52 protein-coding genes (1 of these 52 running past the window's edge) are annotated in these 57,671 nt (G+C 43.0%); 18 read left to right on the top strand and 34 right to left on the bottom strand.

What is annotated here, in order from left to right:
- The 8 genes from recG to folE form a co-directional block, all read left to right on the top strand.
- Positions 1-1,310, top strand: partial view of an ATP-dependent DNA helicase RecG gene (gene recG, locus LPH68_RS00260; RefSeq protein ID WP_151922990.1) — the 3' portion only. 787 nt of this gene lie to the left of the window's left edge; 1,310 of the gene's 2,097 nt are visible here — the last part of the coding sequence; its start codon lies off the left edge, out of view; the stop codon is at positions 1,308-1,310.
- Positions 1,311-1,533: 223 nt separating this feature from the next.
- Complete coding sequence (gene ndk / locus LPH68_RS00255) at positions 1,534-1,998, top strand: nucleoside-diphosphate kinase (protein WP_015532309.1); 465 nt, start codon at positions 1,534-1,536, stop codon at positions 1,996-1,998.
- Between the two features lie 19 nt (positions 1,999-2,017).
- Positions 2,018-2,887, top strand: a complete 870-nt coding sequence (locus LPH68_RS00250) for a peptidoglycan DD-metalloendopeptidase family protein (protein WP_004307844.1) — start codon at positions 2,018-2,020, stop codon at positions 2,885-2,887.
- A 122-nt stretch (positions 2,888-3,009) separates the two neighbouring features.
- Positions 3,010-3,552, top strand: coding sequence for a DUF1599 domain-containing protein (locus tag LPH68_RS00245; RefSeq protein WP_004307845.1), 543 nt, complete (start codon positions 3,010-3,012; stop codon positions 3,550-3,552).
- Entirely contained in the window at positions 3,542-4,900 is a 1,359-nt protein-coding gene (locus LPH68_RS00240) for a BT_3928 family protein (protein WP_151922991.1), read from the top strand. The genes LPH68_RS00245 and LPH68_RS00240 overlap by 11 nt, the downstream gene beginning before the upstream one ends.
- A 106-nt stretch (positions 4,901-5,006) precedes the next feature.
- Positions 5,007-5,765 (top strand): triose-phosphate isomerase, encoded by a 759-nt coding sequence (tpiA, locus tag LPH68_RS00235; RefSeq protein WP_004307847.1) that lies wholly within the window; start codon positions 5,007-5,009, stop codon positions 5,763-5,765.
- A gap of 110 nt (positions 5,766-5,875) precedes the next feature.
- Positions 5,876-6,325, top strand: a complete 450-nt coding sequence (locus LPH68_RS00230; RefSeq protein WP_015532311.1) for an SPOR domain-containing protein — start codon at positions 5,876-5,878, stop codon at positions 6,323-6,325.
- Positions 6,326-6,332: 7 nt separating this feature from the next.
- The gene (folE, locus tag LPH68_RS00225; RefSeq protein WP_004324710.1) at positions 6,333-6,923 is read left to right on the top strand and encodes a GTP cyclohydrolase I FolE; all 591 of its coding nucleotides are present in this window, start codon (positions 6,333-6,335) and stop codon (positions 6,921-6,923) included.
- Positions 6,924-7,034: 111 nt separating this feature from the next.
- Here the strand turns inward: folE and dnaG are convergent, their stop codons facing one another.
- From dnaG to recJ, 9 genes are all read right to left on the bottom strand, one after another.
- Positions 7,035-9,113, bottom strand: coding sequence for a DNA primase (dnaG, locus tag LPH68_RS00220; RefSeq protein WP_128859327.1), 2,079 nt, complete (start codon positions 9,111-9,113; stop codon positions 7,035-7,037).
- 173 nt (positions 9,114-9,286) lie between these two features.
- On the bottom strand, positions 9,287-10,060 hold the full coding sequence (locus tag LPH68_RS00215; protein WP_004307851.1) for a prephenate dehydrogenase/arogenate dehydrogenase family protein: 774 nt from the start codon (positions 10,058-10,060) through the stop codon (positions 9,287-9,289).
- A 131-nt stretch (positions 10,061-10,191) separates the two neighbouring features.
- Positions 10,192-11,253, bottom strand: a complete 1,062-nt coding sequence (locus LPH68_RS00210; RefSeq protein WP_004307852.1) for a bifunctional 3-deoxy-7-phosphoheptulonate synthase/chorismate mutase type II — start codon at positions 11,251-11,253, stop codon at positions 10,192-10,194.
- Between the two features lie 108 nt (positions 11,254-11,361).
- Positions 11,362-12,540: a pyridoxal phosphate-dependent aminotransferase gene (locus LPH68_RS00205; RefSeq protein ID WP_151922992.1), complete on the bottom strand. Its 1,179-nt coding sequence runs from the start codon at positions 12,538-12,540 to the stop codon at positions 11,362-11,364.
- Positions 12,515-13,363: a prephenate dehydratase gene (locus LPH68_RS00200; protein WP_004307854.1), complete on the bottom strand. Its 849-nt coding sequence runs from the start codon at positions 13,361-13,363 to the stop codon at positions 12,515-12,517. The genes LPH68_RS00205 and LPH68_RS00200 overlap by 26 nt, the downstream gene beginning before the upstream one ends.
- 476 nt (positions 13,364-13,839) lie before the next feature.
- Positions 13,840-14,286, bottom strand: coding sequence for a transposase (locus LPH68_RS00195; RefSeq protein ID WP_004307855.1), 447 nt, complete (start codon positions 14,284-14,286; stop codon positions 13,840-13,842).
- Positions 14,287-14,645: 359 nt separating this feature from the next.
- Complete coding sequence (locus LPH68_RS00190; protein WP_230296830.1) at positions 14,646-15,608, bottom strand: tetratricopeptide repeat protein; 963 nt, start codon at positions 15,606-15,608, stop codon at positions 14,646-14,648.
- A gap of 39 nt (positions 15,609-15,647) precedes the next feature.
- On the bottom strand, positions 15,648-17,552 hold the full coding sequence (locus LPH68_RS00185) for an ATP-dependent DNA helicase RecQ (protein WP_004311061.1): 1,905 nt from the start codon (positions 17,550-17,552) through the stop codon (positions 15,648-15,650).
- On the bottom strand, positions 17,545-19,263 hold the full coding sequence (gene recJ / locus LPH68_RS00180) for a single-stranded-DNA-specific exonuclease RecJ (protein ID WP_009038996.1): 1,719 nt from the start codon (positions 19,261-19,263) through the stop codon (positions 17,545-17,547). The genes LPH68_RS00185 and recJ overlap by 8 nt, the downstream gene beginning before the upstream one ends.
- Positions 19,264-19,463: 200 nt before the next feature.
- Between recJ and LPH68_RS00175 the strand changes: the two genes are divergently transcribed.
- Positions 19,464-20,318 (top strand): phosphodiester glycosidase family protein, encoded by an 855-nt coding sequence (locus LPH68_RS00175; protein ID WP_134985028.1) that lies wholly within the window; start codon positions 19,464-19,466, stop codon positions 20,316-20,318.
- A 637-nt stretch (positions 20,319-20,955) separates the two neighbouring features.
- Here LPH68_RS00175 and LPH68_RS00170 read toward each other — a convergent pair.
- The 25 genes from LPH68_RS00170 to LPH68_RS00050 all read right to left on the bottom strand — a co-directional run bounded on the left by LPH68_RS00170 (position 20,956) and on the right by LPH68_RS00050 (position 46,586).
- The gene (locus LPH68_RS00170) at positions 20,956-21,570 is read right to left on the bottom strand and encodes a hypothetical protein (protein WP_134985030.1); all 615 of its coding nucleotides are present in this window, start codon (positions 21,568-21,570) and stop codon (positions 20,956-20,958) included.
- 57 nt (positions 21,571-21,627) lie between these two features.
- A complete protein-coding gene (locus LPH68_RS00165; RefSeq protein WP_151922995.1) occupies positions 21,628-22,368 on the bottom strand; it encodes a hypothetical protein in 741 nt (246 codons plus the stop codon).
- Between the two features lie 19 nt (positions 22,369-22,387).
- A complete protein-coding gene (locus LPH68_RS00160) occupies positions 22,388-22,957 on the bottom strand; it encodes a hypothetical protein (protein ID WP_118194886.1) in 570 nt (189 codons plus the stop codon).
- Between the two features lie 57 nt (positions 22,958-23,014).
- Positions 23,015-24,310, bottom strand: coding sequence for a phenylacetate--CoA ligase family protein (locus LPH68_RS00155; RefSeq protein ID WP_151922996.1), 1,296 nt, complete (start codon positions 24,308-24,310; stop codon positions 23,015-23,017).
- Positions 24,294-26,030 (bottom strand): C45 family peptidase, encoded by a 1,737-nt coding sequence (locus LPH68_RS00150; RefSeq protein ID WP_151922997.1) that lies wholly within the window; start codon positions 26,028-26,030, stop codon positions 24,294-24,296. Before LPH68_RS00150 ends, LPH68_RS00155 begins: the two co-directional genes overlap by 17 nt.
- Positions 26,023-27,513: an NAD(P)/FAD-dependent oxidoreductase gene (locus tag LPH68_RS00145; protein WP_230296829.1), complete on the bottom strand. Its 1,491-nt coding sequence runs from the start codon at positions 27,511-27,513 to the stop codon at positions 26,023-26,025. The genes LPH68_RS00150 and LPH68_RS00145 overlap by 8 nt, the downstream gene beginning before the upstream one ends.
- Positions 27,506-31,372: a 1-acyl-sn-glycerol-3-phosphate acyltransferase gene (locus LPH68_RS00140; protein WP_151922999.1), complete on the bottom strand. Its 3,867-nt coding sequence runs from the start codon at positions 31,370-31,372 to the stop codon at positions 27,506-27,508. The genes LPH68_RS00145 and LPH68_RS00140 overlap by 8 nt, the downstream gene beginning before the upstream one ends.
- Positions 31,369-32,559, bottom strand: coding sequence for a DUF2062 domain-containing protein (locus LPH68_RS00135; protein WP_151923000.1), 1,191 nt, complete (start codon positions 32,557-32,559; stop codon positions 31,369-31,371). The genes LPH68_RS00140 and LPH68_RS00135 overlap by 4 nt, the downstream gene beginning before the upstream one ends.
- Complete coding sequence (locus tag LPH68_RS00130) at positions 32,556-33,035, bottom strand: 3-hydroxylacyl-ACP dehydratase (RefSeq protein ID WP_008020518.1); 480 nt, start codon at positions 33,033-33,035, stop codon at positions 32,556-32,558. Before LPH68_RS00130 ends, LPH68_RS00135 begins: the two co-directional genes overlap by 4 nt.
- A 3-nt stretch (positions 33,036-33,038) precedes the next feature.
- Positions 33,039-33,599 (bottom strand): hypothetical protein, encoded by a 561-nt coding sequence (locus LPH68_RS00125; protein WP_008020519.1) that lies wholly within the window; start codon positions 33,597-33,599, stop codon positions 33,039-33,041.
- Entirely contained in the window at positions 33,574-34,209 is a 636-nt protein-coding gene (locus LPH68_RS00120; protein WP_151923001.1) for an outer membrane lipoprotein carrier protein LolA, read from the bottom strand. The genes LPH68_RS00125 and LPH68_RS00120 overlap by 26 nt, the downstream gene beginning before the upstream one ends.
- 11 nt (positions 34,210-34,220) lie before the next feature.
- On the bottom strand, positions 34,221-34,901 hold the full coding sequence (locus tag LPH68_RS00115; protein ID WP_008020521.1) for a polysaccharide deacetylase family protein: 681 nt from the start codon (positions 34,899-34,901) through the stop codon (positions 34,221-34,223).
- A complete protein-coding gene (locus LPH68_RS00110) occupies positions 34,898-35,923 on the bottom strand; it encodes a beta-ketoacyl synthase chain length factor (RefSeq protein WP_151923002.1) in 1,026 nt (341 codons plus the stop codon). Before LPH68_RS00110 ends, LPH68_RS00115 begins: the two co-directional genes overlap by 4 nt.
- Before the next feature lie 12 nt (positions 35,924-35,935).
- A complete protein-coding gene (locus LPH68_RS00105; protein WP_151923003.1) occupies positions 35,936-37,243 on the bottom strand; it encodes a beta-ketoacyl-[acyl-carrier-protein] synthase family protein in 1,308 nt (435 codons plus the stop codon).
- 3 nt (positions 37,244-37,246) lie between these two features.
- The gene (locus LPH68_RS00100; RefSeq protein WP_008020527.1) at positions 37,247-37,528 is read right to left on the bottom strand and encodes a phosphopantetheine-binding protein; all 282 of its coding nucleotides are present in this window, start codon (positions 37,526-37,528) and stop codon (positions 37,247-37,249) included.
- The gene (locus tag LPH68_RS00095) at positions 37,521-39,371 is read right to left on the bottom strand and encodes a beta-ketoacyl synthase N-terminal-like domain-containing protein (RefSeq protein WP_151923004.1); all 1,851 of its coding nucleotides are present in this window, start codon (positions 39,369-39,371) and stop codon (positions 37,521-37,523) included. The genes LPH68_RS00100 and LPH68_RS00095 overlap by 8 nt, the downstream gene beginning before the upstream one ends.
- Positions 39,356-39,799 carry a thioesterase family protein gene (locus LPH68_RS00090; protein ID WP_008020530.1) on the bottom strand — a complete coding sequence of 148 codons (444 nt, stop codon included), beginning with the start codon at positions 39,797-39,799 and terminating at the stop codon, positions 39,356-39,358. Before LPH68_RS00090 ends, LPH68_RS00095 begins: the two co-directional genes overlap by 16 nt.
- Positions 39,796-40,230, bottom strand: a complete 435-nt coding sequence (locus LPH68_RS00085; RefSeq protein WP_008020533.1) for a hydroxymyristoyl-ACP dehydratase — start codon at positions 40,228-40,230, stop codon at positions 39,796-39,798. The genes LPH68_RS00090 and LPH68_RS00085 overlap by 4 nt, the downstream gene beginning before the upstream one ends.
- On the bottom strand, positions 40,227-41,297 hold the full coding sequence (locus tag LPH68_RS00080; protein WP_008020535.1) for a methyltransferase: 1,071 nt from the start codon (positions 41,295-41,297) through the stop codon (positions 40,227-40,229). Before LPH68_RS00080 ends, LPH68_RS00085 begins: the two co-directional genes overlap by 4 nt.
- Positions 41,284-42,219, bottom strand: a complete 936-nt coding sequence (locus LPH68_RS00075; RefSeq protein WP_151923005.1) for an acyltransferase — start codon at positions 42,217-42,219, stop codon at positions 41,284-41,286. The genes LPH68_RS00080 and LPH68_RS00075 overlap by 14 nt, the downstream gene beginning before the upstream one ends.
- Before the next feature lie 2 nt (positions 42,220-42,221).
- Positions 42,222-42,473, bottom strand: coding sequence for an acyl carrier protein (locus LPH68_RS00070; RefSeq protein ID WP_004305450.1), 252 nt, complete (start codon positions 42,471-42,473; stop codon positions 42,222-42,224).
- Positions 42,474-42,494: 21 nt separating this feature from the next.
- A complete protein-coding gene (locus tag LPH68_RS00065; protein WP_008020539.1) occupies positions 42,495-43,718 on the bottom strand; it encodes a beta-ketoacyl synthase in 1,224 nt (407 codons plus the stop codon).
- A gap of 26 nt (positions 43,719-43,744) precedes the next feature.
- On the bottom strand, positions 43,745-44,473 hold the full coding sequence (fabG, locus tag LPH68_RS00060; protein WP_134985046.1) for a 3-oxoacyl-ACP reductase FabG: 729 nt from the start codon (positions 44,471-44,473) through the stop codon (positions 43,745-43,747).
- Position 44,474: 1 nt separating this feature from the next.
- Positions 44,475-45,998 carry a histidine ammonia-lyase gene (gene hutH, locus LPH68_RS00055; protein ID WP_151923006.1) on the bottom strand — a complete coding sequence of 508 codons (1,524 nt, stop codon included), beginning with the start codon at positions 45,996-45,998 and terminating at the stop codon, positions 44,475-44,477.
- A 156-nt stretch (positions 45,999-46,154) separates the two neighbouring features.
- On the bottom strand, positions 46,155-46,586 hold the full coding sequence (locus LPH68_RS00050) for a thioesterase family protein (protein WP_004313074.1): 432 nt from the start codon (positions 46,584-46,586) through the stop codon (positions 46,155-46,157).
- A 314-nt stretch (positions 46,587-46,900) separates the two neighbouring features.
- Between LPH68_RS00050 and LPH68_RS00045 the strand changes: the two genes are divergently transcribed.
- From LPH68_RS00045 to LPH68_RS00005, 9 genes are all read left to right on the top strand, one after another.
- Entirely contained in the window at positions 46,901-47,464 is a 564-nt protein-coding gene (locus LPH68_RS00045; RefSeq protein WP_004313073.1) for an L-threonylcarbamoyladenylate synthase, read from the top strand.
- Positions 47,465-49,258, top strand: a complete 1,794-nt coding sequence (locus LPH68_RS00040; RefSeq protein WP_004313072.1) for a chloride channel protein — start codon at positions 47,465-47,467, stop codon at positions 49,256-49,258. It begins immediately after the preceding gene.
- A gap of 33 nt (positions 49,259-49,291) precedes the next feature.
- The gene (fmt, locus tag LPH68_RS00035) at positions 49,292-50,263 is read left to right on the top strand and encodes a methionyl-tRNA formyltransferase (RefSeq protein WP_151923007.1); all 972 of its coding nucleotides are present in this window, start codon (positions 49,292-49,294) and stop codon (positions 50,261-50,263) included.
- A 67-nt stretch (positions 50,264-50,330) separates the two neighbouring features.
- Positions 50,331-50,981, top strand: coding sequence for a ribulose-phosphate 3-epimerase (gene rpe, locus LPH68_RS00030; RefSeq protein WP_004313068.1), 651 nt, complete (start codon positions 50,331-50,333; stop codon positions 50,979-50,981).
- 8 nt (positions 50,982-50,989) lie between these two features.
- Complete coding sequence (locus LPH68_RS00025; protein ID WP_151923008.1) at positions 50,990-53,137, top strand: ComEC/Rec2 family competence protein; 2,148 nt, start codon at positions 50,990-50,992, stop codon at positions 53,135-53,137.
- A gap of 46 nt (positions 53,138-53,183) precedes the next feature.
- Positions 53,184-54,221, top strand: coding sequence for a bifunctional oligoribonuclease/PAP phosphatase NrnA (locus LPH68_RS00020; RefSeq protein WP_120144516.1), 1,038 nt, complete (start codon positions 53,184-53,186; stop codon positions 54,219-54,221).
- A gap of 118 nt (positions 54,222-54,339) precedes the next feature.
- Positions 54,340-55,035, top strand: coding sequence for a DUF4827 domain-containing protein (locus LPH68_RS00015; protein WP_015532320.1), 696 nt, complete (start codon positions 54,340-54,342; stop codon positions 55,033-55,035).
- 37 nt (positions 55,036-55,072) lie between these two features.
- Entirely contained in the window at positions 55,073-56,461 is a 1,389-nt protein-coding gene (gene glmM / locus LPH68_RS00010; protein ID WP_151923009.1) for a phosphoglucosamine mutase, read from the top strand.
- A gap of 815 nt (positions 56,462-57,276) precedes the next feature.
- On the top strand, positions 57,277-57,671 hold a 395-nt coding region (locus LPH68_RS00005; protein WP_230296828.1), incomplete at its 3' end, for a two-component regulator propeller domain-containing protein.

Here is a 57,671-nt window from a genome sequence, read left to right as displayed (position 1 = left end):
AGAATCTTCCTTTTCAACTGACAGGTGCACAGAAGCGGGTATTGAAGGAAATACGGAACGATGTCGGCAGTGGCAGGCAGATGAACCGCCTCTTGCAGGGAGATGTAGGAAGCGGGAAAACACTGGTTGCCTTGATGAGTATGCTGTTGGCGTTGGATAACGGTTATCAGGCTTGCATGATGGCACCCACCGAAATCTTGGCGAACCAGCATTATGAAACGATCAAAGAACTGCTCTTTGGCATGGATATCCGTGTCGAACTGCTGACAGGCTCTATTAAAGGCAAAAGGCGGGAAGCGATTCTGACCGGATTGCTGACCGGAGATGTGAAGATATTAATAGGAACGCATGCCGTTATTGAAGATACTGTCAATTTCTCTTCTTTAGGTTTCGTTGTTATCGACGAACAGCATCGCTTTGGCGTGGCACAACGCGCCCGCCTTTGGAGTAAGAATGTTCAACCTCCACATGTGCTCGTGATGACTGCTACCCCGATCCCACGCACTTTGGCAATGACATTGTATGGTGATTTGGACGTGTCTGTTATCGACGAGCTTCCACCCGGAAGAAAACCGATTACTACCATCCACCAATTTGATAACCGCCGGGAAAGTATGTACCGTTCGGTGCACAAACAAATTGAAGAAGGACGTCAGGTCTACATTGTCTATCCGCTGATTAAAGAAAGCGAAAAGATTGATTTGAAGAACCTTGAAGAAGGATATCAACATGTTCTGGAAGAGTTTCCGAAATGTACGGTTTGTAAAGTGCATGGCAAAATGAAACCAGCCGAGAAGGATGAGCAAATGCAGCTTTTTGTTTCGGGCAAAGCGCAGATCATGGTGGCTACTACCGTCATTGAAGTCGGAGTGAACGTCCCGAATGCTTCGGTGATGATTATTGAAAATGCAGAACGTTTCGGGCTTTCGCAGTTACATCAGTTGCGTGGACGGGTAGGACGTGGAGCGGAGCAGTCTTATTGTATTCTGGTGACGAATTATAAGTTGACGGAGGACACCCGGAAACGATTGGAAATCATGGTACGTACCAATGATGGTTTCGAAATAGCCGAGGCCGATTTGAAATTGCGTGGCCCCGGTGATCTTGAAGGTACGCAGCAAAGCGGCATCGCTTTCGATTTGAAGATTGCGGATATTGTACGCGACGGGCAACTGTTGCAATACGTTCGTGCCATAGCTGAAAGTATTGTGGAACAAGACCCTGCGGCACAGAATCCCGAGAATGAAATCTTGTGGCGGCAACTTAAAGCCTTGCGGAAAACGAATGTTAACTGGGCTGCCATAAGTTGAAAAACGGTTAAACATGCAGTTTATTTGCGTAAATGTGTTGCAAAACATATTTTGTCCCTATCCTCCCTATTTATAGGAGTTTAACGGCTCAATTGTTCCCTCTTTTTGTACTAAGCATCTGAAAAATAGTTAATAACTCTCTTGCCTTTTCATAGGAAAATACTACCTTTGGGGGAATTTTTTTAGTAAATGTATTGTTTAACCATTTGCAAAGTCGAGTATTATGCTTGAAAAAACGCTGGTCATTTTAAAACCATGTACCCTTCAACGGGGATTGGTTGGTGAGATTACTCATCTCTTTGAACGTAAAGGATTACGGTTGGCCGGCATGAAGATGATGCAACTGACTGATGAATTGTTAAGCGAACATTATGCCCACCTTAGCGGCAAACCTTTCTTTCAGCGTGTGAAAGATTCGATGATGGCAACTCCTGTCATTGTTTGTTGTTTCGAAGGTGTGGATGCTATTCAAACAGTCCGTACGTTGGCGGGACCGACTAATGGACGTTTAGCTGCTCCAGGCACCATTCGCGGGGATTACAGTATGAGCTTTCAAGAGAATATCGTTCATACATCCGATTCTCCGGAGACTGCAGCTATTGAATTAACGAGATTTTTTAAACCGGAAGAAATATTCGATTACAAGCAGGCTACATTTGATTACCTGTATGCAAACGACGAATATTAATTGAATTGACAAAGAAGGAATGAATTTTAGCATTATTAAAACAGGATTGGTCGCTGTTGCGGCTATGGTCAGTCTGAGCTCTTTCTCGCAAGACTTGATTGCCCGCCAAGCACCGATAGACAAGAAATTAAAATCAGTAGACTCTTTGGCCTTGCAGAAGCAAATCCGTGCCGAACAGTCCGAATATCCCGCCCTAAGTCTTTATCCAAACTGGAACAACCAGTATGTGCATGCTTACGGAAATGCTATTATCCCTGATACGTATACAATCGACCTGACAGGTTTCCATATGCCAACTCCAAGTACAAAAATTACTTCGCCTTTCGGTCCTCGTTGGAGAAGAATGCATAATGGGTTGGACTTGAAAGTGAATATAGGTGATACTATCGTAGCTGCTTTTGACGGTAAAGTACGTATCGTAAAATATGAGCGTAGAGGATATGGAAAATATGTCGTTATCCGTCATGATAATGGATTGGAAACAGTGTATGGTCATTTATCAAAACAATTGGTTGAAGAAAACCAATTAGTGAAAGCCGGAGAAGTAATCGGTTTGGGTGGTAACACCGGACGTTCTACTGGTTCGCATCTTCATTTCGAAACCCGCTTCCTGGGGATTGCAATTAATCCGATTTATATGTTCGACTTCCCGAAACAAGATATCGTTGCCGATACTTATACGTTCCGCAAAGCAAAAGGCGTGAAGCGTGCTGGTTCTCATGATACTCAAGTGGCTGACGGTACCATCCGTTATCACAAGGTGAAGAGTGGCGATACATTGTCCCGCATTGCTAAATTGCGTGGCGTATCAGTCAGTACACTTTGCAAACTGAACCGTATCAAACCGACTACTACTTTGCGTATCGGACAGGTTTTGCGTTGTTCATAAAAAATATAGCTTATAAAACAGTAATACAATATCTTTAGGAGAGGGCACTTTAATATAATTTAGAGTGCCCTCTTTCTGTTTTTACTTAATTATTGTTACCTTTGCGCACTATTTGGAAGAAGATGAAAGATACCAAGCAACAATTTGAACATGTCATCGCTTTGTGCCGTGACTTATTTTCCAAGAAGCTGCACGATTACGGGCCTGCATGGCGTATCCTGCGTCCGGCTTCGGTGACTGACCAGATTTTTATTAAAGCCAATCGGATTCGAAGTATTGAAACCAAAGGAGTAACCCTGATTGACGAGGGAATCCGTGCCGAGTTTATTGCGATTGTCAATTATGGCATCATCGGACTTATCCAGTTGGAACTGGGGTATGCCGAGTCTGCCGACATCAGCAATGAAGAAGCGATGGCTTTGTACGATAAGTATGCAAAAGAGGCATTAGAACTGATGCTTGCCAAGAATCATGATTATGATGAAGCCTGGCGGAGCATGCGTGTCAGCTCTTACACAGACTTGATTCTGATGAAAATCTACCGTACCAAGCAGATTGAGAGCTTGGCCGGCAATACATTGGTGTCAGAAGGTATTGATGCCAATTATATGGATATGATTAATTACTCTGTTTTCGGACTGATTAAGATAGAATTTGAAGGATAAGAACTTACATATCATTCAGGAGGTAGTGGCGAATATGTGTCGCTTTCTTTTGGCGGCATCGTTCATCTTTTCCGGATTTGTAAAGGCAGTTGATCCGCTGGGTTTCCAGTATAAGATACAGGATTATCTGACTGCATTCGGAATGGCTTCCTGGTTCCCTTCATTCTTCCCTTTATTGGGAGGTATCGTTTTATCCGCCGTTGAGTTTTTTATAGGTATCTCTTTGTTCTTTGCAACAAGAAGAACATTGGCTACCTCATTGGCTTTGATGCTGATGATTTTCATGACGCCACTGACCTTGTATCTTGCCATCTTTGATCCGGTTTCAGACTGCGGTTGTTTTGGTGATGCCTGGGTGTTGACAAATTGGGAAACATTTGGAAAGAATATCATTCTGCTATTTGCGGCAATAATGGCTTTCCGTCACAGGAGGATGCTGATTCGTTTTATCAGTGTGAAGATGGAGTGGCTGGTTTCTCTTTATACGCTGTTTTTTGTGTTTACTTTATCGTTCTATTGTCTGGACCGTTTGCCTGTTTTAGACTTTCGTCCTTACAAGATCGGAAAGAATATCCTGGAAGGAATGACAATGCCCGAAGGAGCCAAACCAAGCGTATATGAAAGCATCTTTATCCTGGAGAAGAACGGAGAGCAGAAAGAATTTACGTTGGATAACTATCCGGATAGTACCTGGACATTTGTCGATACGCGTACCATCCTTAAGGAAAAAGGATATGAACCGGCTATTCACGATTTCTCTATGATAGATCTGAATACGGGGGAAGATATAACAAACGATGTATTGACAGATATAGGATATACTTTCCTGTTGGTTGCCCATCGGATTGAAGAGGCGGATGATAGTAACATTGATTTGATTAATGAGATATATGACTATTCGGTGGAGCATGGCTACAAATTCTATTGCCTCACTTCTTCACCGGAGGAACAGATAGAATTGTGGAAGGACAAGACAGGAGCCGAATATCCTTTCTGCCAAATGGATGATATAACATTGAAGACGATGGTTCGCTCTAACCCGGGATTGATGTTGATTAAGAACGGAACCATTCTGAATAAATGGAGCGATGAGGATATACCGGATGAATACGTACTGACGGACAAACTGGAGAATCTGCCGCTAGGAAAGCAGAAAGTGAGCAGTGACGCTCATACGGTAGGATATGTCTTCCTGTGGTTTGTTATTCCATTGTTGTTAGTGCTTGGGGTGGATGTGTTGGTCGTTCGCCGCCGGGAACGGAAAACCGCGAAGCGGAAGCAACAAGAAGAAGAGATAAAAAGCAAAGAACCGGAAACAAAGAATCAAGGAATAGAAGAACAAGAATAAGAAAAAATGATAACGAGCGACCCTCTGTAACGAACACTAACCTGAATCGTTCAATCGTCAATCGTCCAATCGTAAATTTATTAACCCTTTAAAATAAAAAAACAAAATGAGAAAGAACATTGTTGCAGGAAACTGGAAAATGAACAAAACCCTTCAAGAGGGTATCGCTTTGGCTAAAGAACTGAACGAAGCATTGGCTAACGAAAAGCCTAACTGTGATGTAATCATCTGTACTCCGTTCATCCACCTGGCTTCTGTTACTCCGTTGGTAGACGCTGCTAAGATTGGTGTAGGTGCTGAAAACTGTGCAGACAAAGCATCAGGTGCTTATACAGGTGAAGTTTCTGCTGAAATGGTTGCTTCTACTGGTGCAAAATATGTAATTCTGGGACACTCTGAACGTCGTGCATACTACGGTGAAACAGTTGCTATCCTTGAAGAAAAAGTAAAATTGGCTTTGGCTAACGGTCTGACTCCGATTTTCTGTATCGGTGAAGTGTTGGAAGAACGCGAAGCTAACAAGCAAAACGAAGTAGTAGCTGCACAAATGGAATCTGTATTCTCTCTGTCGGCTGAAGACTTCTCTAAGATTGTATTGGCTTACGAACCGGTTTGGGCTATTGGTACAGGTAAAACTGCTTCTCCTGAACAAGCACAGGAAATCCATGCCTTCATTCGTTCTATCGTAGCTGACAAGTATGGCAAAGAAATCGCAGACAATACTTCTATCCTTTACGGTGGTAGCTGCAAACCTTCTAACGCTAAAGAACTGTTCGCTAACCCGGACGTTGATGGTGGTTTGATTGGTGGTGCTGCTCTGAAAGTATCTGATTTCAAAGGTATCATTGATGCTTTTAACGCATAATTAAAACTTCTTTCAGGCACGGATTTCACGGATTACACGGTATAGTTTAGTCCAAGAGATTTCGAAAACTGTGTAACCCGCGTAATCCGTGCCTAAATATTATTTATAGAATGAGAAAACTAGCTTTACTTACTTTGTTGTTGGTATTGGCAGTTGTCGGTGTACAGGCACAGGGCATTGTCAAAAGTCTGGAACGTAACGTTCCGGGACAAGGAAAGGTGACTATTCATCAAGATCCCCGTATTGAGGCTCTGATAGGGATGGAACGTCCTGCAACAGGTGAACAGAAAGTAATAAAGACTTCCGGGTTCAGAATACAGGCGTATGCCGGTAACAATACTCGTCAGGCTAAGAATGATGCTTATCATGTAGCATCACGCGTTAAAGAGTATTTCCCTGAATTGACAGTATATACTTCGTTCAATCCACCTCGTTGGCTTTGTCGTGTAGGTGATTTCCGGAGCATTGAAGAGGCGGACGCAATGATGCGTCGGTTGAAGGCTACCGGTGTGTTCAAAGAGGTTTCTATTGTAAGAGACCAGATCAATATTCCTTTATAATTGTATCATGTTAGAAAAAGAAGAAATTGTTTCTCCGAATCTGGAGGAGTTGAAGAGTCATTATCGTAGTATTATAACTTTGTTGGGTGAAGATGCCGAACGGGAAGGATTATTGAAAACTCCGGAACGGGTGGCTAAAGCAATGTTAAGCTTGACGAAAGGGTATCACATGGATCCTCATGAAGTGCTTCGCTCTGCTAAATTCCAGGAAGAATACAGTCAGATGGTGATTGTGAAAGATATCGATTTCTTCTCCCTTTGCGAACATCACATGTTGCCGTTCTACGGGAAGGCACACGTGGCTTATATTCCTAACGGCTATATCACCGGGTTGAGCAAGATAGCCCGTGTAGTCGATATATTCTCTCATCGCCTGCAAGTGCAGGAACGCATGACACTGCAAATCAAAGAGTGTATTCAGGAAACACTGAATCCGTTGGGTGTAATGGTGGTAGTGGAAGCCAAACACATGTGTATGCAGATGCGTGGTGTAGAAAAACAAAACTCTATTACTACTACTTCGGATTTTACCGGGGCTTTCAATCAGGCAAAAACTCGTGAAGAGTTTATGAATCTGATTCAACACGGGACTTTGTAGAGAAAACCTGGTAGGAGACGTTATTTGGTTTCGGTATCGGGGAAGGCAGGCTTCGGTACCGATGAAGAGGGGGGGGCACCGATGAAGACATCTCTCGGCACCGATGAGGAATCATCGCAGAACAACCCTGTCACCCAATCGTTTTGCCATGATGCTTTGTACGGTCTTCAACTCATTAAAGCGTTTCATAAGCGAATCACATTTTTCATTATCATGGGCGAGAGCAGGATCTTGCAGGGCATAAAGCATGTGCTTCAATTCCTCTGTTACAATTGCATATTTGAAGTTAATCATTAACATCGGAACCATTTCATAGAGACGCTCTTCATCTGTTACGATCTTTTGGGATTTGGAGTGGTATTTACTAAGCTGATACCGCACATTAATCAAATCCACACTCAATTTACTGATTACCGGATCAGGATGTGCCAGAAAATAACGTTCAGCAATGAAATTGGAATCATGCATGTGTGCAGCAGCTTCCGATAACATTTGGCGGTGCAACGGATTATGAAAAGCTAACTCATCTTCTTTTAAATCATTAATCACATATTCTATAACGGTTACCGGAATCTCGTTTCCTTCTTCATCAGTCAGGTTACACATGATTTTTTCTCCATAACGAACTACCGCTTGTAATATCAGCCGTTCGAATTTGTAGAATTCTTGTCCTTCCTTTCCTTCCTGGGGGATAAAAGATGCATAGTTGTCTTCCTGCAGAGCGGGAGGAACCTCTGTATATCCGTTATCTATTTCAGGGGGCAACGGAATATCTCCGTTGGGCATCGGAGCATTTTCAGGCGGTGTCCCTTGAGACATTGTAGCTGTTCTTTCAGCCATCCGGCGTTCCCGTTCCGTCTGTTCAGCTCGTTTCTCTGCTTGAGTTTCCCGTCTTTTGGCAACTTCCGATACCAACAGCTTATCTTCTACATGAAGTAGCTGTGCACATTCTTTGATATAGACATCTCTGACAATCGCTTCCGGGATAACAGAAATACTTTGCACCAAGTTACCAATCAGTTCCGCACGCTTGATGGGATCTTTTCCTGCATCCTCCAGCAGCAAGTTTGTTTTGAAGCGGATAAAGTCCGTTTCATGTTCAGAGATGAAAGCCTGGAATTCCGTTGAGTTATGTTTGCGGGCAAAAGAGTCCGGGTCGTCCCCATCGGGAAGAAGACAGACTTTGATATTCATACCTTCCTCCAATAACATGTCAATTCCCCGGATAGAGGCCTTGATACCCGCTGCGTCACCATCGTAAAGCACAGTCATATTGTTGGTGAACCGGTGAATCATACGGATTTGTCCCGGTGTAAGGGCTGTTCCCGAAGAAGCAACCACATTCTCTATACCGGATTGATGCATGGAGATTACATCCGTGTAACCTTCAACCAAAAAACAACGGTCTTGTTTTACAATAGCCTGTTTGGCAAAATATATACCGTATAATTCGTTACTTTTATGATAGATTTCCGATTCGGGTGAATTGACGTATTTTACTTTAACCCCTTTCGTTGCACTGGCAAGTACACGTCCGCCAAAAGCCACCACTTTACCGGAAAGCGTATGGACAGGGAAAATTACACGTCCCCAAAAACGATCTCGCAATCGGTGGTCGTCCGTTTCGTAGCAAAGTCCGGTTTTTACCAGATACTCTTTTTTATATCCTTTTTGGATTGCCTCTTTGGCGAATGCATCGTGACTTTCAGTACAGTAGCCTAGTTGGAATTTCTCAATAATGTCATCGCGAAAACCACGGTTGCGGAAATAAGCCATACCGATGCTACGCCCGTCTATATGATTTTTTAGTATGTTTTGGAAATAATCGCGCGCAAAGTTATTGACGATAAACAGACTTTCACGTTCGCTTTGCACAAACTTCTCTTCATCGCTTAATTCCCGCTCCTTGATTTCAATATTGTATTTCTTGGCAAGGTACTTCAGCGCTTCCGGATATGACATCTGCTCGTGCTCCATAATGAAATGCACTGCGTTTCCACCTTTTCCACAAGCAAAACATTTGCATAATCCCTTGGCGGGAGAGACATAAAAAGAAGGGGTTTTATCACTATGGAACGGACACAAACCGACGTAATTGACACCACGTTTGCGCAGGGTGACAAAATCTGAAACGACATCCATAATTTGTGCCGCGTCCAATATTCGGTCTATGGTAACTTGATCTATCATTCTTTCTCCTGTGAATCCGTTTTTGCGGATACAAAGGTACACATAAAAAAATCCCCTGCAAACAAAAAAGTATGCAGAGGATCGTAAAATCTTGCCTATATAAGGGATGGTTCTGTAACCGGAGAGGCACACGGAAGATTATTATTTCCCCTGATCCCTCTCTATATAATGGATTATTTAATCTTCTCCCGAATCTTAGTCAGATACTTTTTCATTCCTTCCGCATCTTTGTTCTCAATAATTTCGAGAAGATTTTTCAACTCCGTGCGGATATTGGCTACCTGTCCCGGAGTGCGTGGGTTGAACAGGATTTCCTGAAGCAGGTAGTCGTCTTCGCTTAATAGGCCTTTGGCAATTGCCATGTGCTTCTTGAACGTAGTTCCCGGAGCTTCCTGATGTTTCATTACGGCAGCAAATACAAAAGTCGATACGAACGGAATAGAAAGCGAGTAAGCTACTGTTTCGTCGTGTTCGTCGAACGTATATTCGAAGATGTTCAAACGCAATGTCTGATAGAGATCTTTGAAGAATATTTTTCCCAGGTGGTCTCCTTCACTGATGATGATGGCATTTTCGCTGCTTAGATTACTAAGACTAGCAAAAGTAGGGCCAAACATCGGGTGGCTGGAGACATAACGGAAACCGCTTTCTTCATAAAACTTCTTCAGTCCTGTTTTTACAGAGGCAATGTCACTAATGATACAGTCTTTCGGTAACACAGGCAATACTTTATGAAAGGCATCCAGCGTGTACTTCACTGTAACGGCATTAATAACCAGTTCCGGTTCAAAGTCCTTAATCTCCTCCAATGTGGTGAAACGATACGTGTTATAGACAAAACGCAACTGGTGCGGGTTGACGTCGAACACGGCCGTCTCATGTTGAAAGCTTAATATATCAGTAAAGAAAGAGCCCATTTTGCCGGCTCCAAGGATTAATATTCTCATAATGTTTATTTAAAAATCCTTTCCCTAACCTTCTCCCAAGGAGAACAGACTAAAAGTTACTCTTGTCAATATGAACAGTAAGGTTACTTTCTTTCCTCTCTTTGGAAGAGGGTTAGTGGAGAGGCTGCTTTTTATTTATTAATAATTTCCATCTGTTGACGAACCGATTCTTCGTGGATGGCTTCGAAAATTTTCTTCATAAACTCGCTGTCCATACCACACTGTTCGCCCTGCGCGCCACGTTTTTCCAAGATTTCATTGTAACGTCCGGCTTGAAGAACGGTGATTCCATGCTCTTTTTTGTAAGTACCGATTTCGCGGGCTACGCGCATTCTTTTTGATAGTTCCTGAATGATATTGTCGTCACATTCGTCAATTTGTTTACGGAGTTGTGCCAGACTTTCGGTAGATTGCGTTTCAGTACGGATCACCAGTAGATTGAGGATATAGTCGAGTACGTCCGGAGTAACCTGTTGAGACGCATCACTCCAAGCACAGTCCGGATTGCAGTGGCTTTCTACGATCAGACCGTCGAAGTTCAAGTCCATCGCCTGTTGGCAAAGCGGAGCTACTAACTCACGTTTTCCACCGATATGACTCGGATCACAGAAAATCGGAAGATTAGGGATACGGCGGCGCAGTTCGATAGGAATATGCCATTGGGGAAGATTACGGTAGATCTTCTTGTCATAGCTGCTGAAACCACGGTGGATAGCCCCCAGGCGTTTCAAACCAGCGTTGTTGATACGTTCCAGTGCTCCGATCCATAATTCGAGATCCGGGTTCACCGGGTTCTTAACCAATACGGGGATATCAACACCTTTCAGCGCATCAGCGATTTCCTGTACGGCGAAGGGATTGGCAGTGGTACGCGCACCTACCCAAAGAATATCGATGCCCGCTTTCAGACATTCGTAAACATGTTTGGCTGTTGCTACTTCCGTAGAAACATACATTCCTGTTTCTTTCTTTACCTCTTTCAACCAGGCAAGACCTTCTACGCCGATACCTTCGAAACCTCCCGGTTTGGTACGCGGTTTCCAGATGCCGGCACGATATATTTTCTGTCCTTTTGCAGCCAGTTGTTTGGCTGTATCCATTACTTGTTCTTCAGTTTCTGCGCTACAAGGGCCGGCAATGACAATCGGTCTTTTAGCTTCAATGCCCGGTAATAAAATTGATTCGAGTTCCATATTCTTATTTGTTTTTATTCTTTTAATAACTTGTTTTCGTTGAAATTATTCTGTCTCATTATGCTGCTGTTTTCTTCTCTTTTTCTTTGAAGAGAGAACAACAGAAACCTATATTCTTTTTATTCTTTCCAGTGCTTCCGCCAACTTATTGTCTTTGCAACAAAGAGAGATACGAATATATCTTGCTCCGTTACTGCCGAAAATAAATCCCGGAGTGATAAACACTCTTGCTTCATGCAATACCTTTTCCGTTAGCTCCTCTACATCCTTGCAGGAAGCGGGAATCTTTCCCCAAAGGAACATTCCTACTTGTTTTTCGTCGTAGGTGCATCCCAATGTTTTCATAATTTCACCGGCGAGGTGACGACGGTTGCGATAGTTTTCGTTATTGCCTTCATACCAGTCTGCTTCTGCTTCAAGAGCAGTTGCTGCAGCTAGTTGCATGGCACGGAACATACCGCTGTCGATATTACTTTTCACTTTCAATATCCATTGTACGAATTCTGCGTTCGATGCCAACATACCGATACGCCAGCCGGGCATATTGTGACTCTTGCTCATAGAGTTGAACTCGATGCAACAGTCTTTGGCTCCCGGCACACTTAGAATACTGATAGGCTTATCGTTCAGGATAAAGCTGTACGGATTGTCGTTCACAATCACGATATTCTTTCGGCGGGCAAAATCAACAAGGCGCTCATAGATTTCCGGAGTAGCATTGGCTCCTGTCGGCATATTCGGGTAGTTGGTCCACATCAGTTTTACACGACTAAGATCCATCTTTTCCAGTGCCTCAAAGTCGGGCATCCAACCGTCTTCTTCTTTCAGGTCATAGTTGATAACTTCCGCGCCAAGTATTTTACTTAAAGAAGTATAGGTGGGGTATCCCGGATTCGGGACTAACACCTGCTCACCCGGATTGACAAATGCCAGCGTAACATGGAGGATTCCTTCTTTCGAACCGATCAATGGTTGTATTTCCGTATTCGGATTCAGTTCCACTCGGTACCAGCGTTGATACCAATTGGCGAAACCTTTGCGCAGTTCGGGGATACCTACATACGGTTGATAACCGTGTCCGTTGGGATCATGAGCATTGTTGCACAATGTTTCGATGGTTTCCTTCGAAGGAGGCATATCGGGGCTTCCGATACCGAGGCTGATGACATCTTTTCCTTCAGCATTCATCTGTGCTACCTCTTTAAGTTTCTTTGAGAAGTAGTATTCGCTAACACTTGCCAATCTGTCGGCAGGAGCGATTTTATACGTTTGACTTTCCTTCTGCATATTCGCCTAATAATTTAAGTTCTTTGGTTAATGGAGTGATTGCGGCAATAGATTGCTTGTATCTTAGATAATCGTTGAAAGCCACATCTACGTAAAATTGGTATTCCCATTCCCGTCCGATGATTGGCAACGATTGGATTTTTGTCAGATTGATATTATAGAACGATAGAATAGACAAAACCTGTGACAGACTACCTTCTGTGTGCGGAAGAGTGAATACCATACTCGCTTTGTTGGTTGCGTTGACATGATGTTGGCGGAGTTCGTCCACTTGCCAGGGATCGGCAACTACCAGAAAACGGGTGAAGTTGTGTTTGTTCGTTTCAATGCCTTCCTGAAGAATTTTCATGCCGTAACGTTCGGCTGCTGCTTTGGAGCAGATAGCGGCATGGCCTTTCAGACTTTCATTCTTGATGATTTCCGCGCTGCGGGCAGTATCTTCACCTTCCACTACTTTCAACTGTGGGTGCTGATTCAGAAATTCGCGACATTGCATCAGGGCGATAGGGTGGGAGTTGACTTCAGTCAGGTCTTCCCAACTCTCATCAGGGAGACAGACGAAGCTGTGCGAGATACGCAGTTTGTATTCACCGATGATTTGTGTGCCGCTTTGTCGCAGCAACTCATTGTTGTGCAGCAAGCTTCCCGCAATTGTATTCTCGATGGCTAGCATTCCGATAACCTGGCTGTCTTTTCGTATCGAAGTAAACACGTCTTCGAAGTTGGCACAACAGATTAACTCTATTTCTTCTCCCTCGAAGTACTTGTGTGCGGCGATATCATGATATGAGCCGAGTGTTCCTTGAATTGCTATCTTTTTCATTGTTCTAATGTATTATATAAAAAAATCCCGCGTCCATATTGGAGCGGGATTCATATGATTGATTTCTCTATTCAGTCCTTAAGCATCACTGTCACTTGATACATACAAACTCCCGCTCTACTTTGTTGCTAAAGTAAAAGTAAAAAAAGAAGTAATATGCATAAGTAAATGATTTCATTCGAATCTTTGTTTTTTGCTTTGGTTTCTAATTCTGGGGCAAAAGTAATAATTTTCTGTTAGATGCAAACAAAAAACGATATTTTTTTTGTTTTTTCATCAAAAACAAATGAAAAGGTCATTCTGTTTTGAGCTTTACATGTCGTCTTTCTCTGGTTTGCGTGTAGCCTTTTCTTTCATTAAGGCTGAAAGCCTTCTATTATATAGCGTAGGGCATCGCCCTACGTAAAAGCATACACCTAACATAAGCCCTGAAAGGGCGGGACTACTTGGACGTTTACGTCTTTCATAGTATGATTCTATATAAACTCTTCATTATATTCAACCTGATATTCTTTTAGAAACATTTTCAGTTCATCTTGGAAGGTCATTTTTTTGTGATGCTCTTTTTGTCCCAGAATATATCGAGTTACAGTCTCAACTTTTGATTGACTGACTGAGAAAGCTCCATATCCTTCTTGCCAGGAGAAATCATGATATGAGGGTCCTAAACTTTTTATCCATTTTGACGAACTACGTTTTACTTCTTCTACCATTTTGGATAATGCGATGTTTTTGTTGAGAATACATAGGATATGTATATGATTGGTAAATCCGCCTACTATGATAGGTGGGCAGTCTATGTTTTTCAGAATGCCGGAGATGTATTTGGATATTTCTGATAATTTATCCTCGTTTATACTGTCCTTCCTGTATTTAGTGCTGAAAGTCAGATGAATATAGTTCTTTGATAGGGATTGTGGCATATAGTTAGTTCATGTTCCGCCCTTTCAGGGCTTGTATTTGGGTTTTATAAATACGTAGGGCGATGCCCTACGCTATATAATGGAAGGCTTTCAGCCTTATCAATGTTGATGTCAATCTGTCCTGATAGTTTCTACGCTATATAATGGAAGGCTTTCAGCCTTATCAATGTTGATGTCAATCCGTCCTGATAGTTTCTACGCTATATAATGGAAGGCTTTCAGCTTTATCAATGTTGATGTCAATCCGTCCTGATAGTTTCTACACTATATAATGGAAGACTTTCAGCTTATCAAGCTGATATCAATCCGTCGTTTCTGATAGTTCCTACACTATATAATGATAGGCTTTCGGTCTTATTTTAAAAGATTCCCGGCAGTGCCTCCGGTTTCGGTCCCAAGTTTTTGAATTCTCCATTCAGACCAGCTTCCTCCTTCGGATTCAGTTCCAAAGACTTCTTCATGTCCTCTACAGAACCATCCTTATCACCATTCAGCAATTTAGCACGTCCGCGTTCTTTGTAGGCCTCTGCAAAGTTCGGATTCAGTTCGATGGCTTCATCAAACAGTCCGATGGCTTCCGTCAGCTTCTTCTGATTGATATAAAGTTGTCCTAAATAAAGGTAAGCCTGTTCGTTGAACGGGTTTATTTCCGTCACCAGTTTGTAATCCTCTTCCGCTTCCTCGCCCTGACCGTTGGATTCTTTCACTTTTCCACGCAGGAGCATGGCAGTTTCTTCCTCCGGATTTTGAGCAAGTACGGCGTCTATATCCTCCATCATTTCTTTATACTGTTTCAGGTTCAGCAAAGCTTCTGCACGTAGCAGGCGGGCTTCGATGAAATCGTCTTTCAAAGTGATCGCTTTGGTGAGATGGGCAATGGTCATTAGGTCGTCGTTTTGTCCCTTACGGGCTTTTCCTAGCAGATAATGAGCTACGGCATTTCCTTCCTCAATGGCAATTGCTTTATTGGCAGCCTCTTCCATGGCCTGATAATCTTCCTGGATAAAGCATACATTTGCCAGTGTCAGGAAAGTACTCGTGAGATGAGGTTCCATGGCAGCCATTTTTTCCAACAGTTCGCGGGCTTTTGCCGTTTCTCCCATCTGAATGTAGAGTTGGCTAAGATAGCCCATTGTTTCAAACTCTTCCTGAATGGCAAGAGCTTCTGTAAAACATTTTACTGCATAATCCGGACGTCCCATGCGTTGCGCACGTAAACCGTCGTATTTAAAAATCTCGAAATTTTTCTGATCGTTTTTCTGATTTTCACTTTCCGGAGTTTCCGACTTACCGGAGAAGAAAGATTTAAAAAAGTTCGGCATGACTGTGTTATTTTTGAGTTACCTTGCAAAGGTAGTAACTTATTTTGAAATATGTATCATTCCATCCTGCATCTTCCATTCACCTTCCTCCAATAAATATTGGATGACTTCACTGACTCTCTCTTTCTCCGCTTCTATTTTCTCGGCTATTTCTGCCGGCGTATGCGGTTTTTGGGCAAGTAATTCTGCTATTTTCTTTTTCAGTTCTTCAAGAGACTCCCCGGTCAGCGTATCTGTTGCACGGTGACTAAGGCAAACATCACATTGTCCGCAGTTATGCTCGTTTTTCTCTCCGAAGTAGCGGAGCAGCATCCGGCTTCGGCACACATTCTCCGAAATGACATATTCTTCCATCGCCTTGATGCGAGCTTCATACCGGGCTTTACGCTCTTCGTAGACAGCAGGGGGGATGTGCACAAAACGAAGTTCCTGCCGTTCGCGTGTATATATAATATAAGGAGTCTTTTTGTGCGGAATATAATCTACGATGCGACGTTTGGTAAGCGTGACCAATATGTTATAAATCTGTTCGCGGGTCAGTCCGGTACGTACGGACAGGGTGGCTTCGCTGATATAGGCATAATCGGTGAACACTCCGGTGTAAGAACGGAGAATCATCTGTATCAGAGCTTCCGCTTCCGTTCCCATTTCCCGCAGTTTGTACAGTTCGTCCCGGCGAATCGTAAAAAGAATACGGGAAGCGTTGTCCTGTTCGTCCGTATATTCCAGATAACCTGCTTGAGTCAGTATCTTCAGCGCACTGTCTACCGGAACCGGGAAGTATTTGAACTTCCGGCAAAACTCTTCCAGGTTAAATTCACGTACACATTGGAAACCGTCGCCCATTGCCATCTGATAGTAATATTGCAGATGCTCGTACACATTGAGGATATATTCTTTATCGGGAAAAGTATCCACTACACGCCTGTGTAACGTCGTTCTGTCCGTTTTAGTATATAAGATTACGGCATACGCTTTCTCACCGTCTCTTCCTGCACGTCCGGCTTCCTGAAAGTAGGCTTCGAGAGAATCAGGGAGGTCAAGATGTAATACGATACGCACATCAGGCTTATCGATCCCCATGCCAAAGGCATTGGTAGCTACCATCACGCGAACTTCTCCGCTTTGCCAGCGTTTTTGACGGAGGTCCTTTACGGCATTATCCAGTCCGGCGTGATAAAAGTCGGCGGTGATATCTTCATTTACCAGTAATTCGGTGATTTCTTTGGTCCGTCGTCTGTTGCGGACATAGATAATGGCGCTGCCCGGTACCTTTCGTAAGATATGCAACAGTTCTTGAGTCTTGTTATCCGTTTGCCGTACCATATACGCCAGGTTTTTCCGCTCGAAACTCATGCGGAAAACATTCTCTTCACGGAAATCCAAGCGAGCTTGAATATCTTTCACCACTTCCGGAGTGGCGGTGGCGGTCAGTGCCAGTACCGGAATTCCCGGTAACAGCGCCCGTATCTCGGCAATTTTCAGGTAAGCGGGGCGGAAGTCATATCCCCATTGTGAGATACAGTGACTTTCGTCAACCGTAATCATAGAGACTTTCATCGACCGCAGTTTGGTGCGGAATATGTCCGTGTCCAGACGTTCCGGAGAAATATAGAGGAATTTGTAATCACCGAAGATGCAGTTTTCAAGTGCAGTGAGAATTTCCTGCCGCGTCATGCCGGAATATACGGCAAGGGCTTTGATACCGCGTTTGCGGAGGTTCTGCACCTGGTCTTTCATCAGGGCGATGAGCGGAGTGATGACAATGCAAATCCCTTCCTGGGCGAGAGCAGGCACTTGAAAGGTGATGGACTTACCGCCTCCCGTAGGCATGAGCCCCAGTGTATCTTTGCCTTCGCCGATACTGGTGATGATCTCCTCCTGCAAGTCGCGGAAGGAGTCATATCCCCAATATTGTTTTAATATCTCCTGATACTTATTCAATCGGCTTTATATCCTCGATTTGAAGTTGAACTTCGCCACGCTTGTGCGTGTTTTCTTCAATGGTGTAACAGATGTCGAACGAACGTTTCGTTTTGATATAGCGCACGTGCGAACTCTGTCCGAACGCGATACCGTTCATTACATTATTCGATTTATTATCAACCAGTTCGAGCTTGATATGTTCCTGGTCGCGTCCCACTACTTTACTCGTTCCATAATCATAGACGTGATGAGTGCAGAAAATGGGTTTCGTGTTGTCGGGGCCGAAAGGATTAAACTTTTTCAGGTCGTTGAAGAACTTGGAAGAAATATCCCTGAAGTCGATTTCAGCATCAATTTCGATGACGGCACTGGTTTGTTCCGGCAGGATATGCCGTGAAACGTAGTCTTCGAACCGTTTGGTAAAAGCATCCACATTCTCCACTTTCATTGATAGTCCGGCGGCGTATGTATGTCCTCCGAAGTTCTCCAACAGGTCGCGGCAATGCTCGATTGCTTTATATACGTCGAAGCCGGAAACAGAACGTGCGGAACCTGTCGCCATGTCATCCGTTCGTGTCAATACCACGGCAGGGCGGTAATACACTTCCGTCAGACGGGAAGCTACGATGCCGATCACTCCTTTGTGCCATTCTTCGTTGTAGAGCACAATAGAGCGGCGGTCGGCTAATCCTTCCAGATTGGCAACGATGTTGTTTGCTTCCTCCGTCATACTCTTGTCGAGGTCTTTCCGGGTTTCGTTGTACTGGTTGATTTGTCCGGCTTTCTCAAGTGCCACCGAGAAGTCTTTTTCCGTCAGCAGGTCTACTGCTTCTTTTCCGTTCTGGATACGTCCCGACGCATTGATGCGCGGTCCGATTTTAAACACAATATCGCTGACAGTGATTTCTTTTTCAGAAAGTCCGCATACATCGATAATGGCCTTCATACCGATACTCGGGTTACTGTTCAGTTGTTTCAGACCGTGGTAGGCGAGAATACGGTTTTCACCCATAATCGGAACGATGTCCGATGCGATACTCACGGCTACGATGTCGAGCAACGGAATCAGATGATGGAATTCGATACCGTTACTAATGGCGAACGCCTGCATAAACTTGAAACCGACTCCACAACCGGAAAGGTGGGTGTACGGGTACGTGTTGTCCAGGCGTTTGGCGTTCAATATAGCTACGGCAGGCGGGAGAATATCATCCGGCACGTGATGGTCGCAAATGATAAAGTCAATCCCTTTTTCTTTGGCATACGTGATTTCCTCTACTGCTTTTATTCCGCAATCGAGTACAATAATCAGTCCCACACCGGTTTCAGCGGCGTAGTCCACTCCTTTTTTAGAAATGCCATACCCTTCGTTGTAGCGGTCGGGTATGTAGTAATCAAGGTTCGAATAGAACTGTTGAATAAACTTGTAGACCAATGCCACGGCAGTAGTACCGTCTACGTCATAATCTCCATAAATTAGAATACGTTCTTTCTTTCCCATCGCCCTGTTCAGACGTTCTACTGCAATATCCATATCCTTCATCAGGAACGGATCGTGCAGGTCGGGCAACTGCGGGCGGAAAAACTTCTTGGCATCTGCTGCCTTCGTAATTCCCCGCTGTACCAAAAGTTGTCCAAGAATCGGGCTAATCCCTAATTCCTGGGCCAATGTCTGGCTTGTCTCTGCCTGTTCGGGTGTAATGGGTCGATAATTCCATTTGTGATTCATTTTATATATTGTTTTTTCTTTTTCTGTTCTCAAGGGTTGGAAAGGCACTTCTTCCCAACAAGGGGTAAAAGTACGAAAAAAAGCGGAAGTGTATAGTAGATAAGACGAAAATATTTCAAGGCTGACTTTTTGGAGGCTGATTTCTTTTGCCTATCTTTGTAAAAAGTGCAAAGAATTAAATTTGTGAGATTTCTCTGTTTATGATAAAAAGAAACTTGTTAATCGCTATCCTGATTTTATGTTCTATCGGAATAATAAAAGGGCAAACTGTGTCGGATTCACTGGCGATCATGTCTGCCCGATGGAAAGTGGAAAGTCCTCAAAAAGGAATAATTCATAAGTATGCTTCTATCCCTCGATTATATCAAGGGACCCAGTCTGTTAGTCTGATAGAAATAGACCCCGGCGCAGGTTTGAAAGTCGATATTGCCGTTTCGGGTGAGATGAAAGAGACGAGCCGGATTGCTTCAGAACATCGTGGTATTGCAGCAATTAATGGTTCCTACTTTGATATGAAGCGGGGAAATTCGGTTTGTTTCCTGAAAGTGGGCAATCAGGTTGTTGACACAACCACTTTGAGCGAATGTAAACTGCGTGTCACAGGAGCTATGCATGTACATAAAGGGAAGATAAAGTTAATTCCCTGGAGCAGGCAGATAGAAAAAGAATACAAAGGGGAAACAGGTATAGTACTTGCTTCCGGTCCGCTAATGCTGAAAGACGGACAGATTTGCGATTGGAATTCATGTGGCACGAATTTTATCCGAACCAAGCATCCTCGTAGTGCTGTTGCCACCACTAAGGAGGGGAAAATATTGTTGATAACCGTAGACGGACGTTTCCCGGAGCAAGCCGAAGGAGTGAATATTCCGGAACTGGCACATTTGATTCGTATTTTAGGAGGTGAGGATGCGTTAAATTTGGATGGAGGCGGGTCTACTACCCTTTGGCTGTCCGGTGCATCGGATGATGGAGTCGTCAATTATCCTTGTGATAATGGGCGGTTTGACCATGCTGGGGAGCGTAAGGTGCCTAATATTCTTTATATTCATTAATACTACTCTTTAATGAGAGTATTTATTTAGCTCAATAACGGATGGGAGAGTGCTTCATCCAACTGTTTTACAGTTATGAGCATAATTGTGATATATTCCTTCCTCCATAAAGTTGAAAAAACATTGAAGTATCTGCCACCTGCAACAAAACGCGTATAATATATTAGTTTACAACTAGTTGTAGCGTTGCAGATACCTGTTGCAGATGCGTTGCAGATAGAGTATCTGCCACACTGTATAATCCATACATAAACCTATTTCCTATGAGTACGAAAGTTTATTAAATGCATTAAACTCCAGTTTCCAGGCGGGGAACTGGAGTTTCCGGTATTAGAAACTGTAGTTTCCACGGTAGGAAACGAGCGTTTCCAAGGCAGGAAACGACAGTTCCTATGTATGGAAACTGCCGTTTCTCCGTCTGGATACCAAAACTATCTTATAGCTTTACATATAGAAACCAAGCGGTTTTCTTTGGTTATATAACGCGTTGCAGATACTTTATCTGCAACGTATCTGCCGCAGGTATCTGCAACGCTCCAACTATTTGTCAGCTAGTGTATTACGCGCTTTTTGTTGCAGGTGGCAGATACTTCTATGTTTTTTCAACTTTATAGTAGGCAAATGTGGTTCAAGCCAGTTAGTCTTTTATCTTGTGCAACTTCGCCTTTTTGATAAAGAACTTGGCTAATTCTCTTCCTGCTTTGGCATACGTTTCCTGAACGCGATACCCGGAAGTGAAATCAGTACCCCAAAAGTTGTTGGCAGAAGCATTACGGATTCTGATAGAGGCTACTTGCTCACCCGTTTCAATCTTCTTCACTTTGCAGCTTAGGTCGACAGATGCATTCTGACGCATGACACCCACATTCCAACCCGGCTCGGTGAAGTCTGTATTGATTTCGATTCGATATTGAGCGCCTTCCGTACCTGCTGTGATACCAACTTCGCTCATATATTTATCGAAAAGTTCCAAGAACTTTGGCTCAAATCGTTCTTTACGGTCGCCATACCAGGCAGCTTTCCATTGATCTCCTTTGCCCTCTTCTTTTGCATTATATTCGGAGCTCTTTTTATCTACATATTCGCTTTCTGTTAGTTTTCCTACCAGCATTTCATCATAAGAGAAAGTGAATTGTATCACTTGTTGGTCCTTGATGAAGTCGATAGTTCCTGAAGTCATAACAATGCTTTGCGCAAATGAAAATGCAGTAATGCAGCTCAATAGTAGAAGTGTTGTGATAGTCTTCTTCATGGTTCGAATTTGATTTATTGTTTGTTTGTTGTTAAAAGGTACAGACAAACAGTAGATTTAGAATTCAAAACCGAATCTGACCCCTACTCCGTGTAACTCCCATGTATCGTCATAACTGGAATGGTAATAATAACCTCCGGAACTGTAACCATAATCTGTTGAGATCTCATAATCCTGGAAGTTATACATCAAAGCTAAATTCAAGGCCTTTTTCCCTTTTAAAGAAAAACGTACTCCTACTCCTATCGAAGCATACGCTCCTTCTATGTCTCCTACAGCATATCCGGTTTTTACATCGGCAAAAGGCGTCACTCTTTTGTTGATGAAGTTAGCCCTGAAGTTAGCATAGATTGGCGCAGCAACAAGATCTGCATCTGTATAGTAGTTGAGAGCAACACCACCACCAACGAAGAAATAATTATTGAATTGATAACCGTGTGAGGTTGATAATTCAATTTTGGAGGCATTGTAGTCGCTGACATCACCGATGTATGCAAAGTCCACGAAACCTTTATAGCCTTTTAATGTATTTCTTGCGGCTTTGCGGTTGTTGGCCTCTTTGCGGTAATCTCTTGTATACCGTTCTTCTTTAGTGATTTTCTCCACATCACTCATCTGACAGATGATGAGGCTGCCATCACTTGTTTTAATTTTTAAGGAAACATTGGGCACTTGCTCAATGATAACCCCTTTGATAATGCTGCCATTCTTTAAATACACTACTTCTGTGTAATTTTGTGCTGCGACATAAGTACTGATACTTAACAGTAAAGTCAGCAATAATAGTAGTTTTCTCATGTTTATATATATTATTGGTTTATAATTTCTTTAGTGCGCTATAAACAGATCCTGCCCAGTAGTTGCGCAATCCGAAACCACGTGCTTTTCCATCTGTTATCCATTCTTCAATGATCTCCTTTGTTTCAGTATTGAAGAATACGACTTCATACGTACCTCTGTTGTTTGATTTATCCAGGAACTGTGCGATAAATACCATACCTACGCCCGGCGTTTTCTGAATAGGTAATGCTTCGATAGCCGCTTTGATTTGTTCTTTACTAAGGCTATATTCTCTTTTGGTAGTCATCAGCTCGGCCAAGTTAATGTTTTCGTTCACTTGATTGACTGCATCCAGTGAGATTTCCGTTACTTCTTTTTTCAACTGTTTTCCTACGTTATACTTCTTTGCTTCTGTGATAAACAGCTCATTGATACGTCTGAAAGCATCTTTGAATTGTATCGGTGATTCATCTGCACCGAAAACTTTAGCTTGGGAGTAGTCCACTCCATAGAACTTGATAGACTGGATGTCTTTCAATGCACTCTTGCCTTGTCCGAAACAGAACAGGCTCGTACTTAAGAATAAGAATAGAATAAGTTTTTTCATATACGTTAATGTTAAAGTGATATAGTTGGTTTACTAACTTCCAAAAGTAGAAAATAATTATCGTAAATCAATGAATTTTATCGTTTTTCGACTCATTGGAGGCATTTGAATTTTTGCGATGTATTCTGCCGACTCAAAATTAATGCTTGGAGCTACTCTTACTTTCGAACGGAACAGGTCTTTTATCTCCTTGGCAAAACCTTCGCTACGGTTTTCACTTCCGATACGGATCAGAATTTCATCCGTTCCCAATTCGTTGGTGTAAACTTCAATGATGTAATTCTTTACCGAAGGAATATTGTCCAGTATGTCGAACAATGCAGGCGGATACAAAGTAGTCCCTTTGTATTTAATCATTTGCCCTTTTCGTCCGAGGATGGAACTAAGGCGAATCGTATTTCTTCCGCAGGCACAAGGTTCGGTATGATGGTAACAAATATCACCTGTCTTGAAGCGGAGCAGCGGCATACCTTCTACTCCAAGCGTCGTGATCGTCACTTCGCCAGCTTCTCCCTCTGCGACAGGACGATTGTTGTCATCCAAAAACTCTACGATGATAAGTTCCGGTTGCAAATGCCCGCCGTGGAATTCGCTACATTCGGTAAAAGACGACTGCATTTCGGTGGAAGCATAGGTGGAATATAGCTGTAAGGCAGACCATTTGTCATGTATCTTTTGTCCGAGCGTATTTAACTGAAACTCCTGATTGCGCAAAGCCTCACCGATACAGATACATTTCTGCATTGAGCACGCATTATGGTCGATATGATTCTTCTCGGCAAACTCTATCAGTTTGATAAGGAAAGAAGGAACGACCATTCCACAAGTCGGATGAATCCGGCGAATCGTGTCCCATTGCAGTTCGGGGATGCCGTTACCTACACGGATCACTCCCATGCCGAGTTCGCGTGCTCCCATGTAATAGGCAAGTCCGGCCATGAAGCGGCGGTCGATGGTAGTCATGAGTTGCAGAATATCCTTTTTACTGCATCCGGTGGTGGTGAAAGACAGGTACTCGTTGTAAGATAAACGGTCCAGGTCCTCGGAAGTGAGAACGAAAGTCACCGGATCTCCCAGTGTGCCGGAAGTCGTTACATAGTCGATGATTTGCTCCTTGTCTACACAGATGAAGTCGTCGTTATGAAGTTGCAAGTCTGTCTTGGTGGTGACAGGTATTTGTTGCAAGTCTTCAATCTTCTTTATCTGATTGATGTCAATGTGGTGTTCTTCGAACATTCGTTGGTAGAACTTGGAGTGTGCTTGCAGGTAGGTCAACGTTTGAGCTAACTTTTCTTCCTGATAGCATTTGATCTCTTCCGGTGAGCGGAACTGAATTTCAGGATTCTTTTCCATCTTTGGATTGTTTTTGAATTTTCTGTTGGATACGTTCTTTCTCTTGCAACTTGGGAATCGGTTTCTTCAATGCTTTTTGCCAGTACGCAATGGCTTGTTGCGGTTGCTGCATAGCCTCGTAATAATCTCCCATCACTTCATATACATAATATAGAGAAGGATTGGAGGCTTCGTATGTTTTTAAAACATGCTCTTCTATCTTCTCCTTTTTTCTGATCTTCTTCAATAGGAGCGGAGTCAGCTTCTTATAAGTAAGAAGATGCTGGAACTCCGGTGTTTCGGTGAATTCATCTGCCGGAATGGTCAGGTTAGAACTGTATATTTCGTGTTGCAAGTTAATCGTGTCGTTAAATATCTTGTTCAGGTCATAAGCTACATACTTTCCACATTGCCAGGGAGAGGTAGATACCCACATCAATCGTTTCTCCGGTTGGAAGATAACGGAATGATGAGCAATGAATTGATTGATAGCCATTTCGTTAGCCAGTCCCAAGTCCGCATCTTGCAAACCCTTGTGGTTGCGCAGGATAGAGGCGGCCTTGGAGGCGTCTATCGGCATATTTTCATTGATGAGTTCTTCCAATCGTGCAAAACGGTATGGACTGTCCGAAGTACGGATATTTTCCATATTTCGTTCATCCTTACTGAATTCCTCCGATTGGTAATGATTGGTGCTGATGAGTCGGTCGGATTCTTTCCCTTTAAAGAGCACTGTCTTCTCTGGGGATTTTTCAATGATAGCGGCTTTGCCATCTTTGGCAGAACCTATCAAGATGGATTCGGAGACGAATGTCTTCCGTTTCTTAGCAATGGCAAAAGCCTCATCAATCGTTGACGCATATTGCAGGATTTCTCTGGTCAGAATGGAAATAGGAGTGGCGGAACCTGTTGGAACAGCAGACTTGGCGGCATTGATCGTGACGGTCAGCCCCGTTTCGTTCATGCCGGATAGTACGCCTATCATACCGGGCCATCCTACGGAAGCGAATTTATAACCTTGATCCGGTGTATAAAAAGCCACTTGTTTATTTTCTGCGAAGGCATCTCCCACATAGAAATCGAAGTTGCGTCCGATTAGTAGAGACGAATCGGCGCTTTGTGTTCCCCAAGTGGCAAACGAACTGCATCCCACTAACATATAATCTTGCATGGCATGTCCCAGGTCGTGTGCCGAATGGTAATTCAACTGACGTTCGTAAGGAGTGCCGATAAAGTCGTATTCATGGGTACACGATAGCGAGATTCCGTAGATCTCGTTGCGGTATTCTTCGAGAACGTTCTCACCCAAATGACGGTTGAATAATACAATAAAGAACCGGAGGAACTTCAGATAACTGTCTGAAGGAACAATCTCACGAATTTGATCGACAAATACTTTCTCCTGATAATGAAGCAAATCGGAAGACAGTTTGCCGATGGCTTCTCCTCTTTGAAAGGCATCTCCTTTCACAAACAACTCCCACAATCCGCTTTCGCTGTGGCGCAGGAAGTTGCCGTCATAATATCGGAGATCGAGCGTATCATTGTAGAGCACCTCTGCCGGAACCATGGTAGTAGTACCTGCATGAGACACTTTTGTCATGATGATACTGGGTTCATGTTTCGGTGTTCGCATATCTGCTGAAAAGTAGAGATAACAGACTCCGGCTATCAATATCACAAGGAGCGACAAAAGAACGCAGCTCGTGTACTTGAATATCTTTTTGATTGTTTTATGCATTTCCTACTTTTTTAGCCAGGTATTCTTGTCCCACAAATTCCGCACAAGTGAGCATGGAAGTCAGCGTTACCCCCAGTGCGCCGTGCACATTCAGGTTTTGACCTGTGAGAAAGAGATTACCCAACCGGCTTCGTGTAGACACAAAACCGATTTGCGGACATTTATAATCTTTGATAATTCCGTATGCGGAACCGTCCACCGTTCCGGTATAGTCGCGATAACTCAACGGAGTGGTGGTGTGAATCTCTTCTATGTTGTCGGAGAAATCAATGCCATGGCTCCGAATAAAGCGAAGCAACTGTTCCGTCTTTTCCTGCTTGAAGGACCGGTAGCTTTCTCCCCGATGTTCGGGAGTGGTGTCTTTCCATGCAGAGAGTTCGTCCATATACATCGGTGTCAGAATCGAAATAACACTGGCGTATTGACTGTCTTCGGAAGAGGCTTGCATCGAAATCATGCAGTTGGTGGTCCGTCCCGGATAGAGCTGCTTGTCATACCACACTTTGTGATCTCCATGCAGATAGAGGTTACGGTTTTGGTACGGAGTGCTCTTCTTTTTCATTACCAGATAAAGCGTGAAGATGCCGTATGTGTTTTCGAGCGAACGGATGCGGGATATGTAGGCGTTCTTGATACTACGGTTTTTATCCAGTATCTCCAGGGTTCGTTGAGGGTGCATGTTGGAAATTACATAGTCGCTTTCCAACCGCTCTTTGCCGTTGATGATGACTCCCTGTACTTTTTCGTTTTCAACGATGATACGGGTGGCTTCACTGTTGTTAAGTACTGTCCCTCCATTCGCCCGGATCACGTTAATCAATCCCAGGCTGACTTGCATACTGCCGTCCACAAAACGATAAGCTCCTTCGATATAGGAATGGTTAATCATGGCATGTTCGTAGAAGGTGGAGACATCTTTCAAGCCTCCGTAGAGCAAGGCCGAGCCTGCCAGTACATTTTGTAAAGTAGGGTCCGGAGTAATATCCGCAATCAGTCCTGCGGCGGAGGTGCAGAAGTATTTCATTCCTTCCAGGGCAAGTGTGCCCTGTTTCAGATGGTCTACGCTAATCAAGTTACCAACAGTCTGAAGCTGTTCGGCATAACGTTTCAGGTTTTCTTTTTCGTGCGGGAAGGACCGGCAGATCGTTTCGATGAATTGCGGATACCCCATTGCGTAATCGTATGTTTTTCCTTTATAGTAGATTGTATCGAAAGCCTCGTCGTCCAAACGTTTCAGCTTTAGTTTGTCCATGATGCCGAAATAGCGGAAATACTGATTCATCACTTGACCTTCATCCAGACTTCCTACATAATGAATGCCTGTATCGAATAAGTGTCCTTTTCGCCGGTAGGTTTGAAAGCATCCGCCGAATTGCGTGTTTTTCTCTACGACGCATACATTGAATCCTTCTTTACTAAGAATCGCTCCACATTCCAGTCCGCCAAGGCCGCTTCCGATAATGATGATATCGTATTTACTCATGTTCGTTCGGTTTTCTGAATATATAAATAGTGTTCGAGGTATATTTGTCATTAGGAATGATTTCTACATTCATTCCGCAGGTGACTGCTATTTCCCGTAGTTGGGTTTCTGTGGTGAAATACAATTCTCCGGTAGTCCGGTTGAAATTGAAGATACGGGTGGATAGTAATTCCGTGAACCGGGTCAGCCTGTGTTTGGACGTATTTGCCGAGTTTCCGTCCCGTATGATAATCATTCCCTGCGAACGCAGCCGGTCAGCGCATTTCAACAGCAAAGTCCGTTGATGTTCATAGCTCATATAGTGAAGCATATCGTTCAGGATAAAAACATCGCTTTCCGGTAGCGGATATTCCAATGCGTTGCCGTGCCTGAACTGGAGATATTCGTTGCGTAACCATCCGTGTTGTGCCAAAGCTATTTTATCCTCATCGTAATCAATTCCTAAAATTTCCCGGTCTTCGGAAAGCAGAGACAACATATAACAGAGCGGACCGAAGCCGCAGCCGATGTCTGTAATTTGCCCTTGGGCGGGAATCAGTCGGTTGAACAGCCGGTAGTTTCTTTCCATCTTCACCTTGATACGGATATACCATTCTACGACTGGTCCTTTGTAGATATAGTTTTGGATCAGAGCTTCGTAGAAGGCAGGATTGTCCGTCGTGTTCTTTTCCCGGCAGATATGGGCGTAACCTTCCTTCATATAGGCGGATATGCGTTTGGTGCGTTCCTGGTAGGTGGTTCCGAAAGAAAGGTCGTCGGCCGGTATACGGGGAAGTATTTCCGTGTAGATGATTCCTTTGCGGATATTGAAAGGCTGTGCCTTTGCAATGATTTTGTTGTTGCCGTAGAGGAGGATCGGAAGAATATCCAGTTGCAATGTTTCTGCCAGGTAGAAAGCTCCTTTGTGGAAACGCTTCATCTTTCCGTTGTAAGTGCGTGTACCTTCGGGGAAGATAGCGATGGAGTAGCCCTCTTTTACTTTTTTCCGCATCCGTTCCATATATTGTTCGTAGCCTTCGCCTATGTAATAGAAATCGACATAGCGGATGATTGCTCCGAAGAAAGGAGAATGCCATACCCAATGGTTGGTTACCATCAGGATTTTAGACGAAAGAGACAGCAATACCAGAATATCGATGAACGACTGGTGGTTGGCGATAATAATTGCCGGATGCTGGAAACGCTCGTTGGCCTTGTTGATATGTTCTTTTTTGACGGCAGTGGCTAACAACAGAATCCCTTTGCAGGTGATTTGTATCAGTCGGCATACCAAACGTTGTTTGCTGCTTTTCCGCACAGGCACCAAATAAAGGACAGCGATCAGTACACGGAGGAAGATACAACCGATAAAGAAAAGCAGGAAGAGCAATACGGTCCGTATCAGCCCGATAAGCGTATAAGGCGGCAATCCTTTGGAAGCGGGTCCTGCAATGAAGAACCGGAAAATGAGTGGCTGAATGGTATAGGCTACCAACACCACTGCTATCATGCCGAGAATGGAAATCAGTGAAATGGATTGCAAAGCCGGATGCTTGGCAAAAACAAGTGCTCCCATACCGACAACTGTGGTGAAAGCAGAGAAGAAGATGGCTGTTTTGTGAGAATTCAGTACCTTCTGACCTGTACGGTATTTGTTTTGTAGCCCGTCCATAATGAAGATACTGAAATCGTCTCCAATGCCAAAGATAAAGGTGGACAGGATAATGTTGATGATGTTGAACTCAATCCCCAAAATTCCCATCAATCCCAAGATGATTACCCAGCTGACCAGCATCGGGAGAAAACTCATCAAGGTAAGTTCGATACGTCCGTATGAGAACCATAATGCGAAGAATATCAGGAAAGAAGAGATATACAGAATCAGGTAAAAGTCGTCATTGATGGCAGATACCCATTTATTGGCAAAGTAGGAACGGTCGAAGATGACTACATCCTGGGTTTTGCTGAAGTTCTGATACACGGTTTCCTTATTCTGGTCGCTAATCCGTATCTGGCTGATAAGCATGGTGATGGAATCGGCAGAAGTTTGCCATTCGTTCAGTAGCTTGCCGGATAAATCGTCTTCTTGTGCGGTGTAGTGATATTCACCGAAAGGTTGGTTTAGCCATTGATAAAAGGGATCGAAGCTTCCCGGACGGAAACGGTATTCAGTGGCAGCTGTTTCCAGTTGTTTACGGATTTGCTGTTGTTTTTCATCTGTCCAGTAGTCTTTCCATCTTTTCAGGCGTAGCTGTTGCTCTTGTGGAGAAATCAGAAACTGTGAGGCGGAAGCATAATCTTTAATCAGTCCCTGATCCTTCAGTGTCGATAACTTCTGATTGGTTATTGCATAAGTTTCGGTAGCCTGATTCATGTCTTTGCCTACGCTGACAAAAAGCACTGTCTTTTCGTCGCTGTCGAAGAGCTGCATTAATTTCTCTTCCGATTGTTTGAGATGTTGAGGTTCATAATTGAGGCTCATCATGTCGTTGTTGAAGCCGACCTTTTGTGAGGTAAACAAACAGATAATTGTAATGAGGAGAATACCGCCTACCAACCATTTATTCTTTTCGTAAGAATATGCGTTTATTTTCTCGATGATGCGTAATACGCGTCCCTGTTTGACGTCTGCCTGTCCTTTCAGGAAATGAGGCAGGTAAATGAGGCAAAAAAGAGTAGTACCCACCAATGCCAGGGAAGCGAACAACCCGAAATCGCGTAACAGATCGGAACTGGTGAATATCAATCCCATAAATGCGCCGATAGTGGTGAAACTACCTACTGTAAGCGGATAGGCTATCTCTTTAATCAGTTGTTGCACGGTGGAAACATGGTTCTGATGTGCCAACATGTGGATGGAATAGCTTAGCGCAATACCCATCACTGCCGAACCGGCTCCCACGGCAATGGCCGAGATGCTTCCTTTGATAAAGAAAATCAGAAACAGGGCGAACAATCCTCCGAAGAGTACCGGAGTAATAATCAGTGGTATCGATCGCTTCCGTTTAAACACGAGTGAGATAAATACTATGATGATAAGCAGTGCCAGGGAAGAAGTCAGAATCGTGTCTTTCTTGATCTGACGGGCGTTGTAGACTCCTACGGAGGGACCGCCGAAATATTCGGCTCGAATGGTAGGAGATTCTCCCTGTACGTGTTGGAGTTCTTCTTCGAGTATTTTTATCAGTTCGTCATTCTTTCCGGTACTGCCTGTGCTGAATACCGGGGTAATGAACATAAGCAAGGTGGAACCGTCTTTGGAAAAGATGTGTTCGTCATAAATCTCGTAGTTGGCTTCCAACTGGAAATCCTGCAGATGTTTCAGGGCTTCACTTCCCAGTCCGAGCGGGTCCCGGAGAATATAACTTCTTAATGCGATTCCGGCAGGAGAGAGGAGATTGGTATAGTTCTTCTGCATGGTAGCTTGTATACCCTTCTCTGTCAATAGGGAATCGAATCGTTGATAATCCGTATCTGTCAGGAAAAGCGGGAGATGCTCGTAGACAAAGTCTGTGGCTCCTCCGATGAGGCTTTGGTCTACCTGTGCGAAAATTCCCTTAATCAGGGTTCCTCCGGCTTTTTCAGTCAGGGTTTGTTGCAGTTGTCCGGCAGCTTCTATCAGGGAATCAGGTTCTACCTGGTGACAGGTATCTGCCGAGGATAGCATAATGATAATCTTATCCTTGATTTTGAGATTGTCGAATACCTTGATTGTGTTTTGGGAGTCTTTGGTGTCGGGGAAAAATTGTGTGATGTTCTCTTCGAATCTTACTTGCAGGGCAAAGAACCCCATCAACAGGACACAACTGATGAGTGACAAATAGAACAGAATCTTGTGCCTCTCAAAATAATCATATAGTCCGATAAAAAACTGGGTCATATCTTTTTTTTCCTACACGCCGTGAGCAGAATGAACGCGATGGTTCCTGCCAGTATGCTGCATACGACTGCAAAGATAACACTTCCTATTAAATATTGCTCTATGACTGATTTTACATTTTCAAAAGAAAGTTCGTTTAAGTGCAGGTTTACAGGTTCTCCCAGTACTTTACAGCCGGTTACATAACTTCCGTACAGTAAAAATGGTATCATCGGAGGGATGCTGATGTTGGCTGCTACAATAGCTATGACTTTGTTTAATCGGAACAAATGCGCCAAAAACAACGTAATCAGCATTTGATATCCCCATGCCGGAACGATGCCCATAAATACGCCGAACATGATGGCTGCCGTAATCCGCAGGTTAGATTCGGGGGAGTGGGTGATGTGGTTGGAGAAAAACTGCTTGCAATTCTTCCAGGTCAGTTTACGGAAAAAGTTTCGTGGTACGATCCAAAGGAAAGTGACGAGTACCAGTACCGTATTCAGAATACTGATACGGGTGAAATCACGGAACGGGCGGAAATGAGAAACCCGTTCTTCCTGTGGCGGATAATAAACGTGTACCGGAATGTTTTTAACGGGATTGCCTCCCCATGCTGCAAAAACAAGTGCTTCCAGTTCGAACTCATATTTGGCAGTGTAATACCACTTGTCCACATTCATTCGTTGGATAGGGTAGAGGCGGTAGCCGGATTGCGTATCTTGTAGTTTGATACCGGTTTCGAGGGTGAACCAAAAGTTGGAAAACTTATTAGCAAAGGTGTTCTTTCCCGGCATATTGTCCGAGGCCAGATTACGGGAGCCTACCAGTAACGTGTCCGGTTCCTTTTCTATGGCTTCAATCAATACGGGAATGTCCGAAGCGAAATGCTGTCCGTCGGAATCAATGGTGATGGCATATCGGAATCCTTGCTTCTTTGCGAAAGATAGTCCATGTTTCAAAGCTACCCCTTTTCCTTGATTGACAGGGTGGGTGATGATGTGAAGATTAGCTTCCTGATTCAGTATTTCAGGTGTTTCATCCGTTGAACCGTCATTGACAACAAGGATTTCCGGTGCATAAAAACGTACACTTGCTATGACTTCTGCCAGTGTCTTGCCATTGTTGTAACTCGGGATGATGACGATGATCCCTAATTGTTTCAACTTTTCGTGCCAATAGGCTGTACTTATTTGCTCCTTCATGCTTTTGGGGTAAGTGCAGCTTTTAGTTTAATGAAACATTCGTCTTTTATATTTTCTTCCTTTATAATGCTTTCTTTTCCTGTGTTCTCCTTTACAATTTCTTCTTTTGCAATATCCTCTTTCACAATGCTTTTATTTACAGTCTTTTCCTTTACAGTACCTTCCGCCTGTAACTGGAGTTTGCCTTCTTCTGTCTCTTTGAGACTCAGTACGATTGCTATCCGAGGCGTTTCTATAGGATTGATAGCCGAAAGAAATTTGCAGGAAGATACTTGTGTTATTTGCAACTTTTGCTGACGAATATTTTCTGCACATTCCTTGATAAGTTGCAATAGACAAACTCCGGGAACTACCGGATGTTCAGGAAAATGTCCCTGATAAACAGTGTGGTCAGGATTCAACTCTATCTGAATAGTCCAGGTGGTTGAATCCGATGACTCGGAGGAAAGGATAGTATAGAAGTTATCAAGTAGCATATATTAAATTTCTTTAGATAGTTTATCCAGACGGATCGTTAACCGTATCCACGGATGTTTGATTTTTATTTGTGCCGGATCACCCGGAGTGTCGTCGGTAATGTAGACCACTGATTTTCCAAAGCCTTTTCCACTGGTTCTTTTTTGGGTAGCATTGTCTTTGGTGGCTTTCACACGGACGTCTTTTCCATTTAAGAACAAACGCCTGAAATCCATCTCTAACAGTTTCAATACCTTTTCTTTTTTCATGGGTTCAATGCAGCTGTTGACATTAAATTGATCGTCATGCAGAGAAAAATCGAAAAGGCTTAACCCGAAGTAGGTAGACGCCACGATCCGGATTTCGTTATCAGGCATACGGCGTACTATCAGCATACCACTCATGTGATGTTTCATGAAATCCAGTTGGATATTGTATTTTTGTGATTCTTCCCCTTGTGTCAGTTCGATAACAGGAGGCACAGTACTGCCTTCCCCGCTTATTCGTGGAGAGCAGGACGTTTGAACCTGTATTCCCAAGAATAACAGAACCGTCAGGCTAACGAATCGCAAACTTCGTCTCATTCTTCAGAGAGTTGAACTTTTTATTATAGAATTCGTATTCTGTGTAGTTTGTAGCTGTTTCGGACAGACGGAGTTTGTGCACCGACATATCTTTCTTGTCCAAATAAATTTCGATACCGGCAATATAGGCTTGTACTGCTTTGTTAGTCGGCTTAATTTTAACCAAATAATATCGTGCGTCTTCAAAATATTCTAGCTGGTAGTTGGATGACATCTTAGACAGGTCGCCTATCATACACGCAGTTAGCATATCCTGCATCTGTGCCATCATTTTGTTCGAACTTAGGTTCATAATACTTTTCTTGCCATCCGATACGATTTTGAGCTTACTCCCGTTTATCACGATGAGATAATTCATTGGGCGGAAGTATTCCATACAGATTTTATTGCTCTTTTGGTAGTAGAACTTCCCTTTGGAAGTAACCTTTTCGTCGAATACATCGAGATATTTCACTTGGGTAAAATCGCTTTCGATGGACTTCACGGTTTGTGCCTCCTTTGCCAGGCGGTTTTCAAACTCGGTCTTTTGCACCATCTTTTTCATGCTCTGTGCATGGACGGTGGCGATAGACAAGAAGAAAAGCGATAAGTATAGTAATAAAGTTCTCATACATTTTTATTTTATGCCAATAGTTTGTCCGGACGGACAACGGTATATCCTTGTTCTTTTAGTAAATCCAGTATTTGTTTCACTAACTGGTCGCTGCCGGGCATCCGGTCGTGCAACAGAATGATGGCTCCCGGTTTAAGACGTTTCCGAATCCTGGCAAGTATTTTGTCCGGAGCTGACTGTTGCGTATCTAATGTACGGATGCTCCATCCTATTGAGGTGTATCCTAACTGTCGGACAGCTTTCGCAATCGTAGGATTAGTGACACCGAATGGCGGACGAAACAAAGTAACCGGCTGCGAAGTTACTCGTTCTAGTTCACACTGACAAGTTTGCAGGTCTTTTTTCATTTTAGAGAGTCCATATAGCGGAAATAAACCGGAATGGCTATATGAATGATTCCCAATTAGATGACCTTCTGTTACCATACTTTTCAATAAGGCTTCATTTCCTTTTATCTTGTGTCCGATACAGAAAAAACAGGCAGTTGCCTGATATTCTTTTAGTACCTTCAATACTTTGGGCGTTTGAATGGGATCGGGACCGTCGTCAAAAGTCAGGGCGACAACTTTTTCCGTAGTACGTTTTTTGCAAAACGATCGTAGATAAATTCCCGACTGAATGCTATAGGAAGCATAAACGAGAAAGGACAGTATCAAGAATAAACATAGAAGGAGGCAAACAATCATCATACGCTTTTCCGAATTAGAATCAATGAGTGATTGATGGAGTGGTGATGATTATAAATCAATATATTGGTAGGGGTAGTGCAGTTTATTGATGTCTTTACTGCTTTCCATACGGCATACGATGAGGCGGTAGGATATTCTCCACATTCGTCCTTAAAACTAAGATGAATACTTTCCGGGAAAAGGTTGGTTTCAAGCTCTTCATAGATTGAGTTAGTGATTTGCTCGTGGTAATCACCTTGAAGGGATTGTTTTTTGTTCTTTCCGGTAACTAACCATTGAATATCCTGACACTCTAATCCGTTTCGTTGTAAAAAACGAATAATTCGGGAACTGATTTCTTCTGTCGTATGTTGTCCCGTGAAAGTTTCAAGTCCTCGTATTTCTGCTAACGGATGCTCTCCGGCTTCCCGGCTTAATAGGAAGAATTGAGCACCTTCTCCGGCTTCTATTCCTTTCAGTAGTCCCAGGCGTTGCTGAATGATGTAACTGGTTTCTGTCATTTCGTCCATAGCTCCCACCAGTATGTTCTCGCTTCCTTCTTCTATTTTCATCATGGCATCCAGCAAAGCGCTTTCAAAACTTAGTCCCCGGTGAACATAAGTCATGTTGTAGGCATGTATTTGATGAATTAAAGCTATTTGTGCACCAATTGTATTGAATGTCGACTGAATAAAAGGAGTAGGATTCAGCATCCGCTCTTCATTATCTAACAGGTTGTTCAGAAACTTTTCCGTATCAACCAGGCAGCCCAACCCTGTGGCTGTGATAATTCCCCCTATCTTCTCGGGAGATAGTTCGCCCATACATTCCAATCCGCAAGCTACTCCCATTTTGACAATACGGCTCATGCGCCTGCGCAAAGTTGCATTGGCAATAATATCCTTATAATCGGGTTCACAAGCCTGAAGAAAAGGACGGTTTGCTGAAACATCGGGCGAATCATTTACTTTCGGATTATTTCCTTGTGAATGATTTCCTTGTGGATGGATAGAAGCGATGCGTTGAATATAAACTGGCTGCATAGGCTCAAAAACTTAAAGGTTCGTTCGTTTTGGAAAATTCGTTGCGGAAAAGAGGAGCGACGAGTCGTTTCCCCCAAAGCCGAAAGAATTGGATAATACATGGCGGATCGGCAATCCTTCCTGGAAAGACGTTTCCGGTATCAATCCTGTTTCTGATTTTACTCCTGTTTCTGACATCAGCTCTGTTTCCGGCATAGCCTCCGTGAAATTCAGATTCGGATAAATCATGCCTTTATCTATGGAAAGAACGGAATAAACAGCTTCAATTCCTTCGGAAGCTCCTAAGGTGTGTCCGATAAAAGCTTTTACCGAACTAAACGGTGGAACATGTTCTCCGAAGATTCTTCGCAATGCCATACCTTCCGATGCGTCATTACCGGGAGTACCTGTCCCATGTACGTTGATATAATCAATATCTTCAGGAGAAATGCCACTGGAAGCGATGGCTTCACTCATTGATAGAAAGGCGCCATCTCCTTCGGGAGAACTTCCTGTTTGATGATAAGCTTCATTTGTATTAGCATAACCGCTTAGTTCACAGTAAGGAACTCTTTGGGGTGAACTTTCTGATTGAAGCACTAAATAACCCGCGCCTTCTCCCAAATTTAATCCGGTACGCGAACGGTCAAAAGGACGACAATGTATTTTGTCCAAAATCATGAGAGAGTTGAACCCATTGAGCGTAAACCGGCAAAGTGCATCCGTACCTCCGACGATAGCAGCATCCAGTTGTCCGTGTTTTATCAGTCTCGCTCCCAACATAATAGCATTGGCTGCCGATGAACAGGCAGTACTGATGGTGGTTATAAAATCATTGATACCTAAATACGAAGCTATTAATTCGGTACTGGCTCCGCAGTCGTGTGAAATCACTTCCCGCAATCGTCCTTGTTTCGGGTTTTTCTTGAACGATTCATAGAAACGCTCGCTTAAGTCCATACCGCCGACAGAAGTGGCGGAAATAAAACCAATACGTAACGGTTGCTGGTCTTTTTGCGAGGTTACTGGCTGATTCAGTAACTGATTTTTTGGCTGATTGGATGATATACGCAAGTTTAGTCCTGCATCTTCCATCGCTTCTTTGGCGGCTATCATGCCTAGCAATGCTGTGCGTGATACTGTACGCTGCGGAGGTAAAGATAATAGTTGTTTAAGTTCTTCATTGCTACGTTTCACTTCAGATACGGGTACATCGAGAGCAGTCGGGAAAAGAGTTACCTTTCCGATGCCATGCTTCCCTTGTTGTAGTGCCTCTATATTTTCGGAAACTCCGATGCCGATGCCCGAAACAACTCCCAATCCGGTGACGTAAATCTTCATAAGTTAAGCTTTCCGATTAGCAATGATGTAGTCAGTCAGTGTACATACCGAGTAGAAGATTTGTTTTCCTTCACTAGGATTCTCTATTTTAATGCCATATTCACGTTCCAAAATCAGGATGATTTCGAGTGCGTCAATGGAGTCAAGGCCAAGACCTTCGTCGCCAAACAGAGGGGCTTCATCGTCAATATCTTCCGGAGTGATTTCTTCAAGGTTCAACTCTTCGATTAGTTTACCTTTCACTTCGTCCATCAGTTCTCTTTTGGTTTGATCTAAATTATTCATAAATCGTTGATATATTATTAAGTTGTTTAAATTCTGCTTGGTAATGTCCGTCCAGTAGTTCGCACCAGCCTATGATGCATGTGCGTAACTTACCTTTCGCCATCACAATTCTTGCGTAATCCTCTAAGGAAGCAACGTTGGATTGCTGGCAGACAAAGAATGTATTTTCTCCCTGAATTTTGTGTCGTATACAGATTTCTCCCAATACTACATTGGGGAGAGTGTAGACAAACACGGCAGGACTGGCGGCTTTATCTCCTTCTTTATTGATGATAGCTTGATGTTTGCAGTCCGTATCCAAAGAGGAAGATGCATTGGCTAGAATGATTCCAATCTCTTTCGGTCGGTAGTTGGTATCTTTCAATAAATATCCGGCAGCTACATATCCCAGCTTACAAAGGTTATCCATCTTGTAGAACTTCATATTGTTTTCTCCCAGATGCTTGTATGCTTCCCGGATAAACGGCGCAAAGTCAGTCTCCGGAGAATTGACTGTAGCTGTTCCTTGGTTTTCTAGCACTCCCGGTTTGATCGTGACTATATTGGCTGATTCTACGGCAGCTTTACAGGATGCCGGAGAATCGGTTTTCTGTTTCAAATGAGCATCTGGGAGAGATAATACCAGTGCAGCATTACAGCCTCCGAAACCAGAAGCGGTTTTGATACAACATTTCATCGGCATCGGCTGATGAGTGCTATAAACGGTGATAGGCATGGGAACACCTAGTGTCTCATATCCTAAAGTTCCGTAGTATATTCCTTCTTTTAGTTGCTCTATGCAAAGTATGGTTTCAATAATGCCCGAAGCTCCTAATGTATGCCCGAAATAAGGCTTAAGGCTATTCACCGGAACTGCAGATAATCCTGCCAAATGTATGGCTTTGGATTCCATTTCGTCATTATAAACCGTAGCTGTTCCGTGTGCATTGATAAAACTGATATCTTTAGGAAGTGCTCCGGCTTCTTCCATTGCCTGATTGATAGCCAGCGCCAGTCCGTCTCCTGTCCGGGAAGGACCGGATATATGGTTGGCATCATTGCTGATCGCTCCTCCGGATAGAATAATATGATTTGTGTTTCCTTGCGTTTCTAAAAGAACAGCTCCACAGGCTTCGCCTAGACTTAATCCGTCCCGCTGTATATCGTATGGCCGGCATCGGTGTGCGCTGACTGACCGGAAAGACAGGAAACCGCTGGTAATAAAATGAGAAAGAATATCCCCGCCAGCGACAATCACTCGTTTGTAACGCCCTGATTCTATCCATCTCTTGGCAACAACCAGTGCCGAGACTCCAGATATACAGGCGTTGGAGATAACTTCTACCTGATTGGCTGCCTCAAAAAAATGCCCGATTCGTTCTGCCATTTTCCAAAGAAAAGTCGGACTATCGGCTGATAATTCCTGTAAAAAGGAAGGATTATCAATTGTTGATTGTACAGAACCGCTTGGCTTGTCCGAATTAGTTCTTTTTTCTTGATCGCTCAATAAATCAATATTTCCCTTCGTAGTAGAGAGCAACAAAGCACAGTCCGATTCTTGCAGATTCACTCCCGATTGGGAAATCACTTCCTGAGTAGTCAATATAAACAGTTGCTCCAACCGGGTATAAGAGGAAATATCCAGCTCCTTTGCCCGCTTTTCTAATTGTTCTTTAGCTCTCTTTTCCAACTCGACAGAATCAATCATCCCTGCCAGAATCGGACTGTCAGAAATCCGTCCGGCTTCCTGCATACGAATCCCGCTTCGATAGTCATGGATTGCTTTTTTGTTTTCCGAAATACCGAAACCTAACGAACTAATCAGCGTATGGGCTGTGATGTATATATTTAAAGGATATTCCATTTCTTTTTCCATTCCAGATAAAACGGAGGATTGATAAGCTCCAGTTCTTTATTCAGGTTCAGGAACACTTGTATGGTGCTTCCGGTGGCCACTACACTTTGGTCGGTAGCCCGGTAGATAACGTATTCGAATTTTATCTTGGCTGCCTCACAGGCAATATAGCGTGTTTCGATAATCGCTTCTTCACCAAAGGACAATGATTGCTTGAACTGGCAGGTTAAATCTACGATGGGAACCATGTAGCCTTCCCGGTAAATGCTCATATAATCCAAACCATACTGTTTGCCGAAAGCTTCCCGCCCATCTTCAAAGTAGCGCACGTACTCGCCATGCCATACAATCTGCATGGAGTCTATTTCGCTGAACCGTACTCTGAAAGTAGTCCGGTTAGTCAAAGCTGCAATCTGTTGATTTGTTTTCCGTTTCATTCTTTTTTGATAAATATTTTCATCTTACATTCAGCAATCAGCTCTTCTTCCGCTTTCACTTGTGCCGAAATTAGCGTAATATCGAATACCTCTTGTACGACGGTAATCTCTGTAAATAATTTCATTCCGGCTTCCGGCAAGTTGTAGATTTTAAGTTTGTCTACCGAACCGATAAAACCTAACGGAACTTTTTCACCCTGCCGGGTATAAATAAACCCGATACGTGCAGCCGCTGATTGTGCGATATGCTCGATAATTCCCGGCTCTTGCAGTCTGCCTGCCTCACAAAATAAATTGTCGGTAGTGACAGTCAGTCCGGAATATGAACGGTTTTCTTCAAATCCGAAGAAACTGTCCACCATAACGATTGGCGGACGCTGTGGAATCAGGTTGAGTATTCCTTCTCCTTGTATGACGGCTTCTCTGTTCATTTCAATCTGCATTGTACGATGCTGTGTCCCATTCCTAAATGGTCATGTATCTCTTCGATTTCCAATCCTGCTGCTTCGATGCATCGTTGCATATCATCCGAATGATACATCTTGCTGTTTCCGTTTGCCATCGCTGTAAAATAGAGACTGATTTGTGTCAGGCAATAAGCGGCTGTATCAAATTTCTGCCGGTTCCAGAAAGTCTCCATAATATACAGGCGGCTCTCCCGGCTCATGGAACGGGCTGCACGGGTCAATATGCTGGTAACTTCTTCTTCCGAGAAACAATCGAGGAACTGGCTCATCCAAATAGCATCGAACCCTGTCGGGAAAGGCACTTCCGGATCAAGCAGATTGGCACCATGACCGTGGATACGTGTAGCTCCGGGCAGCTCTTTGGTTTGTTGACGCATCATCTCCAATTGTTGCGGAAGGTCCATGATGGTTACTTCCACTGTGTCGTCGTAGCTTACGCATTTGGTCGCCCAACGGCCGGTATTGCCTCCCACATCCAATAAAGTCTTGGGATGACGGGCGAAGACAATTGCCAGTGCTTCATCGAACGAACAATCCGAGTAATAATGATCGAAACCGAACCAGCTCTTTTGTACCTGTGAAGGCAGACTTGACAACCCTTCATAGATAGTACTCCATTCACCGAATACTTTCAGTCCTTCAGGACGTCCGTTGGTGATGGCTTCTTCCAGATGAAACATTCCCTGATAGTTGACATCATGGTTGAAATCCATATTGACACGTACCATTTTGTCATTGAGCAGAAACCAGCCGGCTTTCGCAAGGCAGTATCGCCCTTCACGCAACAATACGGTGCCAATAGTCAATGATGCCTCCAACAATACTTGTGCGCCATAAGAGGACAGCCCACAAGCTTTGCTGATTTCTTCTTGCGTCATACCTTTGCGCTCGTCGGCCAATAACTGGAAAATACCGAATTTAAGCATAAGGCGTGATACCTGAAAAACAATAGGCCCAAAAGCTATTTCTTGTGCCAGGCGTTGTGCCTCTACCGCTGTCAACGGCTCTTTGTCATATTTATTCTGTTGCATCTTTTTGTTTCTCTTTTAAATCCGGTGACTGCTTTCCGGCAGGTTCCCAGAATGGATAATAATTGAACCATTGTTCCGGATAGCGTTTTAGTATCTGTTCCAAAGCAACAGTATATTGTTCGAGCAGAGCCATCTCCGCTTTCTTTTCTTTTATTCGTACTACCGGTTCCGCTATTATAAAATGAAAACGGTAAGTTCTTCCCGGTTCCCTCATAGCAAAGTAGAATACCACCGGAACTTTCATTCGCGAAGCCAGCAGGAAAGGACCGGCAGGGAAAGGAGCTTTCTGTCCCAGTAAAATTCCTGGCAGAAGTTTCTCTTTGTTCAGATAACGGTCGCCCTGGAAACATACATATTCTTTTTGGTTGATCGCCTCGGTTATGCGGAAAACGTGTGTCAGGTTGTCTTCATTGACAGGGATAATCTTAAACTCCTTGTCCTGACCGTTTTTCTCCAGGATCTCTTTGATTCTACGATGTTCGGCATCGTACATCACGATATTGATTTTCTTTCCGTAATCATCAAAGAAAGGAACGCCTATTTCCCAGTTTCCCACATGGGCGCCAATCATAATCACTCCCTGTTCACTGTTCAGCAGTTGCAGAAACTCCGGATACCGCTCGAATTTGAACTGATATTGATTTACTTTTCCATTACCGATGGCTACCTTGTCAATCAGGATTTGTCCTAATCGGTAATAGTTGAGTAGTAACATTTTCAAAGAATGTATCCTATTGTATTTCAGAATGTTACGGGCGTAAAACCAGGTGCTTTTGGTTGCTTTCGGAGCAAACGGTATGAAGTAGAGCACTACCAGGCTTAGAAAAAGATAAGCGGCAGTGATGCCCAGATACTTAATCAGGTAAATAAAGAATAAGTATCCGAACGTTCCTCCCCGGGTTTTGCCTTTCCACGTCGACATATTTACTTGGCTTCCTGCATACGGGTGATAACGAGATCGTAGAAGTCCTGGAAGGTTTTGATACCTGCAAAGTCTTGTCCGGTTACATTGAAACCGAAATTCTTTTCTACCAGTACCACCATGTCGACCAAGTCGAGACTGTCCAGTTCAAGAGTTTCCATTAACGGCGCATCCGGCTGGATGACGTCGATGTCTACTTCAAACTCTTCTGCCAGAGTTGTTCTTATTTTCTCAATGATTTCTTCATTTGTCATATATCTGTTTTCTTTAGTAATTTATTCTTTGATTTGGCGTATAATCAGGGTGGAATTGGTTCCTCCGAATCCAAACGAATTGGAAAGGAACGTGTCAAATTCCAGATTTACCCGTTGGGTAGGTATATTCAACTGTGCGGAAGCCTCATCTGGTTCCTCGAAATTGAGGTTGGGAGCGATGAAACCGTTGTTCATCATGAGGGTGGAGTAAATCACTTCACTGGCACCTGCCATCCACATTTCATGTCCGGTCATAGACTTCGTGGAAGTGACATACGGGTGATGTCCTTCAAATACTTCCGCAATGGCTTTCGCTTCGTTCAGGTCGCCTACCGGAGTGGAAGTGGCGTGTGCATTGATATAACTGATTTGTTCGAGTGCAATACCCGCATCTTTGATGGCCATCTGAAGAGAACGTTTCGGACCGTCCACATTCGGTACGGAGATATGATCTCCATTGGAAGAGAAACCGTAACCGATAACTTCGGCCAAAATGGGAGCTCCCCTTTTTACTGCCGATTCATAGCTCTCTAATACCAGACTGGCGGCTCCTCCACTCGGAATCAGTCCGTCACGTCGTTTATCAAAAGGTTTGGAGGCTTTCTCGGGCTCTGCTTCCTGGGTGGAAAATGCGCTTAGCCCGTCGAAACTGCCGACCGCATAAGGATTTACTTCTTGTGCACCACCGCAAAGAATACAATCCTGCAATCCTGATTTAATGAGCAGATAACCCATGCCAATAGCATGAGAACCACTTGCGCAGGCTCCGGCAATGGTGAAGTTAACTCCTCTAAGCTTGAAGATAACCGACAGGTTCATTGTCACGGTAGAATTCATCGACTGGAAAATAGAACCGGAACCTACCAACGCTGTATTTTTCTTTTCACGAATGATGTCCACTGCGTTGATAACAGGGGCGGCACTACTATCATTGCCATACAAGATACCCACTTCATTAGCTTCGAGAAAAGCCTCGTCAATACCGGCGTTGCGGAAAGCCTCCAAAGTAGCGAGATAAGCATATTCTCCCTGTTCCGGCAGGCAGAGACGTTTACGACGATCTAATAGTTTCTTCAAGTCGGGACGTTCCAATATGCCCGTTAATGCAGAAAAATAGCCCAGCTCTTTCCGTACCGGATCTATGCCAATCCCCGATTTCCCATTGTATAGTGAGTCTTTTACTTCATCCAGGTTCTTGCCGATGCAAGAGTAAATTCCCATTCCCGTGATAACAACTCTTTTCATTATTTTGTCTATTCTATGCTTTTGTTTTAAGTATATAGTCCTCCGTTGATGGAAATCACCTCTCCTGTGATATAGGATGAGGCCGGAGATGCCAGAAAACCGACGAGATCGGCAACCTCTTCCACAGTACCGAAACGTCCTGCAGGAATGTGTTTTTTCCATTCGTTCTCATCAATCCCTTCCGTCATATCCGTGCGGATAAATCCTGGGGCTACAGCGTTGACTGTTACCTTTTTCTTGGCGACTTCTTGTGCCAGTGCTTTGGTAGCGGCTATTACGCCACCTTTGGCTGCGGAATAGTTAGCTTGTCCGGGCATTCCCTGAATACCTGACAAGGATACGATATTGACAATACGTCCATAACGCTTGACCAGCATATTCTTCAATAAAGGCTGTGTCACATAAAAGAATCCGTTCAGACTGATATCGAGCACTTTGTTCCATTCTTCTCCTGTCATCCAGAGCATCAGGTTGTCTTTACGGATGCCCGCATTGTTGATCAGTACTTCGATGTATTCGTCAGGATGTTGTGACGCCCAGTTGTTCAAGGCAAGGGCAATAGCGGCAGGGTCTGTCACATCGAACTTCATGATTTCTCCGTTACTTCCTTTTTCCTGCACTAACTGCAACGTTTTTTCTGCTTCTGCGTCGTTACTCTGATAATTAATCAGTATAAAGTAGCCCATTTCCGCCAGTTTGCAACTGACAGCACGGCCGATACCTCGACTTCCTCCGGTTACTAATGCGTATTTCATTTTATTTATTTTCTTTTTTGAGATAGTTCATCATTCTTTCTATCTCTTTATATTTAGGTGTGTCATTGGTAAATACAGGGAAGAAGCTACGTATCTCTTCATACACCTGCCGGCTTTTGGGACTTAGACGATCCTGTATTTTCAGGTAGTCGATGGCTTGTGCCATTCCCATAAATTGTATAGCCATCACCTGATAAGAATTCTCAATGACTGTTTTTGCTAATAGAGCCGAGTTGGTTCCCATGCTGACAATATCCTGATTATCGTTGTTGTTAGGAATACTGTGCACATACATCGGATTTGATAATGTCTGACATTCGGCTGTAGTGGACGTTGCTGTGAATTGCGAAGCCTGCAAACCGTAGTTCAATCCAAGCACTCCCAAGTTTACAAAAGGAGGCAGGATGCCATTGATACGGTCGTGGAACAGATAATTGATCTGTCTTTCGCAAAGCATGGTCAGTTTGGTCATGGCGATTTTCAGTTTATCCATTTCGAAAGAGATGTAATCTCCGTGGAAGTTACCGCCATGATAAATATTTTGTGTGTCCGGATCGACAATCGGATTGTCGCAGGCGGAATTTATTTCGTTAATCAATACTTCTTCCGCATTCTTCAGCTCATCATAGATGGGACCGAGGATTTGCGGAACACATCGCAAGGAATAATAGGGCTGTACTTTGTGCTCGAAGATTTTTTCTTTGTGCACTTGGTTGTATAGCTCATTCTCTCTTTGAAGTACGCATTTGCTGCCCGCTACCCATTCTCTCATCATAGAGGCTATCTCTTGTTGACCTTTGTGATGCTTGGCCTCGTTTAATGCCTGTGCCATGAAATCATCATAAGAGGCGGCAATCTCATTCATCATGACAGAAGCGGCTACCGACCAACGGAGCAGCTTTTTGGCATAAATAAGATTGACGATACCGATTCCTGTCATCACAGAAGTACCGTTTGTGACGGATAATCCTTCGCGGATGCGCATTGAAAAAGGTTGCAGACCGTTTTCCTCAAGCACAGTAGCGGCATCACGCAATTTCCCCTGATAAAAAACTTCCCCTTCTCCTATTAGTGTCAGGGCAATATGAGCCAGTTGCACGAGATCGCCGCTGGCACCTACACTTCCATGTTCGGGTATGAACGGATAAATTCCACGGTTGATAAATTCACAGAGAAGAGATACCAGCTCCATGTGTACTCCTGATTTCCCCTGTAGAAAAGTGTACAGGCGGGCAATCATAGCTGCTTTTACATAAAGTTCGGGAAGTGGTTTGCCGGCACCGGTGGAATGGCTTCGAATGATATTGTACTGAAGCTCGATCAGTGACTGATCTTCTATCCGGTATTGTGCCATTGGGCCGAACCCCGTATTGATACCATAAATAATCTTATCGCTGGAAAAAGATTGTAAGAAATCGAAGCTTTCCTCTACTTTTCGGATGCATTCTTTAGAGAGTTCCAGCTTCTCATTATCAAACAATACTTTATAAAGGGTATCTAAATTTATACTTTTGTCAGCTATCATTTTCTGTACTAGATATTTTATGCCTTATTAATTAAGGTACAAAAATAGGCAATTTCTGTTATATAGCGGACATGAATTAGAATAAAACTTTTTCCGGAGAATTGGTTTTGCTTGTTTTGTTTCTCATTCGTGAGGGGGCTTTTTCAAAAAATCTATCTATGCTTTTTGCAAGTCCCGTTCTTCATATTTGCAGATCGCCTCTATCCATTCTTCTGTCAGTGGCATGGATTCATGTCTTTCAAGATCGAAAGTAACCATAACAGACTTGCAGATACATTTTACTTCATTCGTTTCTGTGTCGATAACCCGCTGGATCAGGTGAAAGCTTTTGGTGCCTATCTTAGAAACAGCAGTCTGTACGGCGATATGATCGGATGCGAATATCTGTTTGACGAAATCCGCTTCGATATGGACAACGACAATCCCGATCTTTTCCCAATCTACTCCGGGGCATACTGAAGCGAAGTATTCAGTCTTTCCTAAGTCGTAAAAGGAGAAGTAAACTGTGTTGTTGACGTGACCAAATTTGTCTACATCATTGAATCGCAATTGGATAGGTAATGTGTGATGAAATACGATTTCTTCCATTGTTTTCTCTTAAACGTTTTAAATTCGACACAAAAATGGCACTTTTGCTTTCTTGCTTGAAATTGAGGCAAAGATAGAGATTTCTAATGATTCTGCTTTCGGAGATAAGGAAGATTTTCGTTAATAATCGTTTAAAACGAAGTTTTGGGATGTTTGTCCTGTTAGGGAAACACGCTTGTAATAATGTAATAGTTAAATTATTGTCTGCCAATAGTTGATTTTAAAGGGTGATTTAAAAACGTCAGGATAGATTTCACTAAATGGAATAAATGTGTTATTTTTGCGTCTTGTTCTTAACGGAAATTAATCAAGAAATGATAGAAGATATTAAAAAAGCCTGTCAGGTGATGAATGAAGGAGGAGTGATCCTTTATCCCACTGATACCGTATGGGGTATAGGCTGTGACGCGACTAATGAGGAGGCTGTACGCCGGGTGTATGAGATTAAGAAACGTGCTGATAGCAAAGCTATGTTGGTGTTGGTGGACTCTCCGGTTAAAGTGGATTTTTATGTACAGGATGTACCTGATGTAGCATGGGATTTGATTGAAGTTGCCGACAAGCCGTTGACGATTATTTATTCCGGAGCACGAAATTTAGCACCTAATCTGCTGGCCGAAGATGGCAGTGTCGGGATTCGTGTGACGAATGAAGATTTTTCCAGAAGACTCTGTCAGCAGTTCCGTAAAGCAATTGTTTCTACTTCGGCTAATGTCAGCGGGCAGCCGGGTGCTGCTAATTTTAGTGAAATTAGTGATGAAATCAAATCGGCGGTAGATTATATCGTTGGCTTTCGTCAGGATGATATGAATAAGCCGAAACCCTCAAGTATTATTAAGTTGGAAAAAGGTGGAGTGATAAAGATAATTCGCGAATAAATGAAAGGGGAAAAACTTAGTTTATTGCAGCGTTGTATCAAATGGCGGGAAGCGAACATAAAGGAAAAGCAATTTATCCTGATATTAAGTTTCCTGGTCGGAATCTTCACTGCGTTTGCTGCGTTAATATTGAAATTCTTTATCCATCAGATACAGAATTTCCTGACTAATAATTTCAATGCAACAGAAGCTAACTACCTGTATTTGGTATATCCGGTAGTCGGTATTTTCCTTGCAGGTTGGTTTGTGCGTAATATTGTAAAGGATGATATCAGTCATGGGGTCACCAAAATTCTATATGCCATCTCCCGTAGGCAGGGACGTATCAAGCGACACAATATCTGGTCGTCTACTATCGCCAGTGCCATAACCATCGGATTTGGTGGATCGGTCGGAGCAGAGGCGCCGATTGTACTGACAGGTTCGGCAATCGGTTCCAATCTCGGGAGCGTGTTTAAGATGGAGCATCGCACGTTGATGCTGCTCGTAGGTTGTGGTGCGGCAGGTGCCATTGCCGGTATTTTTAAAGCTCCGATTGCGGGACTGGTATTTACCTTGGAAGTGCTGATGATTGACTTAACCATGTCTTCTTTGCTTCCCCTGCTGATTTCTGCCGTGACAGCAGCAACTGTTTCGTACATAGTCACTGGTACGGAGGCTATGTTTAAGTTCCACCTCGATCAGGCATTCGAACTGGAGCGTATTCCTTTCGTTATCTTGCTGGGAATTTTTTGTGGGCTGATTTCGTTGTACTTCACACGTGCCATGAATTCGGTAGAAGGTGTATTTGGCAAACTCAATAACCCTTACAAGAAACTGGCTTTTGGTGGTGTGATGTTGAGTGTATTGATTTTCCTTTTCCCACCTCTTTATGGTGAAGGATATGACACGATTAATCTTTTGTTGAATGGAACGTCTGCCGAAGAGTGGGATACGGTCATGAACAACTCTATGTTTTATGGCTATGGCAATTTGTTGCTGGTTTATCTGATGCTGATTATCTTGTTGAAAGTATTTGCTTCCAGTGCAACAAACGGTGGCGGTGGTTGTGGTGGTATCTTTGCTCCTTCGCTTTATTTGGGATGTATTGCCGGTTTTGTTTTCTCTCATTTTAGCAATGACTTTGCTTTCTCCGCTTATTTGCCGGAGAAGAATTTCGCATTGATGGGAATGGCGGGAGTAATGAGTGGTGTCATGCATGCTCCATTGACAGGGGTGTTCCTGATAGCCGAGCTGACAGGTGGATATGATTTATTTCTTCCGTTGATGATTGTATCTGTAAGTTCATATCTGACAATTATTGCTTTCGAACCTCATAGTATCTATTCGATGCGTTTGGCTAAGAAGGGACAATTGCTGACACATCACAAGGATAAAGCTGTGTTGACGCTGATGAAAATGGAAAACGTGGTGGAGAAAGATTTCGTTGTCGTACACCCGGAAATGGACTTGGGCGAACTGGTGAAAGCAATTGCAGCTTCCCATCGAAATGTCTTTCCGGTGACAGATAAGAAAACGGGTGAATTGTTGGGAATTGTATTGCTCGACGATATTCGCAACATCATGTTCCGGCAAGAACTTTATCATCGTTTCACTGTTAATAAATTGATGATATCTGCTCCTGCCAAAATCTTCGATACGGATGGAATGGAGCAGGTTATGCAAACATTTGACGATACGAAAGCCTGGAATCTTCCGGTTGTAGATGAGGAAGGCCGCTATCAGGGATTTGTCTCTAAATCAAAGATATTTAATTCGTATCGGCAAGTGCTGGTACATTTTTCAGAAGACTAATCTGTGCCTAAGTAATGATAACAGATTTAAAATATGAAGAAAGAAAATTTAAGAATAGTATATATGGGAACTCCCGATTTTGCGGTAGAGGCCCTGCGCCAATTGGTAGAAGGCGGTTATAATGTAGTGGGTGTGATTACAATGCCCGATAAACCTGCCGGACGCGGACATAAGATTCAATATTCTCCTGTCAAACAATATGCGCTCGAACAGAATTTACCGTTGCTTCAACCGGAAAAGTTGAAAGATGAAGCTTTTGTGGAAGCGTTGCGTGAGTGGAAAGCGGATTTGCAGATTGTAGTTGCTTTCCGTATGTTGCCGGAAGTGGTATGGAATATGCCGCGACTGGGTACATTTAATCTTCATGCTTCTTTACTTCCTCAATATCGTGGAGCTGCTCCTATCAACTGGGCGGTTATCAACGGTGATACGGAAACCGGGATTACGACTTTCTTTTTGAAGCATGAGATAGATACCGGAGAGGTCATTCAACAGGTACGTGTGCCTATTGCAGATACGGATAATGTAGAAGTGGTACATGATAATTTGATGATGTTGGGAGGAAAACTGGTTCTTGAAACAGTAGATGCTATACTGAATGGAACGGTCAAACCAATTCCTCAAGAAGAAATGGCAGTTGTCGGTGAACTCCGTCCTGCTCCGAAGATATTTAAAGAAACTTGCCGGATTGACTGGAACCAGCCGGTGAAGAAGATCTACGATTTTATCCGTGGACTATCACCTTACCCCGCTGCCTGGAGTGAACTGATTGCTTCCGAAAAAGCAGAAAGTGTGGTCGTGAAAATATTTGAAAGTGAGAAAGTTTATGAATCACATCAATTGGCTGCCGGAACAATCGTAACTGATGGCAAGAAATTTATGAAAGTAGCTGTACCGGATGGATTTGTATCTATTCTTTCTTTACAATTACCCGGTAAAAAACGACTGAAAACAGATGAGTTGCTTCGTGGTTATCACCTGGAAGATGGGTGTAAGATGAAGTGATCTGACAATAAGATAGAATAAAAACCGTCCCGAACACGAGACAATTAGAACCTAAAATAAAAGAATTATGAAACCGATTATCGCTCCTTCTATTCTTTCTGCCGATTTTGGATATTTGGCAAAGGATATTGAAATGGTAAACCGCAGTGAAGCGGAGTGGGTACATATTGATATTATGGACGGAGTATTTGTTCCGAATATTTCATTTGGCTTTCCGGTACTGAAATATGTAGCGAAGTTAAGTAAGAAGCCGTTGGATGTGCATTTGATGATTGTGAATCCGGAGAAATTCATTCCGGAAGTAAAAGCATTGGGTGCTCATACGATGAATGTGCATTATGAAGCTTGTCCACATCTGCATCGGGTGATTCAACAAATCAGAGAAGCCGGGATGCAGCCTGCTGTAACGATCAATCCTGCTACTCCTGTAGCTCTTCTGCAAGATATTATCCGGGACGTGTATATGGTGCTTATCATGAGCGTGAATCCGGGATTTGGCGGGCAGAAGTTTATCGAACATTCGGTAGAAAAAGTTCGTGAACTGCGTGCCTTGATTGAACGGACAGGTTCGAAAGCCCTGATTGAAGTAGACGGTGGCGTGAACCTGGAAACAGGGGCCCGTTTGGTTGAGGCGGGAGCCGATGCGCTGGTGGCTGGAAATGCTGTCTTTGGTGCACAGGATCCGGTAGAAATGATTCGTCAGTTGCACGAACTGTAACTAATCTATTGAATTCCTTTTATATCCATCGATATCCATTTATACGCCTGCTTATCCCCTGGATAGCAGGCATTTTTTGTGGAGATCATTTTTTTGACCGTTCATGGGCCCCCCTTTGTGGTATTCTCTTCTTTGGCTTTTTTGCTGCATTGTCTTTTGCTCTTTATTTTCTGAAGCGCTATTCGCTGCGATGGTGTTTTGGGATAGCTATCTCCGCTCTTTGTTTTACGGGAGGATGGCTTGGGATGACTGGACAATTGCAACAGGCTGTCTGCTCTTTTCCGAAAGAAGAAACAGTGTACCGGGTTTTGATAACGGATGCGCCTCAACCTAAAGAACATACTTACCTCTGTCAGGCATTATTGAAAGAACGTCGTGATACTGCGGGCATATATCCGATAGGACATACTGCGGTTCTTTATCTACAGCAAGATTCGTCTGCCTCCCGTTTGAAGAGTGGAGATGAACTGCTGATTTCTGCCCGCATTTCTCCTCCTCTCAACAATCGAAACTTTGATGAATTTGATTATGCCCGCTTCCTGATGCGGAAAGGCATTAGCGGAACAGGATATGTTGCATCCGGGAAATGGACAATCTTATCTTCAAGCAAACCACCTTTATCTTCTGCTAATCCATCCATCTCTTTACGACAAGACGGAATGAATAACTTTGACCTCAAAAGTACAGCCAGCTCTTGTAGAAGAAACGTGGTTTCACTTTATCAGGGACTGGGATTCAACGGGGATGAACTGGCAGTACTTTCAGCACTAACAATAGGAGATAAGACAGAATTAAGTGATTCGGTTCGTGAAAGTTATTCGGTGGTCGGTGCAAGCCATATTCTTGCTTTATCCGGTTTGCATATCGGACTTTTATATACAATGCTTTTTTTCATTCTGAAACCTATTGCCCGAAGAGGAAATATAGGTAGATGTGTGCGTTCTGTTTTTCTTCTTGTCTTATTGTGGACCTTTGCTTTTTTTACAGGGCTTTCTCCGTCGGTAGTACGTTCGGTCAGTATGTTTTCGATTTTAGCTATGGCGGATATGGTTGGTCGTGAACCTTTATCTTTAAATACATTGGCGGTAGCTGCGTGGTTGATGTTATTCTGCAATCCTGCATGGCTGTTCGATGTTGGTTTTCAGCTCTCTTTCCTTGCTGTTGCTTCTATCTTGCTTATTCAAAAGCCGATCTACCATTTGATTACCGTGAAAAGTAGAATAGGAAAGTATGTTTGGGGACTCATGAGCGTGTCTATTGCCGCACAAATAGGAACAGCTCCGCTTGTTCTGTTTTATTTCTCTCGATTCTCCGTGCATTTTCTATTGACGAATTTAGTTGTTATTCCTTTGATTACGATTATCTTATATGCTGCTGTCGTAATGCTTCTTCTGACTCCTTTCTCCTGGCTTCAGATAGAAGTAGCCGGAGGTGTTAAGAAGCTGTTGGAAGGACTTAATTTCTTTGTCCGATGGGTAGAACAGCTTCCTTACGCTTCTATAGATGGAATTTGGCTTTATCAGTCAGAAGTGCTAGGTATCTATATTGTCATCGCTCTGCTAACCTATTATTTCATGAATCGCCGATACCGGAATCTGCAAATCTGTCTTTTTTTTATCTTGTTGATGGGGACTTATCATGCAACGCTGTATTGGCTGGATCGTCCTCAAACGAGTTTAGTCTTTTACAATATGCGTGGTTGTCCGGCAGTACATTGCATAAAGAGTGACGGGCAATCCTGGATAAACTATATGGATACTCTCTCCAATGAAAAACGTCTGAAACACATGACAGCTAACTATTGGAAGCGTCATCACCTTCTTCCTCCCCAAGAAATAACGGCTGATTGCCGGCACGCTGAACTTAACCGTCAACAGCAGATTATATCCTATCATGGTTGTCGTGTATGTGTCATAAACGATAACCGTTGGCGAAACAAATCTACCGTTTCTCCGTTATATATTCAGTATCTTTACTTATGCAAAGGATATGACGGTCATCTGGAAGAACTCGCCCAAGTCTTTTCTTTCTCTTACGTCATATTGGACGCGTCCCTCTCGGAATACCGCAAACACCTACTTGAAAGCGAATGCAAGAAATCCGGTCTGCGATTTATCTCTTTGTCTGACGAAGGTTCTGTCCACTTTTTGCTCTAAGTACAAAGATTTATCGTACATTTGCACCTTGATAAAGTTTAAGAGTATGTTGACGAAAGTAATTGAACAAGCCAAAATAGACCATTTTTCCAAATGGTTTGAACGAGCTGACAAAATAGTAATTGTATCCCATGTTTCTCCTGACGGCGACGCTATTGGTTCATCATTGGGATTGTATCATTTCCTGGATTCACAGGAAAAAACAGTAAACGTAATTGTGCCGAATGCCTTTCCCGATTTCTTGCGATGGATGCCGGGCAGTAAGGATATTCTTTTGTATGACCGTTACAAAGATTTTGCCGATAAGTTGATAGCCGAAGCTGACGTAATCTGTTGTCTCGACTTCAATGCACTGAAGCGTATTGACGATATGGCAGATGCTGTGGTTGCATCTCCTGCGCGTAAAATCATGATCGATCATCACCTGTATCCCGAAGATTTCTGTAAGATTGTAATGTCCTATCCTAAGATTTCTTCTACTTCCGAATTGATATTCCGGCTGATTTGTCGTATGGGATATTTCAGTGATATCACGAAGGAAGGCGCAGAATGTATCTACACAGGCATGATGACAGATACAGGAGGATTCACTTATAATTCGAATAACCGGGAAATTTATTTTATCATTAGCGAACTACTTTCCAAAGGAATCGATAAGGATGATATTTACCGTAAGGTGTACAATACCTATTCCGAGAGCCGTTTGCGTTTGATGGGCTATGTACTGTCGAACATGACTGTTTATCCGGATTGTAATTCGGCATTAATCACATTGACAAAAGCCGAGCAAAGTAAGTTTAACTATATAAAAGGTGATAGCGAAGGCTTCGTAAACATCCCCCTTTCCATCAAGAATGTTTGTTTCTCCTGCTTCTTGCGGGAAGATACAGAGAAGCCGATGATTAAAATCTCCCTTCGTTCGGTAGGAACCTTTCCATGTAATCAGTTAGCCGCTGAATTTTTCAACGGTGGCGGACATTTGAACGCTTCGGGCGGTGAGTTTTTCGGAACGATGGAAGAGGCAAAAGCGGTCTTTGAGAAAGCGCTTGAGAAGTATAAACCTTTGTTAACAGCAAAAAGCTAAAGATGGAAGGTTAAAAGTGAATATGGAAAGGTTAAAAGATACGAACTTTCAACTTCCCCCTTTCAACTTTTAATGATTTTGAGATACATTTGTGCGGAATATAGCTAAATAACAGATAATGAAGAAACTTGTATTTTTATTTCTCTCTTTGTTAACCGCCGGAAGTCTGTTCCAGGCATGCGACAATTCGAAGACTTATGCAGAAATGCTGGAAGACGAGAAAAATGCGGTGAATAAGTTCATCAAAGATAATGATATTCGTGTCATTTCACTGGAAGAGTTCGAAAGAGACACTGTTACGGCTTCAAAAGAAGCTGGGGATGGATATGACGAATATGTTGCTTTTTCCAACGGCGTATATATGCAGATCGTAGATCGTGGCGGGAAAGAGGAAGGTGAGAATGGGGTTGAGTTTATTAATGAAGTAGACACTTTTGCTAATAATAATGTCATTTGTACTCGTTATGTAGAAAAGGATATGATGACAGGAGAGGTTACTTGTTTCAATGTACCATTAGAAGAATGGATGGATGCTCCTGATTATTATAAGTTTCCATTAACATTCCGTTATGTACAAAACGCGTCTACTGTTTATGGAATCGTTTTATCCGGTAGTTTGGAATATGATTTATTATGGGTTAATCAAGGTTATGGAACTGCAATTCCATCCGGCTGGTTGATTGCCTTACCTTATTTGCGTAATAATGCACATGTACGCTTGATTGTACCTTCTAAGATGGGGCATACAACTGCACAACAATATGTCAATCCTTATTTCTATGATATCTGGAAGTTTGAGAAAGCAAAAAGCTAAAGCACTAACATTAGATAAATCTTTTAGTTAAAAACCTATGACTCTAATCAAATCTATCTCTGGAATCCGCGGAACCATCGGCGGAGGAGCGGGAGAAGGACTGAACCCGCTTGACATTGTAAAATTCACCTCGGCTTATGCTACTTTAATTCGTAAGACCTGCAAAGCGAAGAGCAACAAGATTGTTGTGGGACGCGATGCCCGCATCTCGGGTGAAATGGTAAAAAACGTAGTAGTCGGCACATTAATGGGAATGGGCTGGGATGTAGTAGATATTGATCTTGCTTCTACTCCGACCACAGAGCTTGCTGTAACTATGGAAGGCGCTTGTGGTGGCATCATCCTGACAGCTTCTCATAACCCTAAGCAGTGGAACGCACTGAAGTTACTGAATGAACATGGCGAATTTCTGAATGCAGCCGAAGGCAACGAAGTGCTTCGTATTGCTGAAGCAGAAGAATTTGACTATGCCGACGTAGATCACTTGGGCTCTTACCGCAAAGACCTGACTTATAATCAGAAACATATCGACAGTGTATTGGCTCTCGACTTGGTAGATGTAGAAGCTATCAAAAAAGCCAATTTCCGTGTAGCTATTGACTGTGTAAACTCGGTAGGCGGTATTATTCTTCCCGAACTTCTTGAACGTTTAGGTGTGAAACATGTAGAAAAACTCTACTGTGAACCTACCGGAAACTTCCAGCACAACCCCGAACCGCTTGAAAAGAACCTCGGTGACATCATGAACTTAATGAAAGGTGGAAAGGCCGATGTAGCTTTTGTTGTAGACCCCGATGTTGACCGTCTGGCAATGATCTGCGAGAATGGCGTAATGTACGGTGAAGAATATACATTGGTTACTGTTGCCGACTATGTACTGAAACATACCCCCGGTAACACTGTTTCTAATTTAAGCTCTACCCGTGCTTTGCGTGATGTAACTCGCAAGTATGGAATGGAATACAGCGCTTCTGCCGTAGGCGAAGTAAATGTGGTAACGAAGATGAAAGCAATCAATGCTGTTATCGGTGGTGAGGGAAATGGTGGAGTAATTTATCCTGCCAGTCACTACGGACGTGATGCATTGGTAGGCATCGCATTATTCCTTAGCCATCTGGCTCACGAAGGAAAGAAGGTTAGCGAGCTCCGTGCTACTTATCCTCCTTACTTCATTGCTAAAAACCGTGTAGACTTGACTCCGGAAATCGATGTAGATGCTATCCTTGCAAAAGTAAAGGAAATCTATAAGAACGAAGAAATCAACGATATCGACGGTGTGAAAATTGACTTTGCTGACAAATGGGTACATTTGCGCAAGAGTAATACAGAACCGATCATCCGTGTGTATAGTGAAGCTTCTACCATGGAAGCTGCCGAAGAAATCGGTCAGAAGATAATGGATGTGATTAATGAATTAGCAAAATAATATCCTGTAAAATAGGATTTTATTTATAACATTTGAGTCTCGTATATCATAAAGATAACTGAATAAGTTGTCTCATTGATATACGAGACTTTTTATTAGGATGATATCCACTGAATGATAATAGTTACTCTTCTCCTTGAGAATTAACAATAAAGTTTCTTTTGATTAAGTCTAAACTTCCTTTCGTCTAATAGTAAACTTCTCTTTTGTTATTTACAAACTTAAAATGAAAGCTTCATTTTTATAAATGCAAGCTTTGTTTTTAAAAACGGAACCTTTGTTTTTATAAATGAAGCTTGCATTTATAGATTGGAAGGGATGAAAGGCAACTTTACTGTTAATAAAAAGAAAGTTTGGACTTAATCAAGAGCAACTTTTCTATTAATAGATTACATGAGAAGTAAGCAGTGTTGAGAGAGAAGTAATCAACAAAGCTTACTTCTCTGCGTCGTTAGCATAGATACACCACAAGAATATCAATTGGTATACAACTTTATAGGTCTTATATCAATGATAAACACATGGCTTAAATATGCATATTGATAAACGTACGGCATGAAAATAAAACTGATTGCATTATTTATAATGATGAGATCATTGAAAAATGGAAGAGGCAGACTCTTAGATTGTGTGAACTTAGTAGTGAAGTAATTGTTGAAAAATAGAGGTACTTGATAAAATAGAGTTGCATTTTCCGTATAAAAACGTATCTTTGTGTAAAGAGAATCAAAGACATCGATTATTAATGGCTATTTTCTTTCGCACTGCGAAACAAAACATATAAGCGATTGCCTGATATTTAATAGATGATATTAATGATTAACACAATGAAAATGCGCTTGATTTTTCCTTTTGTTCTATTGATTTATTCATTGATCTGTCAGGCAGATGGTGGTAAAGATTCATATATCTTCCGGAAAGTAGATTATCAGCAAGGATTATCTAATAGCGCTGTGCTTTGTCTTTTTCAAGACAATACAGGGTTGATGTGGTTCGGTACTTACGATGGAGTCAATTGTTATGACGGCAGAAGCATGGAAGTTTTCCGTTCCGATTTTTCAGCTCCCAAGGCTTTGAGTAACAACGTAATCCATTCTATTCAGCAGGCGGATAATAATTGTTTGTGGATTTCTGGTTCTTCGTCAAATTTGGTGGTAAATTCTTTATCTCTTTATTTCCAAGTTAATAATTATCCCTTTTTACTCACTTT

Source organism: Bacteroides sp. 1_1_30, assembly GCF_020982715.1.
Lineage (GTDB): Bacteria > Bacteroidota > Bacteroidia > Bacteroidales > Bacteroidaceae > Bacteroides > Bacteroides xylanisolvens.
The sequence above is the reverse complement of the archived record's forward strand: the minus strand, read 5'-3'. Positions and strand labels throughout refer to the sequence as shown.

What these genes read in the sequence shown, in the direction of transcription:
- ndk (WP_015532309.1), top strand. Translation starts at nt 1,534, where the DNA reads ATGCTTGAAAAAACGCTGGTCATTTTAAAACCATGTACCCTTCAACGG.
- LPH68_RS00250 (WP_004307844.1), top strand. Translation starts at nt 2,018, where the DNA reads ATGAATTTTAGCATTATTAAAACAGGATTGGTCGCTGTTGCGGCTATG.
- LPH68_RS00245 (WP_004307845.1), top strand. Translation starts at nt 3,010, where the DNA reads ATGAAAGATACCAAGCAACAATTTGAACATGTCATCGCTTTGTGCCGT.
- tpiA (WP_004307847.1), top strand. Translation starts at nt 5,007, where the DNA reads ATGAGAAAGAACATTGTTGCAGGAAACTGGAAAATGAACAAAACCCTT.
- LPH68_RS00230 (WP_015532311.1), top strand. Translation starts at nt 5,876, where the DNA reads ATGAGAAAACTAGCTTTACTTACTTTGTTGTTGGTATTGGCAGTTGTC.
- folE (WP_004324710.1), top strand. Translation starts at nt 6,333, where the DNA reads ATGTTAGAAAAAGAAGAAATTGTTTCTCCGAATCTGGAGGAGTTGAAG.
- dnaG (WP_128859327.1), bottom strand. Translation starts at nt 9,113, where the DNA reads ATGATAGATCAAGTTACCATAGACCGAATATTGGACGCGGCACAAATT.
- LPH68_RS00215 (WP_004307851.1), bottom strand. Translation starts at nt 10,060, where the DNA reads ATGAGAATATTAATCCTTGGAGCCGGCAAAATGGGCTCTTTCTTTACT.
- LPH68_RS00210 (WP_004307852.1), bottom strand. Translation starts at nt 11,253, where the DNA reads ATGGAACTCGAATCAATTTTATTACCGGGCATTGAAGCTAAAAGACCG.
- LPH68_RS00205 (WP_151922992.1), bottom strand. Translation starts at nt 12,540, where the DNA reads ATGCAGAAGGAAAGTCAAACGTATAAAATCGCTCCTGCCGACAGATTG.
- LPH68_RS00200 (WP_004307854.1), bottom strand. Translation starts at nt 13,363, where the DNA reads ATGAAAAAGATAGCAATTCAAGGAACACTCGGCTCATATCATGATATC.
- LPH68_RS00195 (WP_004307855.1), bottom strand. Translation starts at nt 14,286, where the DNA reads ATGCCACAATCCCTATCAAAGAACTATATTCATCTGACTTTCAGCACT.
- LPH68_RS00190 (WP_230296830.1), bottom strand. Translation starts at nt 15,608, where the DNA reads ATGCCGAACTTTTTTAAATCTTTCTTCTCCGGTAAGTCGGAAACTCCG.
- recJ (WP_009038996.1), bottom strand. Translation starts at nt 19,263, where the DNA reads ATGAATCACAAATGGAATTATCGACCCATTACACCCGAACAGGCAGAG.
- LPH68_RS00175 (WP_134985028.1), top strand. Translation starts at nt 19,464, where the DNA reads ATGATAAAAAGAAACTTGTTAATCGCTATCCTGATTTTATGTTCTATC.
- LPH68_RS00170 (WP_134985030.1), bottom strand. Translation starts at nt 21,570, where the DNA reads ATGAAGAAGACTATCACAACACTTCTACTATTGAGCTGCATTACTGCA.
- LPH68_RS00165 (WP_151922995.1), bottom strand. Translation starts at nt 22,368, where the DNA reads ATGAGAAAACTACTATTATTGCTGACTTTACTGTTAAGTATCAGTACT.
- LPH68_RS00160 (WP_118194886.1), bottom strand. Translation starts at nt 22,957, where the DNA reads ATGAAAAAACTTATTCTATTCTTATTCTTAAGTACGAGCCTGTTCTGT.
- LPH68_RS00155 (WP_151922996.1), bottom strand. Translation starts at nt 24,310, where the DNA reads ATGGAAAAGAATCCTGAAATTCAGTTCCGCTCACCGGAAGAGATCAAA.
- LPH68_RS00150 (WP_151922997.1), bottom strand. Translation starts at nt 26,030, where the DNA reads ATGCATAAAACAATCAAAAAGATATTCAAGTACACGAGCTGCGTTCTT.
- LPH68_RS00145 (WP_230296829.1), bottom strand. Translation starts at nt 27,513, where the DNA reads ATGAGTAAATACGATATCATCATTATCGGAAGCGGCCTTGGCGGACTG.
- LPH68_RS00140 (WP_151922999.1), bottom strand. Translation starts at nt 31,372, where the DNA reads ATGACCCAGTTTTTTATCGGACTATATGATTATTTTGAGAGGCACAAG.
- LPH68_RS00135 (WP_151923000.1), bottom strand. Translation starts at nt 32,559, where the DNA reads ATGAAGGAGCAAATAAGTACAGCCTATTGGCACGAAAAGTTGAAACAA.
- LPH68_RS00130 (WP_008020518.1), bottom strand. Translation starts at nt 33,035, where the DNA reads ATGCTACTTGATAACTTCTATACTATCCTTTCCTCCGAGTCATCGGAT.
- LPH68_RS00125 (WP_008020519.1), bottom strand. Translation starts at nt 33,599, where the DNA reads ATGAGACGAAGTTTGCGATTCGTTAGCCTGACGGTTCTGTTATTCTTG.
- LPH68_RS00120 (WP_151923001.1), bottom strand. Translation starts at nt 34,209, where the DNA reads ATGAGAACTTTATTACTATACTTATCGCTTTTCTTCTTGTCTATCGCC.
- LPH68_RS00115 (WP_008020521.1), bottom strand. Translation starts at nt 34,901, where the DNA reads ATGATGATTGTTTGCCTCCTTCTATGTTTATTCTTGATACTGTCCTTT.
- LPH68_RS00110 (WP_151923002.1), bottom strand. Translation starts at nt 35,923, where the DNA reads ATGCAGCCAGTTTATATTCAACGCATCGCTTCTATCCATCCACAAGGA.
- LPH68_RS00105 (WP_151923003.1), bottom strand. Translation starts at nt 37,243, where the DNA reads ATGAAGATTTACGTCACCGGATTGGGAGTTGTTTCGGGCATCGGCATC.
- LPH68_RS00100 (WP_008020527.1), bottom strand. Translation starts at nt 37,528, where the DNA reads ATGAATAATTTAGATCAAACCAAAAGAGAACTGATGGACGAAGTGAAA.
- LPH68_RS00095 (WP_151923004.1), bottom strand. Translation starts at nt 39,371, where the DNA reads ATGGAATATCCTTTAAATATATACATCACAGCCCATACGCTGATTAGT.
- LPH68_RS00090 (WP_008020530.1), bottom strand. Translation starts at nt 39,799, where the DNA reads ATGAAACGGAAAACAAATCAACAGATTGCAGCTTTGACTAACCGGACT.
- LPH68_RS00085 (WP_008020533.1), bottom strand. Translation starts at nt 40,230, where the DNA reads ATGAACAGAGAAGCCGTCATACAAGGAGAAGGAATACTCAACCTGATT.
- LPH68_RS00080 (WP_008020535.1), bottom strand. Translation starts at nt 41,297, where the DNA reads ATGCAACAGAATAAATATGACAAAGAGCCGTTGACAGCGGTAGAGGCA.
- LPH68_RS00075 (WP_151923005.1), bottom strand. Translation starts at nt 42,219, where the DNA reads ATGTCGACGTGGAAAGGCAAAACCCGGGGAGGAACGTTCGGATACTTA.
- LPH68_RS00070 (WP_004305450.1), bottom strand. Translation starts at nt 42,473, where the DNA reads ATGACAAATGAAGAAATCATTGAGAAAATAAGAACAACTCTGGCAGAA.
- LPH68_RS00065 (WP_008020539.1), bottom strand. Translation starts at nt 43,718, where the DNA reads ATGAAAAGAGTTGTTATCACGGGAATGGGAATTTACTCTTGCATCGGC.
- fabG (WP_134985046.1), bottom strand. Translation starts at nt 44,473, where the DNA reads ATGAAATACGCATTAGTAACCGGAGGAAGTCGAGGTATCGGCCGTGCT.
- hutH (WP_151923006.1), bottom strand. Translation starts at nt 45,998, where the DNA reads ATGATAGCTGACAAAAGTATAAATTTAGATACCCTTTATAAAGTATTG.
- LPH68_RS00050 (WP_004313074.1), bottom strand. Translation starts at nt 46,586, where the DNA reads ATGGAAGAAATCGTATTTCATCACACATTACCTATCCAATTGCGATTC.
- LPH68_RS00045 (WP_004313073.1), top strand. Translation starts at nt 46,901, where the DNA reads ATGATAGAAGATATTAAAAAAGCCTGTCAGGTGATGAATGAAGGAGGA.
- LPH68_RS00040 (WP_004313072.1), top strand. Translation starts at nt 47,465, where the DNA reads ATGAAAGGGGAAAAACTTAGTTTATTGCAGCGTTGTATCAAATGGCGG.
- fmt (WP_151923007.1), top strand. Translation starts at nt 49,292, where the DNA reads ATGAAGAAAGAAAATTTAAGAATAGTATATATGGGAACTCCCGATTTT.
- rpe (WP_004313068.1), top strand. Translation starts at nt 50,331, where the DNA reads ATGAAACCGATTATCGCTCCTTCTATTCTTTCTGCCGATTTTGGATAT.
- LPH68_RS00020 (WP_120144516.1), top strand. Translation starts at nt 53,184, where the DNA reads ATGTTGACGAAAGTAATTGAACAAGCCAAAATAGACCATTTTTCCAAA.
- LPH68_RS00015 (WP_015532320.1), top strand. Translation starts at nt 54,340, where the DNA reads ATGAAGAAACTTGTATTTTTATTTCTCTCTTTGTTAACCGCCGGAAGT.
- glmM (WP_151923009.1), top strand. Translation starts at nt 55,073, where the DNA reads ATGACTCTAATCAAATCTATCTCTGGAATCCGCGGAACCATCGGCGGA.